This window comes from Kitasatospora sp. NPDC001683 (genome assembly GCF_053596495.1).
Map to the genome: position 1 here is coordinate 1 of NZ_JBSFGK010000057.1, position 51023 is coordinate 51023.

General features: G+C 72.4%; 50 protein-coding genes. 23 read left to right on the forward strand and 27 right to left on the reverse strand.

The genetic code is table 11. The annotated features are described in order from the left end of the window. From ACWCYO_RS26875 to ACWCYO_RS26900, 6 genes are all read right to left on the reverse strand, one after another. Positions 1-348 (reverse strand): group II intron maturase-specific domain-containing protein (locus tag ACWCYO_RS26875; RefSeq protein WP_449785622.1); only part of this gene is annotated, 348 nt, incomplete at its 3' end. Positions 349-431: 83 nt separating this feature from the next. Then, the gene (locus ACWCYO_RS26880) at positions 432-1184 is read right to left on the reverse strand and encodes a group II intron maturase-specific domain-containing protein (RefSeq protein ID WP_449785623.1); all 753 of its coding nucleotides are present in this window, start codon (positions 1182-1184) and stop codon (positions 432-434) included. A gap of 31 nt (positions 1185-1215) precedes the next feature. Further along, entirely contained in the window at positions 1216-1608 is a 393-nt protein-coding gene (locus ACWCYO_RS26885; protein ID WP_449785624.1) for a GNAT family N-acetyltransferase, read from the reverse strand. Positions 1609-1624: 16 nt separating this feature from the next. Further along, positions 1625-2530, reverse strand: a complete 906-nt coding sequence (locus ACWCYO_RS26890) for a GlxA family transcriptional regulator (RefSeq protein ID WP_449785625.1) — start codon at positions 2528-2530, stop codon at positions 1625-1627. Further along, positions 2527-3111, reverse strand: coding sequence for a cysteine hydrolase family protein (locus ACWCYO_RS26895; protein WP_270148920.1), 585 nt, complete (start codon positions 3109-3111; stop codon positions 2527-2529). The genes ACWCYO_RS26890 and ACWCYO_RS26895 overlap by 4 nt, the downstream gene beginning before the upstream one ends. A 132-nt stretch (positions 3112-3243) precedes the next feature. Then, complete coding sequence (locus ACWCYO_RS26900; RefSeq protein ID WP_270148919.1) at positions 3244-3750, reverse strand: nuclear transport factor 2 family protein; 507 nt, start codon at positions 3748-3750, stop codon at positions 3244-3246. A 132-nt stretch (positions 3751-3882) separates the two neighbouring features. Between ACWCYO_RS26900 and ACWCYO_RS26905 the strand changes: the two genes are divergently transcribed. Next, positions 3883-4695 carry a LysR family transcriptional regulator gene (locus ACWCYO_RS26905; RefSeq protein WP_270148918.1) on the forward strand — a complete coding sequence of 271 codons (813 nt, stop codon included), beginning with the start codon at positions 3883-3885 and terminating at the stop codon, positions 4693-4695. A 51-nt stretch (positions 4696-4746) separates the two neighbouring features. Here the strand turns inward: ACWCYO_RS26905 and ACWCYO_RS26910 are convergent, their stop codons facing one another. From ACWCYO_RS26910 to ACWCYO_RS26935, 6 genes are all read right to left on the reverse strand, one after another. Then, positions 4747-5175 carry a VOC family protein gene (locus tag ACWCYO_RS26910; RefSeq protein WP_449785626.1) on the reverse strand — a complete coding sequence of 143 codons (429 nt, stop codon included), beginning with the start codon at positions 5173-5175 and terminating at the stop codon, positions 4747-4749. 49 nt (positions 5176-5224) lie between these two features. Further along, positions 5225-6007: an alpha/beta hydrolase gene (locus ACWCYO_RS26915; protein WP_449785627.1), complete on the reverse strand. Its 783-nt coding sequence runs from the start codon at positions 6005-6007 to the stop codon at positions 5225-5227. A 263-nt stretch (positions 6008-6270) separates the two neighbouring features. Next, positions 6271-6966 carry a DUF7158 domain-containing protein gene (locus tag ACWCYO_RS26920; protein ID WP_449785628.1) on the reverse strand — a complete coding sequence of 232 codons (696 nt, stop codon included), beginning with the start codon at positions 6964-6966 and terminating at the stop codon, positions 6271-6273. Then, the gene (locus ACWCYO_RS26925; RefSeq protein WP_449785629.1) at positions 6963-11153 is read right to left on the reverse strand and encodes a glycoside hydrolase family 38 N-terminal domain-containing protein; all 4191 of its coding nucleotides are present in this window, start codon (positions 11151-11153) and stop codon (positions 6963-6965) included. The genes ACWCYO_RS26920 and ACWCYO_RS26925 overlap by 4 nt, the downstream gene beginning before the upstream one ends. Positions 11154-11180: 27 nt before the next feature. Beyond that, the gene (locus tag ACWCYO_RS26930) at positions 11181-13634 is read right to left on the reverse strand and encodes an endo-beta-N-acetylglucosaminidase (RefSeq protein ID WP_449785630.1); all 2454 of its coding nucleotides are present in this window, start codon (positions 13632-13634) and stop codon (positions 11181-11183) included. Positions 13635-13801: 167 nt separating this feature from the next. Beyond that, positions 13802-14869 (reverse strand): LacI family DNA-binding transcriptional regulator, encoded by a 1068-nt coding sequence (locus tag ACWCYO_RS26935; protein WP_270148911.1) that lies wholly within the window; start codon positions 14867-14869, stop codon positions 13802-13804. Between the two features lie 163 nt (positions 14870-15032). Between ACWCYO_RS26935 and ACWCYO_RS26940 the strand changes: the two genes are divergently transcribed. The 7 genes from ACWCYO_RS26940 to ACWCYO_RS26970 all read left to right on the forward strand — a co-directional run bounded on the left by ACWCYO_RS26940 (position 15033) and on the right by ACWCYO_RS26970 (position 24057). Next, positions 15033-16322 carry an ABC transporter substrate-binding protein gene (locus ACWCYO_RS26940; RefSeq protein WP_449785631.1) on the forward strand — a complete coding sequence of 430 codons (1290 nt, stop codon included), beginning with the start codon at positions 15033-15035 and terminating at the stop codon, positions 16320-16322. 117 nt (positions 16323-16439) lie between these two features. After that, positions 16440-17312, forward strand: coding sequence for a carbohydrate ABC transporter permease (locus ACWCYO_RS26945; protein WP_270148908.1), 873 nt, complete (start codon positions 16440-16442; stop codon positions 17310-17312). 4 nt (positions 17313-17316) lie between these two features. After that, the gene (locus tag ACWCYO_RS26950) at positions 17317-18237 is read left to right on the forward strand and encodes a carbohydrate ABC transporter permease (protein ID WP_449785632.1); all 921 of its coding nucleotides are present in this window, start codon (positions 17317-17319) and stop codon (positions 18235-18237) included. Between the two features lie 42 nt (positions 18238-18279). Continuing rightward, entirely contained in the window at positions 18280-19587 is a 1308-nt protein-coding gene (locus ACWCYO_RS26955; protein ID WP_270148905.1) for a glycoside hydrolase 5 family protein, read from the forward strand. After that, on the forward strand, positions 19577-22618 hold the full coding sequence (locus ACWCYO_RS26960; protein WP_449785633.1) for an alpha-mannosidase: 3042 nt from the start codon (positions 19577-19579) through the stop codon (positions 22616-22618). Before ACWCYO_RS26955 ends, ACWCYO_RS26960 begins: the two co-directional genes overlap by 11 nt. 69 nt (positions 22619-22687) lie before the next feature. Next, the gene (locus ACWCYO_RS26965) at positions 22688-23620 is read left to right on the forward strand and encodes an ROK family protein (protein ID WP_270148901.1); all 933 of its coding nucleotides are present in this window, start codon (positions 22688-22690) and stop codon (positions 23618-23620) included. Positions 23621-23646: 26 nt separating this feature from the next. Beyond that, positions 23647-24057, forward strand: a complete 411-nt coding sequence (locus ACWCYO_RS26970; RefSeq protein ID WP_449785634.1) for a hypothetical protein — start codon at positions 23647-23649, stop codon at positions 24055-24057. Positions 24058-24061: 4 nt separating this feature from the next. On the opposite strand, the gene ACWCYO_RS26975 is transcribed toward ACWCYO_RS26970, so the two are convergent. The 6 genes from ACWCYO_RS26975 to ACWCYO_RS27000 all read right to left on the reverse strand — a co-directional run bounded on the left by ACWCYO_RS26975 (position 24062) and on the right by ACWCYO_RS27000 (position 27968). Beyond that, positions 24062-24457 (reverse strand): DUF2267 domain-containing protein, encoded by a 396-nt coding sequence (locus ACWCYO_RS26975; RefSeq protein ID WP_270148899.1) that lies wholly within the window; start codon positions 24455-24457, stop codon positions 24062-24064. Between the two features lie 273 nt (positions 24458-24730). Then, positions 24731-25318 (reverse strand): acyl-CoA thioesterase, encoded by a 588-nt coding sequence (locus ACWCYO_RS26980; RefSeq protein ID WP_270148897.1) that lies wholly within the window; start codon positions 25316-25318, stop codon positions 24731-24733. Then, positions 25315-25626 carry a hypothetical protein gene (locus ACWCYO_RS26985; protein WP_270148895.1) on the reverse strand — a complete coding sequence of 104 codons (312 nt, stop codon included), beginning with the start codon at positions 25624-25626 and terminating at the stop codon, positions 25315-25317. The genes ACWCYO_RS26980 and ACWCYO_RS26985 overlap by 4 nt, the downstream gene beginning before the upstream one ends. Before the next feature lie 338 nt (positions 25627-25964). Beyond that, on the reverse strand, positions 25965-26462 hold the full coding sequence (locus ACWCYO_RS26990) for a flavoprotein (RefSeq protein ID WP_270148894.1): 498 nt from the start codon (positions 26460-26462) through the stop codon (positions 25965-25967). 63 nt (positions 26463-26525) lie between these two features. Next, on the reverse strand, positions 26526-26885 hold the full coding sequence (locus tag ACWCYO_RS26995) for a hypothetical protein (RefSeq protein ID WP_270148892.1): 360 nt from the start codon (positions 26883-26885) through the stop codon (positions 26526-26528). A 105-nt stretch (positions 26886-26990) separates the two neighbouring features. After that, a complete protein-coding gene (locus tag ACWCYO_RS27000; RefSeq protein ID WP_449785635.1) occupies positions 26991-27968 on the reverse strand; it encodes an FAD-dependent oxidoreductase in 978 nt (325 codons plus the stop codon). Positions 27969-28164: 196 nt separating this feature from the next. Between ACWCYO_RS27000 and ACWCYO_RS27005 the strand changes: the two genes are divergently transcribed. The 3 genes from ACWCYO_RS27005 (at position 28165) to ACWCYO_RS27015 (ending at position 30688) form a co-directional block, all read left to right on the forward strand. Continuing rightward, positions 28165-29073, forward strand: a complete 909-nt coding sequence (locus ACWCYO_RS27005; protein WP_449785636.1) for a LysR family transcriptional regulator — start codon at positions 28165-28167, stop codon at positions 29071-29073. Positions 29074-29579: 506 nt separating this feature from the next. After that, a complete protein-coding gene (locus tag ACWCYO_RS27010; protein ID WP_270148886.1) occupies positions 29580-30233 on the forward strand; it encodes a 4'-phosphopantetheinyl transferase family protein in 654 nt (217 codons plus the stop codon). Between the two features lie 71 nt (positions 30234-30304). Further along, entirely contained in the window at positions 30305-30688 is a 384-nt protein-coding gene (locus ACWCYO_RS27015; protein WP_270148884.1) for a barstar family protein, read from the forward strand. A gap of 13 nt (positions 30689-30701) precedes the next feature. Here the strand turns inward: ACWCYO_RS27015 and ACWCYO_RS27020 are convergent, their stop codons facing one another. After that, positions 30702-31415, reverse strand: coding sequence for a polysaccharide deacetylase family protein (locus ACWCYO_RS27020; protein ID WP_449785637.1), 714 nt, complete (start codon positions 31413-31415; stop codon positions 30702-30704). A gap of 461 nt (positions 31416-31876) precedes the next feature. Between ACWCYO_RS27020 and ACWCYO_RS27025 the strand changes: the two genes are divergently transcribed. After that, positions 31877-33502 (forward strand): CehA/McbA family metallohydrolase, encoded by a 1626-nt coding sequence (locus tag ACWCYO_RS27025; protein WP_449785638.1) that lies wholly within the window; start codon positions 31877-31879, stop codon positions 33500-33502. 273 nt (positions 33503-33775) lie between these two features. Next, positions 33776-34264, forward strand: coding sequence for a hypothetical protein (locus tag ACWCYO_RS27030; RefSeq protein WP_270148879.1), 489 nt, complete (start codon positions 33776-33778; stop codon positions 34262-34264). Positions 34265-34288: 24 nt separating this feature from the next. Here ACWCYO_RS27030 and ACWCYO_RS27035 read toward each other — a convergent pair whose 3' ends face one another. Next, positions 34289-34798, reverse strand: a complete 510-nt coding sequence (locus ACWCYO_RS27035) for a DinB family protein (protein WP_449785639.1) — start codon at positions 34796-34798, stop codon at positions 34289-34291. Positions 34799-35044: 246 nt separating this feature from the next. Between ACWCYO_RS27035 and ACWCYO_RS27040 the strand changes: the two genes are divergently transcribed. The 5 genes from ACWCYO_RS27040 to ACWCYO_RS27060 all read left to right on the forward strand — a co-directional run bounded on the left by ACWCYO_RS27040 (position 35045) and on the right by ACWCYO_RS27060 (position 38942). After that, positions 35045-35860: a class I SAM-dependent methyltransferase gene (locus tag ACWCYO_RS27040; RefSeq protein ID WP_270148875.1), complete on the forward strand. Its 816-nt coding sequence runs from the start codon at positions 35045-35047 to the stop codon at positions 35858-35860. A 284-nt stretch (positions 35861-36144) separates the two neighbouring features. Then, a complete protein-coding gene (locus ACWCYO_RS27045) occupies positions 36145-36480 on the forward strand; it encodes a type VII secretion target (RefSeq protein ID WP_270148873.1) in 336 nt (111 codons plus the stop codon). Beyond that, a complete protein-coding gene (locus ACWCYO_RS27050) occupies positions 36477-38072 on the forward strand; it encodes a peptidoglycan-binding protein (RefSeq protein WP_270148871.1) in 1596 nt (531 codons plus the stop codon). The genes ACWCYO_RS27045 and ACWCYO_RS27050 overlap by 4 nt, the downstream gene beginning before the upstream one ends. Before the next feature lie 49 nt (positions 38073-38121). Beyond that, on the forward strand, positions 38122-38493 hold the full coding sequence (locus ACWCYO_RS27055) for a hypothetical protein (RefSeq protein WP_270148869.1): 372 nt from the start codon (positions 38122-38124) through the stop codon (positions 38491-38493). Next, positions 38490-38942, forward strand: coding sequence for a protease inhibitor I42 family protein (locus tag ACWCYO_RS27060; protein WP_270148867.1), 453 nt, complete (start codon positions 38490-38492; stop codon positions 38940-38942). The genes ACWCYO_RS27055 and ACWCYO_RS27060 overlap by 4 nt, the downstream gene beginning before the upstream one ends. Before the next feature lie 48 nt (positions 38943-38990). On the opposite strand, the gene ACWCYO_RS27065 is transcribed toward ACWCYO_RS27060, so the two are convergent. Continuing rightward, the gene (locus ACWCYO_RS27065) at positions 38991-39218 is read right to left on the reverse strand and encodes a hypothetical protein (RefSeq protein WP_449785640.1); all 228 of its coding nucleotides are present in this window, start codon (positions 39216-39218) and stop codon (positions 38991-38993) included. A 40-nt stretch (positions 39219-39258) separates the two neighbouring features. Continuing rightward, entirely contained in the window at positions 39259-40575 is a 1317-nt protein-coding gene (locus ACWCYO_RS27070; RefSeq protein WP_449785641.1) for an MFS transporter, read from the reverse strand. Positions 40576-40981: 406 nt separating this feature from the next. Here ACWCYO_RS27070 and ACWCYO_RS27075 point away from each other — a divergent pair, with 406 nt between their 5' ends. The 4 genes from ACWCYO_RS27075 to ACWCYO_RS27090 all read left to right on the forward strand — a co-directional run bounded on the left by ACWCYO_RS27075 (position 40982) and on the right by ACWCYO_RS27090 (position 44603). Next, positions 40982-42076 carry an alkene reductase gene (locus ACWCYO_RS27075; protein ID WP_270148863.1) on the forward strand — a complete coding sequence of 365 codons (1095 nt, stop codon included), beginning with the start codon at positions 40982-40984 and terminating at the stop codon, positions 42074-42076. A gap of 52 nt (positions 42077-42128) precedes the next feature. Then, a complete protein-coding gene (locus tag ACWCYO_RS27080; RefSeq protein ID WP_270148862.1) occupies positions 42129-43097 on the forward strand; it encodes an NAD-dependent epimerase/dehydratase family protein in 969 nt (322 codons plus the stop codon). Then, a complete protein-coding gene (locus ACWCYO_RS27085) occupies positions 43094-43630 on the forward strand; it encodes an N-acetyltransferase family protein (protein ID WP_449785642.1) in 537 nt (178 codons plus the stop codon). The genes ACWCYO_RS27080 and ACWCYO_RS27085 overlap by 4 nt, the downstream gene beginning before the upstream one ends. Positions 43631-43793: 163 nt before the next feature. Next, a complete protein-coding gene (locus ACWCYO_RS27090; RefSeq protein ID WP_449785643.1) occupies positions 43794-44603 on the forward strand; it encodes an aminoglycoside N(3)-acetyltransferase in 810 nt (269 codons plus the stop codon). Positions 44604-44707: 104 nt separating this feature from the next. Here ACWCYO_RS27090 and ACWCYO_RS27095 read toward each other — a convergent pair whose 3' ends face one another. The 4 genes from ACWCYO_RS27095 to ACWCYO_RS27110 form a co-directional block, all read right to left on the reverse strand. Next, positions 44708-46252 carry a M1 family metallopeptidase gene (locus ACWCYO_RS27095; RefSeq protein ID WP_449785644.1) on the reverse strand — a complete coding sequence of 515 codons (1545 nt, stop codon included), beginning with the start codon at positions 46250-46252 and terminating at the stop codon, positions 44708-44710. 146 nt (positions 46253-46398) lie between these two features. Further along, the gene (locus tag ACWCYO_RS27100) at positions 46399-47271 is read right to left on the reverse strand and encodes a sulfurtransferase (protein WP_270148857.1); all 873 of its coding nucleotides are present in this window, start codon (positions 47269-47271) and stop codon (positions 46399-46401) included. Positions 47272-47420: 149 nt separating this feature from the next. Then, positions 47421-47747, reverse strand: coding sequence for a hypothetical protein (locus ACWCYO_RS27105; protein ID WP_270148856.1), 327 nt, complete (start codon positions 47745-47747; stop codon positions 47421-47423). Positions 47748-47933: 186 nt separating this feature from the next. Beyond that, positions 47934-48845, reverse strand: a complete 912-nt coding sequence (locus tag ACWCYO_RS27110) for a polysaccharide deacetylase family protein (RefSeq protein WP_449785645.1) — start codon at positions 48843-48845, stop codon at positions 47934-47936. 206 nt (positions 48846-49051) lie between these two features. On the opposite strand from ACWCYO_RS27110, the gene ACWCYO_RS27115 reads away from it, so the two are divergent. After that, a complete protein-coding gene (locus ACWCYO_RS27115) occupies positions 49052-49909 on the forward strand; it encodes an SAM-dependent methyltransferase (RefSeq protein ID WP_449785646.1) in 858 nt (285 codons plus the stop codon). A 31-nt stretch (positions 49910-49940) separates the two neighbouring features. On the opposite strand, the gene ACWCYO_RS27120 is transcribed toward ACWCYO_RS27115, so the two are convergent. Beyond that, a complete protein-coding gene (locus ACWCYO_RS27120) occupies positions 49941-50810 on the reverse strand; it encodes an Fpg/Nei family DNA glycosylase (protein ID WP_270148852.1) in 870 nt (289 codons plus the stop codon). Positions 50811-51023: the final 213 nt, after the last annotated feature.

A 51023-nucleotide genomic window follows, 5' to 3' on the forward strand; every position in this document is an offset into this window, starting at 1 on the left:
GTTCCCGGTTCGGAAGTAGGCGCCCCAGCCGCGCAGGATCGGATTCAACTCCGCGATCACCTCACGGATGTCCCATCCCGACCGACGGCGGTCGGCCCGCTCGCGGACCTTGTCCCGGAGTCGCTTCATCGCCGCCTGTGAGGGCCAACGGTGCAGGTAGAAGCGGACCTTGCGGTACTTCTCCCACACCTCGCCCGAGAAGCGGGCTCTGAAGTGGCAGCCGAGGAAGTCGACTCCTTCCCGGCCCTCTCTGAGGTCTACCACCTTCGTCTTGTCCGGGTGCAGCTCCAGCCCCAGCTCGCCGAGGATCTCCCCGACCGCCGCCAAGGCGTTCCTGGCATTGCTCACCGACCGGCACAGGACGACACGGAGAGTCGGCGGCGGGAATCTCACCCGCCGCCGCTCGCAGAACCGTGCGGGAGCCTCTCGGCTCACACGGCTCCCATCGTCCAGCCGTCGGGTTTGAGGCCGAACCGCCAGTGCGCGAACAGGTTCGGGTAGCGGCGGGCGGCGCCCGCCAGCAGTTCCCTCGCCCGCTTCTCGCGGCGGTGCAGTCGCTTGTACTTCCGGCAGGCCCAGCGCACCAACAGGTCGTTGATGCGCCGCAGGAGCGGATACAACATGGACTTGTAGAAGCGCCCGTAGTAGTTGATCCATCCCTGCACGATGCTGTTGAACATCCGCGCAAGGTCCATCAGGGACTTGTCACTGCGGCAGGCGACGCGCCAGGAACGGATCTCCTTGCCCATCGCCTTGATCGCCTCCTTGCTGACCGCGGGCAGGAAGTTCACGAAGTGCTTCCCGAACCGGTTCTTGGCCAGCCTGGGCCGGAACGTGTACCCGAGGAACGTGAACGACGTGTGCTCGTACGAGCCGCGCCGGTCGGCGTCCTTGCAGTACACGATGCGTGTCTTGTCCGGATGCAACTCCAGACCGACCTGCGCCAATCGCTGTGCGAGAGCATCCCGCACCCGGCGGGCCAGCCTCTCGCTGCCACAGTGGATCACCGCATCGTCGCAGTAGCGCTCGAACGTGACCTGCGGAAACTCCCGCGCCAGCCACATGTCGAACGCGTAGTGCAGATACAGATTCGCCAGCGTCCGCATCGACGTGCCGCTCACTCCGGTGTCTACCCGGACGGGACTCCCACCCGCAAGCCTGGACCAGCTTTCAGGACGCAACATGCGTTCGACCGTACCGGCGGGAACCGTACACTCACGGGCGCGGCAGGTGGAAGCACTCCAGTTCCATGCCGTACCAGCGGCCGGTCCGGCCGCGGGGCGTCATGCCGAGCCGACGGCACACGGCCGGGGAGGGCTCGTTGTCGGGCCGGACCACGGTGTGGATCTCCGGTAGGCCATCGGCGAAGCCCTTGGTGACGGCGCCTCGGGCGGCTCCGGTGGCGAAGCCCTGGCCCCAGCTGTCGGGGTGGAAGTGCCAGCCGACCTCGATCTCGCCGTCGCCCTCCGGGATGGGCACCAGCAGCACCGTCCCGGCGACCACACCGGTGTCCTTGCGCTGGACCGCCCACATTCCGAAGCGGGGATCGGCCGAGTACGAGCGGAACGGCTGTCCAGCACGGCATGGCGACAAGTGTCCTTGTTTCACCAGGAGTTGCGGCGCCTCAGGTTCGCGCGCGCAGGCGGCGGAGCATTCGGGCGTCCTGGAAGCCCACGGCTCGGGCGGCGGCCTCGGCGGTCGCGCCGTGGGAGATCAGGTGTTCGGCGCGTTCCAGCCGCAGCTCCTGCTGGTAGCGCAGCGGAGTGAGGCCGGTGGCCTCGGTGAAGTGGCGGGTGAGGGTGCGTTCGCTGACGCCGGACGCGGCCGCGAGCTCCGCCAGACGCAGCCGGGTGGTGAACCGGGCGTCGATCAGGTCCTGCACGTGGTGGACGGCGTCGACGAGGTGGGCCCGGTGCCGGAGCATCGCGCTGGTCTGCTGCTCGTCGCCGTTGCGCCGGGCGTAGACGACCATCTCGCGGGCGATCCGGGCGGCCACCGCGGGCCCGTGCCGGCCCGCGACCAGGTGCAGCGCGAGGTCGATGCCGCTGGCGATGCCCGCCGAGGTGACCACCCGGCCGTCCACCACGTAGAGCACGTCGCGCACCACGTACGCCCCGGGGTGGCGGGCCGCGAGTTCGTCCTGCGCGTCGTGGTGGGTGGTGCAGCGGCGGCCGTCCAGCAGCCCGGCGCGGCCGAGCGCGGCCGCACCGGTGCAGATGCTGGCGACCGTCCCGCCCGCCGCGTGGTGGGCGGCCAGCCGCTCCAGCGCCGCGGGGGACGGGCCCCCGTCGCCCCGGACCGTCGACTCCCGCCAGCCGGGGACCACGACCAGGTCCCCGGCCGACAGCGGCGGCCACTCGGTGGCGGCCCGCAGCGGCAGCCCCTGCGCCGTCGGGACGTCCTCCTGCTCGGCCACGTAGCCGATCTCGTACCCGAGCCCCAGATCGGCCGCGGTCGAGAAGACCTGGGCGGGCCCGGCGAGGTCCAGCAGCTGCAGCTGCGGGACCAGCAGGAAGACGACCCGGGTCACGATCCGGTCAGCTCCTCGACGGTGGCGATCCTCGCGAAGCGGCCCGACAGCGCGTACTCGGTGCGGGCGGTGATCTCCTCTGTGGAGAGGGTGCGCGGGTCCGCGAGGATCTCGGCCAGGCTGCGCCCGGGCGGCGCGTCCCGGTGCTCGATCGGGTGGGTCGCGGTGGCGTCGGTGACGAAGGTGACGTCGTAGCCGAGGTCGGAGGCGACCCGGGTGGTGGTCTCGCAGCACTGCTCGGTGCGAATGCCGCTGACGGTCAGTTCGCGGATGCCGCGCTCGGTGAGCTGCTGCTGCAGGTTGGTGGTGGTGAACGCGTTGTGGGAGGTCTTGGTGATGACGGGCTCGCCCTCGGCGGGCACCAGCCCGTCGATCATCCGAACGTACCCGAGGGCGGGGTCGAAGACCGTCCCGCTGCCCGCGTCGGCGTGCAGGAACCAGATGACCAGGTCCCCTTCGGCGCGGGCGCGTGCGACCAGCTTGTTCACCTGGCCGACGATATCGGGGTTGGAGACGGCGGCCCACTTCTCCAGCCGGCGGAAGGATTCCTGGACGTCGATGACGAGGAGTGCTCTGTTCATGCCCCGATCCTGGCGGGCCCGGGCCCGCCGGTTGAAGACACCATCGGGGCCCGATCCGGAACGATCCGGTCAACCGTGTCAGCCCTGTAGGCCCACTCAGCCCGGTCAGCCCGGTCAGCCCGGCCGGCCCGGTCAGCCGAAGATGGCGCTGGGCTCGCCGGCGAACCAGGTGTTGTCGATGCGCATCCGCCGGATGACCCAGCGGTCGCCGTCGCGGACCAGTTCGACGTCGTATGGGTTCTTCAGCAGCGCGTGGGTGGCGGGGTCGGCGATCAGCAGGTGCTGGGCCTCCACCAGGGCGGTGAGGCGGGCGGTGTCGCCGTCGACGGTGATCCGCGGGTTGGTGACCTGGTGGGTGGTGTCGACCCGGCCGGTGAACATGGCCAGGATGGTGCTGACGATGGTGTCCCGTCCGGACATCAGCGGCGGCTCGGCGCCCCACTTCGCGGCGGCCGGGCGGAAGTCCAGTTCGGCGTCGACGGCGAAGGCCGAGGCGAACAGCTCCTTGTCCTTGAGGTCCTGGCCGAGGCCGAAGCGGTAGAGCGCGTCGATGATCTCCGCGCGATCCCGGAGCTCGGCGACGACCGCGGCGGTGTCGTGGGCCGGGGCGGTCAGGGCGCGGTCGCGGGTGACGTACATGGTGGGTTCCTCCGAGGGTCTGTGCTTCCGACAGCTCTGATCATGCTGTGGGCTGTGTGGATCATCAATGCGCGTTCGTGCCACGATCGTGAAGCCACGGTTAACGATGGAAGCGAATGAAGGAGGGGCGGGATGCTGGAGCGGCACGAGCTGGAGGCGTTCCTCACCCTCGCCGAGGAACTGCACTTCGGGCGCACCGCCGAACGGCTGCACGTCTCCACGGCGCGGATCAGCCAGACGATCGCCAAGCTGGAGCGCCGGATCGGCGTCCCACTGTTCCACCGGACCAGCCGCCGGGCGGAGTTGTCGCCGGTGGGGCGGGACCTCTACGAGGAACTCCGGCCCGCGTGGTCCCGCATCACCGCGGCGGTCACGCGGGCCGTCGACGCGGGGCGCGGCCTGAGCGGACGGCTGCGGGTCGCCTTCACCGGACCGGCAGCCGGCCAGCTGCTGGTCGGCGTCGCGCAGGAGTTCCGCGACCGGCACCCCGACTGCGACGTCCAACTCCGTGAGGCCCAACTGCCGGACGTCCTACCGTGGTTGCGCGTCGGGACGGTCGATCTCGCGCTGACCCTCCATCCGCTAGGAGCCGAGGACGTCGTCCTGGGGCCGGTCCTGGTGCGCGAGGCGCGGATGCTCGCCGTGCCGGCCGGGCATCCGTACGCCCGCCGCGAGGCCCTGTCAGCGGCGGACCTGAACCGGGTGACCGTGCTGGAGGCGGAGGCCATGACGTTCAACGAGGCGCTCACGCTCGTGGGCGCCGGGGAGGGCGTCTTCGTGGTCGGGGCGCACGCCAGACGGTACTTCGCCCGTCCGGACGTCGCGTACGTGCGTTTTACGGACGCCGAGCCGGTCGAGTGGGGATTGGTCTGGCACACGGACGGCGCCACCGCCCGCGTCCGTGCGTTCAGCGCGGCCGCCGTAGCCGTGGTTCAGGCGGTGTAGCTCACCGCGGCCGCTTCGCTCCGTGGACCGAAGCGGCCTCCCAGAGGATCCTCAGTCCAGGCAGAACTCGTTGCCCTCGATGTCCTGCATCACGATGCAGGAATCGTGGCCGTCATACAGCAGCTGCAGCCGTACCGCACCCAGCGCGACCACTCGCTCGCACTCGGCCTCAAGCGCGGCCAGGCGCTCCTCACCCACGAGCCCCGTACCGACCCGCACGTCGAGGTGCACCCGGTGCTTGACGACCTTCCCTTCGGGAACGCGCTGGAAATACAGTCGTGGACCGACCCCCGAGGGATCGCTGCAGGCGAACCATGAACCCCGCTCCCCAGGAGAACGGGAACTCTCGTAATCGGCCCAACTGGCGAACCCCTCCGGCGGCTTCGGTACGACGTACCCCAGCACCTCACACCAGAAGCGGGCGACGCGCTCAGGTTCTGCGCGGTCGAAGGTGACCTGGACCTGCCTGATCGTTGACATCGGCCCACCACAGTGGCGCGTGCTCATCGGCGAGACGTCAGATCGCGCATCACGCCGAAGCGTTCACCACCCGGCCGAGGTGCCGGGCGAAGAACCGGACCGCGCTGTCGAGCTCGAACCGGGGCAGCTCCTTGTGCCTGCCCGAGTTCACGTGCAGGGACTTCTCCGTCGAGGCGAAGGCGTCGAACAGTGCGAGGCCCTCCTCGCGGGAGATGTGCTCGTCGTCCCACTGGAGGTCGAACTCGATCGGGATGGTGATCCGCTTCGCGCACTCGGCCAGCACGTCGGGCCAGTGCTGGCCGAAGACCGCGGCCGTGATCCGGGGCTCGGCGGCCACGAACGGGACACCGATCGCGGTGCCCATGTTGATGCCCCAGAACCCGACCGGCCCGTCGGTTCCGATCTCCGGCAGCTGCTGGAGGGCGTCCAGCAGCGCGTGGTACTCGGGGACGGCGGTCCTGGCCAGGTGGTCGTTGTAGCGGACCACGATCGGGCCCTCCGGCTCGCCGGCCGCCCGGGCCGCGAACAGGGCGGCTATCTCCTGCTCGTCGTGCTCGGTGCGCGGCCGGTCGCCGTGACCGGGCGCGTCGAGGACGGCCACGTGGTAGCCGCAGCCGCGCACCAGGCGTGCGGCACGGCCCGACATCGCGGGGTGCTTCTTGTGGTTGCCGCCACCGTGGGCCTGCAGGACCAGCGGCGCACGGTCCACGTCGTCCGCGCCGTCCGCACCGGGCTCGGGGGACCAGAGGACACCGGGGACGCCGTTGACGGTGAACTCGCGTTCGAGGATGCCGTCGGCGGTGGACTTGGTGGTGAAGAGGAAAGCGTTCATGGCAGTTGCCCTTCGAGAGTGCCTTGCAAGGGGGCGCTCCCGGCGAGAGCTACGTCAGTCGCCAGTCGTGACAGCAAGGGGGAGCACCCATATCGGTACAGCGTTCACGGGTCTCACCTCCTCGGGCGGTGTCACGGTCGGCTGAGAAGCTATCAGCTGGATCACCATCCCCTCCATCCCTTTTTCACCGTCCGCGCCAGGCGCCCGGCAAGCCCCCGCCTCGGCTGGGACCGATCGACGGGGACCAACTCGGGCGCCCCTCCTCAGTGGCGGTGGTGGTTGTCGGGTTGGGCCGGGTCGCCGGGGTGTTCCAAACCCTCCACCAAGGTGAGGCGTTGGGCGCGTTCGTGGTCGAGCCAGCGGACGAAGGCGGTTCGGCGGGCGGCTGCGCGGAGGGCGGGGGTGGGGTCGGGGGTCCGGGGGATGGTGAGGGTGGCGAGGAGCATCGCCTTCCAGGGGCCCACGGTGACCCACTCCCCCGGCGGGGCGGCGCGGAGGGCCTCCGCGAGGGCGGTCGGGAGGGTGTCGGGATCGGCCTCGAGACCGCCGTCGGGGAGGGCGAGGTGCCAACGGGTGGCCGGCGGGCGGGTGGTCAGGGTTCGGTAGTGGGCGATGTCGGCGGGTGACGGCTCGACATCGGCGGTCACGGAGTCGTAGACGACCCGCACGGCGGCGCTGCCCTCGTAGGCAGCCGCCGTGATGGAGCCGAGTTCGACGGCGGCCTGCTGGTCCAGTCGGGCGGGGGCGGACTCGGCGACGGGCAGCCCGCGTTCGGCGGCGACCGCCTCGCAGAGGGCTTCGGTGAGGAGTACCTGCGCGACCCACCTGATCAGCTGGCGGTCCTCCGAACTGCCGGGCCGAGGCAGCGCGGTGGAGCGTGGGCCGTTCCGGAGTGCGGCGAGGCGCTGGTCGAGGCCGGTGCGCGGAAGCGGCTGCCCGTCGAGCAGGCCGAGCGTCATGCTTCCACCACCAGGGCGACGGTCGGTGCGTACTGACAGCGGCCGAACCACATCACCTTGGCCAGTGCCCAGTACGAGCCCGGGTCCATGGCCTCGGGGGCGGCGATGGCGAAGTCGACGGTCACGGAGGAGCCGGCCGGCACGGCGAAGCCGCGGACGGGATCGGCGATCGCCTCCCAGGTGCCCCACGGGGAGACCAGTTGCAGCTCGCCCCGGATCTCGCCGCGGGTGCGGTTGGTGAGGGTGAGGCCGAGGGCGGCGCGTCCGCCGGGGGCGACGCGCAGGACCTCGTCCGAGACGGCGAGGTCCAGGCCGGTGTCCCGGCCGGTCGCGGCCTTGGTGCCCTGGGCGGCCGTCCAGTCCTCCGGGGCGTCCCCGGCGACGGGCAGCAGCTCGGGCAGATCACCGACGGCGATCGTCACCACGTCCTCGATCTGCTGGCCGTCGTGCTCGATCCGGACGGCGGCGAAGTGCAGCCCGGGTTCGGCGTCCGCCGTCGGGGTGAGGGTGACCGGGAAGCGCAAGTGGCCGCCGGGCTCCAGACGGTACGGGCGGCTGCCGAGGCTGGTCGCCCAGCCCGACGGTGGCAGCACCACGGCCGTGCCCTCGACCGCCGCGTCCCGCAGCTGCGAGGACAGGGCGACCGAGAACGTCACCGCCTCCCCGGCCGTTCGCAGCAGCCCGGGTGAGGCGCCGACCGACACCGGCAGGTAGCCGAGCGGGGCCGGGCCCCGGTTGTGCAGCCAGTAGCGGGCGTGAACGGGCTGGGCGGGTTCGGCGGCCGGGCCGAGAACCGGGCCGTCGGCCGGGGCTGCAGCCATCGCAGGAGCCGAGAGCAGGGTGGCGATCTGCGCGCCGGCGAGGCCCAGGTCGGCCGGGCCGAGCGGCCGTTCCAGCAGATCGGCGTGCCGCAGCCGCTCCAGACCGAGCGCCCCGCCGAGCTGCGCCGTCCGCCCGAGGCCGGTGGACTCGACCAGCCGGACGGTGAGGTCGTCGTTCCGCTCGGACGGAGCCGAGCCGTGCGCGATGGGGTTCCCGGCCGGTTTGAGCGCGCCGAGCAGCACCTGGCGTTGCGGTTCGACCCGCAGCCAGGACAGGGTGCCCGGAAGCGGCCCGTCCTGCGCGTCCACGATCCGCGCGTACAGCGGGTGGTTGAACTCCTGCCCCCGGGCGGGCAGCGTCTGGTCCCGCCAGTCGCCATCCCCGCCCACCAGGGCGTAGCTGAACTCGTGTGTCCAGTGCTGGAGTTGGAAGGACGCCTGATCCGGCAGGGAGCGCCGCGGCGGGTCGATCCACACGCCGGACGGCCAGCCGGTGCAGGAGCGCATCAGCGACAGGTGCAGCGCGCCGGTGGCGTCCACCGCGAAGCCGGGGAGGCCGAAGCTGAGCAATGCCACGGTGTGGTCGGCGAGTTGGTCCGCGACAGAGGAAGGGCAGACCGCGGTGATCCGCGCGTCCGCGAGGTCGTCGACCAGCGCCGGAACGTCGGACACGACCAGCGCGGGCAGGACACGGAGGTCCCGCAGGTCCGCGTCCGGCCGCCACACCTCGGCGAGAGGTGTCAGCGCCGGCACCCACACCGCACCGTGCGCCTTCAGCACGGCCGCGTACTCCTCCCCCGCACGCTCGATCAACTCCCGTGCAGCCTCGTTGACTTCCGGACCGCCGACGACGATCCGGAAGTCCGGCAGATTGGAGTCGACATCGAGCCAGCCGTACCGCGCCCAGTCCGCCGCCGAGGTGGTGGCGGTGACCCCGACCCGGGCGAGGGCGACCACCAGCGGGCGGGCCTCGGCCGCGTCGTCCAGGGATGGCACGATCACCTCCGCCACCCCGAGCGCCCGCGAGCCGACGACGCCCCCCGCCGCGTCGGTGAGCACGGTCCGCGCGGTGGCGCCCAGGCCGAACCAGGTGTTGGCCGGGTTGTCCAGGGTCCACGGCGCCTGCGCCGAGTCGACGTCCGGCATCGCGAAGCCGCGTCCGATGACCGCGCCCGCGACCTCGCTGACCGGGAGTCCGCCGGGGACGTCCACCGGGAAGCGCAGCCGCAGCAGCCGGTCGGCGCCGGAGTAGTCGACGACCCTGGTCCGGCAGTCCACCCGGTCCAGGCCGCGCCACAGCGTGACCGTCTGCTCGTAGCGGACGCCGTCGACCGTCCCCCCGATCACCAGCCGCTCGCCGAGCGGGCCGGTCTCCCGGCGGACCTCCGCCGCCACTGCTCCCGAGCCGAGCACCGGACCGCTCGGCACCAGGTGCCAGGGGCCCTCTCCGAAGTCGGGGTGCTGCGGATACTCCTCGTACACCCGAAGCTCGTTGCCGAGGCGGCCCTCCTGGATCAACTCCCGTTCGTGCATTAGGTCGTGGACCGAGCTGAGCCCGCCACCGCGCGCCGGGTCGGCCGTCACCCGGTAGCGCCCGTTGGTGATCGTGGCACCCGCGGTCGCGGTCCAGGCGTCAGCAGGCTCACCGGGGACCAGCCGCCAGGTGCGCCAGCCGAGCGCGGGAACGTCCTCGGCGAGGAACCGCAGCGTTCCCCGGTCGACGGCGCTCGGCACGGGCCAGCCCGCCTCGTCCAGGACCCGCACCGGCGGTGCACCACAAGGGAGTTCGACCGTAACCAGGTCCGTCCGGTCGAACGAAAGGGTATTGGTCACCACCACCGCCGACCCGGCCCCCACCGTCGAGATGCGCGCCGTCAGCGCGTCCAGCGCCGCGTCCCGGACGGCCGACGCCAGGTCGTACGCCTCCCGCCAGCCGCCCAGCAAGTCCAGGTACACCTGGTCCGACTCGGAGCCGGTGATCGCGTCATGGTGTGCGCCGTAGGCGAGTTGGCGCCACACCTTGTCGAGCGCGGCGGCCGGATAGCTCCCGAGCCCGTTCACGACCGCGAGCGTGGCCAGCTTCTCCGCGTCCACCGCCGCGACCTCACCCGCGCGCCCAGCCTGCTTGGTGTCGATGTACGAGACGTCCTTGCCGGTGTACACGGGGTTCATGTCGCGGGTCTGCGGGCTGGGTCGGCGCCCGAGCGTGGCGAGTTCGGCCCGGACGGCGTCCAGGAAGTCCCGCGGGGTGGCGCAGACGAAGCGCGGCCACAGGTACTTGGCGGCCCAGGAGCGGTGGATCTCGGTGACCCACTTGTTCGGCGGGGTGTAGTCCGTCCCCACCGGCAGCAGCAGGTTCTTCGTCGCTCCCACGGGCTTGAGCTTCCGGTACAGCTCGTACACCGCCTGCTCGGCGGCGGCCAGGTCGGACGAGGAGTCCATCCACCACCCGGCCGAGTAGTGGTGCGGCATGTAGTGGGTGAGCACGCCCTCCCCACCCGGCGCGATCCATTCGAACTCGCTCGGGAACTGCATCACCCGGGCGTCGTCCTTGCCTTCGCGGAAGTTCTTCTGGATCGGGCCCCACTGGTGGAACGGCCCGCGGGCCCAGGCGCTGCCGGTGAGGCCGGCCGCGGCAAGGTGGCCGGGGAACTGCGGGTCGTGCCCGAACACGTCGAGCTGCCAGGCGGTTCGCGGGTCGCCGCCGAGGACGTCGCGCTGGTAGCCGATGCCGTGGACGATGTTGCGGATGGTCGTCTCGACGCCGGTGAGGTTGGTGTTGGGTTCGTTGTAGGTGCCGCCGACGAGTTCGACCTGCCCGCGCTCCAGCAGCATCCGCAGCGTCTCGCGGCGCTCCGGATGCTGGTCGAAGTACGGCTTCAGGTAGTCGACTTCGGCGAGCACGAACTTGTACACCGGGTCCCTCAGGGCGAGGTCCAGGTGGGCGTCGACGAGGGCGAAGCCGTTGCGCTCCCAGAGCGGACGGGTGGTGGCGTCGGCGGAGAGCAGCTCCCAGGGGGAGGTGTAGGCGGCCTGGGTGTTCCACCACACCGGGTCGTAGTGGAAGTGGGAGACCAGGAACATCGTCCAGCCCGGCTCCGCGACCTCCACCAGGGCATCCTCCGAGACGGACGACACCCGGACGGTCACCGGAAGTCGGTCTCCCGGGGAGGCTCCGGTGATCTCCAGGGGGACTTCGACCAGCCCCGTGCCGGTCGCCTCGCCGTGAACGCCCGCTCCGCTGACCGTGATCCGGGCGGCCGGGCCCTCGACGGCCACCCGCAGGATCTGGCGCGGGGCCTCCTCGGGGCCGACGAAGAGGTCGGTGCTCTCGACGGCGGTGATGGTGGTGACCGGCACGGGCATGGTTCCTTTCCGGGAAGGCGGGCGGGGCTACACGCCCCAGGCCTCGAACTCGTAGATGCGGGCGGCCGGATCGGTGCTCTGGGTGGGTTTGGTGATGACCAGCCGGACGTAGCGCGCGGTGGTGTTCACCGGGTGGGTGGTGGCGCCCGCGGCGTTGCCGGTCGTGGTGGCGACCGTCGTCCACGGGTCGCTGGTCCTCGAGCGGACCTGGATGGAGAAGTCCCGGGTGTTGTAGGAGGCGCTCTCGCCGCCCGCCGAAGCATGCTTCACCACGAACTCGTCCAGCTTCTTCGCCGAACCGAGGTCCACCTCGAGCCACTTGGCGGGGGTCAGTGTGCACCACTTGTCACTGGTCCCGCCGCCGACGCTGCCGTTGACGGCCTTGGCCGGCCCCTCGTAGGCGTTGCACTGACCGGAGGCGGTGGCCGGACGGTTCAGCGCCAGGTCGGTCGAGCCCGAGGGTGGCGTGCCGTTCCAACTCACCACAGTCGAGGCGACGTTGGAGTGCCCGTAGGTGGTGGACACCGCCTCGACGTCCAGCGTGGTGGCGGCCTCGCCGCCGGCCCGGTCGAGACGCCCGACGAAGTACGCGTCGTTGGGCGTGGCCCCCAGGAAGGTGCGGCTGCCGTCCGCGTTGCGCCGGTACACCTCGTAGTGGTGGACGTTGCCGCCGGGCGCGGCCCTCCAGGAGAGCCGCAGCGACTGGCTGGCGCCCGCGGTCACGTCGCTCGCGCCGAGGACGGTCAGCCTGCTCGGCGCGGCCGGTGTCTCCACCGACCCGTCGTAGAGGGCGACTTGGCCGACGTACAGGTCATACGCCGGGTTCGATCCTGAAGAACCGTCCACCTGCAGCGCGAGCTGGGAGATGGTCCGGCCCGCGTACCGGGAGAGGTCGAGCGTGTGCCGCTCCCAGCCGGTGCCGGGGTTGTCCCCGACGTCCACGGTGGTGAAGCTGCCCGGGGTGTCGGTGAAGGAAACCGCGGCCCTGAGCTTGGTCGGGCCGGCGGCCGGGGACTTGACCACCAGGTCGAGCCTGGTGCTCGCGGCGACCGGCAGGCTGCTCTGGTAGAGCCGCACGGTGTTGGTGGAGTCCAGGGTGCCGGTCAGCCGCAGCGAGGAGCCGCCCTGGTAGGAATCGGCGAAGTCGATCGACGGACTGAGCTTGCTGCCGCTGGAGTCGACCACCCAGCGGTAGGTCGGCGGGACGTCCTGCAGCGAGAGGTTGTTCCAGCCGCCGGTGGCGACCCGCACCCCGGCCGCGTTGTAGAAGTCGCCCTGCCCGGTGTCGAAGTTGGTGACGAAGGGCTTGGCGGTGATCGGCGAGGACTCGGCCACGTAGCCCGCCAGGCCCGGCCAGCTGCTGGAGAGGTCGGTGTCGGACGGGTCGTTGTTGGCACCGACCCAGTAGCGGGCGTCCCTGGCGTAGAAGTCGGCGCGGTCGGTGGCGGACTTCCAGGTCCACTCGGGGCGGTAGAGGCCGAGCGAGGCGGTGTGCGGCTGACCGGACGGGAAAAGGGTGTTCCAGTCGACGGAGGTGTTGTATCCGTTCGCCTCGGTGTCGGCGCCGGAGTACAACTCGTATTCGCTGCGCCCAAGTTGCCGGGCCAGCGTGCGGGAGGAGTCCAGGCCGTCGGACGTCCAGCCGAAGTTGAGGAACATCGAGTCCGCGGTGCGCTTCGGACCGTCCTGCAGGAAGGGCGAGTTGGCGGGGGTGAGGGCGTTCTGCCAGTCGACCGCGCCCGTGGTGGTCATCGCGTCGTACCACATGAACTCGGTGCCGCTCTTCGCCTCGGTGTACTGCATCAGCTTGCGCACGTCGGTCGCGAGGTCCGAATCGCCGCCGCCGGTCTCCTGGTTGACGAACCAGCCGTCGAAGCCGTAGTACTGGGCGGCCTGCACCAGCTTGTCGGCGACGGGGTAGCGGTCGCCGGACTTCTGGACGAAGTCGCGCACCCACTGGAGCCGGCCGCCGTACGCGGTGGGTGGGAAGAAGACGGTGCCGTAGACCTTGACGCCGTTGCGGTGGGCGGCGTCGATCACCGTCGGGTTCGGCGCGAGGATCAGGCCCTCACCGGCGGAGCCGCCCCAGAACACCAGCTTGTCGACGTACTGCCAATAGCCGAAGGCGTAGTAGTTGGGGTCGGCGGATCCCTGGGAGGGGTTGTTGGAGGTGGGAGCGAAGGAGACCAGCGAGGCGATCTTCCCTTCGCCCGCACGGGCGTTGGGGTTCGCGGCCAGGGCCGGATCGCTGGTGCGCGGCTGGAGCGGGACGCGGGAGCGGTTGAACCGGGCGTCCGGGTCGGTGGCCGGGTCCCAGTCGAGGATGCTGCTGGGGTACCAGTACGAGGCGTACGGCTGGTTCCCGGGGGCGGCGACGACCGGCGCGGCCGCACCGGGAGTGGCCTGGGCGGCGGTGGGTACGACGCCCAGCGCGGTCGTCACGAGCGCGGCGCCGAGCAGCAGGGGGAGACGTCTTGACATGCGGTGGCTCCGATCGAGCGGAGTGGGTGGGGGCCGGGCCCACCGGCAGCGGCCGGCCCGGGTGCATGCGGGCGTGGCGGTGCTCATCGAGAGGGGGAATTCAGCGAACATGACAGCGGACACGACAGCGGGCAGTGCGCAGGGCCGGACCCCCTCGGCGCAGGAGGCTAAACCGGTTCAGAACCCGTGTCAACGGCTCGCGCAGCAACCCCACCCACGGGTGAGGGCGGCGAGGTGGACTCCCGTACGGTCAGCCGGGGCGTGGGCATCTGCAGGTCGCGTCCGGGCCCGGTGCCGTCCAGCGCCTCCAGCAGGCTGCGCGCGACCTGCTCGCCGAGCGCGAAGGTGTCCCGGCTGAGCGCGGTCAGCGGCGGGTGGACGATTCGGGCGAGCACCGAGTCGTCGAAGGAGACGATGGACAGCTCCCCTGGCACGGCGACGCCCATCTCCCCCGCCACCCCGAGCCCGGCGACGGCCATCACGTCGCTGTCGTAGACGATCGCGGTGGGCCGCCTGGCCCGGGAGAGCAGGGTCCGGGTGGCCGCCGCGCCCTCGGCGTCGCTGAAGTCGGTGGGCACCGACACCGCCTCCTCCAGCCCGAGCCGGCGCGCGGCGTCGCGCAGCGCGCGGATCCGCCGCTGGGTGTGCTGGAAGTGCGGCAGCCCGGCCAGGTGGGCGATCCGGCGGTGCCCGATGGCGGCCAGGTAGTCGACGATCGAGAGCATCGCCTCCCGGTCGTCGGCCCAGATCCGCAGCTGGTCGCCGCCCTTGCCGGGACCGCCGAGGACGACGGCGGGCAGCCCGAGTTCGTCCAGCACCGGCAGCCGCGGGTCCTTGACCTGCAGGTCCACCACGATGAAGCCGTCCACCCGGTGCTCGGAGGCCCAGCGCCGGTAGACCTCCACCTCCGCGGCGGTGTCCTCGACCACCATCAGGTGCAGCGCGACCGAGCTGGCCGAGAGCACCGCCTGCAGGCCGGAGAGCAGTTGGCTGAAGAACGGCTCGACGCCGATGGTGCGCGCCGGGCGGGCGATCACCAGGCCTACGGCGTCGGACCGGGCGCCGCCGAGGGCGCGCGCGGCGCTGTGCGGGCGCCAGTTCATCTCCTCGGCGACCCGCAGGATCCGGGCCCTGGTCGCCTCGCTGACCCCCGGGCGGCCGTTGAGCGCGAAGGAGACCGCGCCCTTGGAGACCCCGGCCTGACGCGCGATGTCGGCGATCGTCGGTCTGCCCACGGAACCCGACTCCTTCTCTTGACAGCCAAGTTTAGGCGGGAGCATAGTCCCTGCCAGAGCTAGACCGGTTTAGTTGGTCGATATCCGAAACACGACACAACCGAAGAACGCACACCCCGAGCTCGGCGCGATCCCCCACCCACCCCAGGACCGGGAGACCCTCATGCGAAGAATCTGGGCGGCACTGACGACGACGGCCCTCGCCACGGCGGCCCTCACCGGCTGCGGACTCGGCTCCGGCGACAGCAAGAACGGCGACAGCGTGGCGAGTGCGGCCGCCACCGGCGAGGTCAAGGGCAAGGTCTCGATCCAGACCTGGGCGCTCAAGCCGAAGTTCACCGACTACATGCAGGGCGTGATCGACGGCTTCAAGAAGAAGTACCCGGGCGTCGAGGTCGAATGGCTCGACCAGCCCGGCGAGGGCTACTCCGACAAGGTGCTCAGCCAGGCCGCCTCCGGCACCCTGCCCGACGTGGTCAACCTCCCGCCGGACTTCGCCTTCCCGCTCGCCAGGAAGGACGTCCTGTTGGACGTGGCCAAGGCCGACCCCAAGCTCTCCGACGAGTACGTGGCCGGCGGCGTGGAGGCCTACCGCTACCACGGCTACCAGGGCACCTTCGGCTACCCCTGGTACCTCAACACCGACGTGAACTACTGGAATTCGGACCTCCTCACGAAGGACGGCCTGGACCCGAGGAAGCCCCCGACCACCCTGGACGAACTCATCGCCCAGGCCCGGGTGATGAAGCAGAAGTCCGGCGGCCAGGACTACCTGATGAGCCGAAAGCCCGGCCTCGGCGACCTCTACAACATCGGCGTGAAGATCATGGCCGACGACGGCAAGTCCTTCACCTTCAACACCCCCGAGGCCGCCGCGCTGCTCGACAAGTACCGCGACGCCTTCAAGGAAGGCCTGATGCCGAACGGGGTGCTCACCGACACCTACGCCGGCAACTCCAAGCTCTTCAGCGCCGGCACCGCGGCCTGGACCACCGGCGGCGGCAACTACATCACCAGCCTCGCCACCGACAACCCCACCCTCGCGCCCAAGGTCGTCGCCTCCCCCGCGATGTCCACCCCGCCGTTGTACGTCCAGGGCCTGTCCATCCCCAAGAACACCAGGAACCCGGCCGCCGCGGTCGCCCTCGCCCGCTGGGTCACCAGTCCCGAGAACCAGGCCGCCTTCGCCCACCTGACCAGCGTCTTCCCGTCCACCAAGGCCTCCGCCGGCGACCCGTTCTTCAGCAAGGGCGACGGCACCAACGCGGGCGACGCCAAGGTGATCGCCTTCGACTCGCTCGCCAGGGCCAAGCTGATCCAACCGGTCGAGGTGGACGACGCGATGGGCACCATCGTCAAGCAGCAGTTCGCCCTCGCCATCAGCGGCCAGACCAGCTCCAAGCAGGCTCTGGACACCGCGGTCGAGCAGTGCGACAAGCTGCTCAAGAGCTGACCCCGCCACGCCTGAAGCCCCTACCGGCGAAGCGGCGGGCCCCCACCCGCCGCTCACCGGGGAGTGAAGCGCATGTCCCAAGCCCCCCGGAAGGCCCAGCCCCAGGAAGGCATCCGCATGACCCACCGGCGTTGGTTCACTCCCTGGCTGCTCGCCGGCCCCGCGATACTCTGGCTGGCCGTCTTCAACCTCTGGCCGGCCGTCAACACGGTGATCCTGTCCTTCACCAACGCCAGGCCGATCGGCGGCGGCCGGTTCACCGGCCTGGAGAACTACGGCCGCCTGTTCGACGACGCCCAGCTCGCCGACGCCCTGCTCAACAGCATCGTCTTCATGCTGGTCTGCCTCCCCCTGCTCACGGTCCTCCCGCTGCTGCTCGCCCTGCTCGTCCAGCGCCGCATCCCCGGCATCACCTTCTTCCGTACCGCCTTCTACACGCCGGTGATCGCCTCCGCCGTCGTGGTGGCGCTGATCTGGGGCTGGGTGCTGGACGACCGGGGCCTGGTCAACGGCGTGCTCCGGCAGAGCGGCCTCGCCGACTCCCCGGTCGCCTTCCTCACCGACCGCTGGCTGCTGCTGTTCAGCGCGATCGCCCTGACCGTCTGGAAGGGGCTGGGCTACTACATGGTCATCTACCTGTCCGCCCTCGCCAACGTCCCGCACGAGCTGCACGAGGCGGCGGCCGTGGACGGCGCGAACCCGCTGCGCCGCTTCTGGCACGTCACCCTGCCCGGGGTGCGCCCGACCATGGTGCTGATCTCCGTCCTCATCTCGGTGAGCTCGCTGCGCGTCTTCTCCGAGCTGTACGTGCTCTCCAACGGCCTGGGCGGCCCCGGCGGCCGCGACATGTCGGTGGTGATGCTGATCCAGATGTACAGCCGCGGCTTCAACGGCCACCTGGGCTACGCCTCCGCGCTCAGCCTGATGCTGTTCGTCATCACCCTCGGCCCGATGCTGTTCCTGATGCGGCTGAACCGGAAGGCGGCCTGACCTCGTGACCACCGTCCGCAAAACCGTCACCACCGTCCGCGAACCCCGAACCGCCGTCCGTACCACGCCCGTTCGCCCGCGGACCGCGCGCGGTCTCCACACCCCCTCCCCCGCCCGGACCGCGGCCCGCTACCTGCTGCTGCTGCTCGTCCTGCTGCTGGTGATCGGCCCCTTCCTGTGGCAGCTGTCCACCGCCCTCAAGGGGCCGGCCGAGGACGTCTACTCCCGCACCCCGAGCTTCCTGCCCGACCAGCCCACCCTCGGCAACTTCGGCAAGGTCGCCGACACCATCCCGGTGTGGGCCTACGCCCTCAACTCGGTGATCGTCGCCGCCGTCTGCATCACCGGCAACGTGGTCGGCTGCACCCTGGCCGGCTACGCCCTCGCCCGGCTGCGCTTCCGCGGGGCCCGGCTGGTCCTCGGCCTGTTCCTGGCCACCCTGGTCCTGCCCGGCGAGGTCACCATCGTCTCCCAGTACGTGCTGGTGCGCAGCCTCGGCCTGGCCGACAGCCTGGTCGGCGTCGCGCTGCCCGGGGCGATCGCGATGCTCAACGTGCTGCTGATGCGCACCGCGTTCGCCGCCGTACCGGCCGAGTTGGACCAGGCCGCGCTGGTCGACGGCGCCAACGTCTGGCAGCGGCTGTGGCACATCGGCCTGCCGAACGTGCGCGGCATGCTCAGCGTGATCGTCATCTTCACCTTCATCGGCGCCTGGGACGACTTCCTCTGGCCGCTGATCGTGCTCAACGACCCGCAGAAGTACACCCTCACCGTCGGGCTCCAGTACCTCAACGGCACCTTCTCCGCCAACCCCCGGCTGATCGCGGCCGGCACCATGATCGCCTTCCTGCCGATCGTCGTGGTGTTCGCCGCCTGCCAGCGCTTCTTCTTCGAGGGCGTCGAGCAGGGGGCCGTCAAGGGATGAGCCCATCTCCCCTACGCCACAGTTCAGTTGAGGAATCCCTCCATGACCACCACCGCGCAGGCTCCGCGCTTCGGCGTCAACTACACCCCGAGTGCCGGCTGGTTCCACCACTGGCTGGACTTCGACCTCGACGCCGTGCGCGCCGACTTCGACTCCATCGCCGCCCTCGGCCTGGACCACGTCCGGGTCTTCCCGCTCTGGCCGCTGTTCCAGCCCAACCGCGCCCTGATCCGCCCGCGCGCCGTCGAACAGCTGACCGCCCTGGTGGACGCGGCCGGCGAGCGCGGCCTGGACGTCGCGGTGGACGGCCTGCAGGGCCACCTGTCCAGCTTCGACTTCCTGCCGTCCTGGACCCGGACCTGGCACCGCCGCAACCTCTTCACCGACCCCGAGGTCCTCGACGGCCAGGCCGCCTACCTGCGCACCCTCGCCGGGGCGCTGCGCGAGCGGCCGAACTTCCTCGGGATGACGCTCGGCAACGAGATCAACCAGTTCTCCGGCGCCCCGCACCCCGACCCGGACCGGGTCACCCCCGCCGAGGTCGAGGCCTGGCTGCGCCGGATGCTCGCCGCCTGCGAGCGGGGCGCACCCGGGCGGCTGCACCTGCACGCCTCCTACGACGCGGCCTGGTACCTGGACGAACACCCGTTCACCCCCTGGCACTCGGCCCGCCTCGGCGCCGCCACCGCCGTGCACTCCTGGGTGTTCAACGGCACCGCCCAGCGCTACGGCGCCCACTCCACCGCCACCACCCAGCACGCCGCGTACCTGGTCGAGCTGTCCAAGGCCTGGGCGGACGACCCGGCCCGCCCGGTCTGGCTGCAGGAGGTCGGCGCGCCCGCCCCGCACATCACCGCCGAGGACGCGGCCCGGTTCACCGGTGCCACCGTCGAGGCCGTGCTGGACTGCCCGGACCTCTGGGGCGTCACCTGGTGGTGCTCGCACGACGTGGACCGCTCGCTCGCCGATTTTCCCGAACTGGAGTACGGCCTCGGCCTGTTGACCACTGACGGGACGGTCAAGCCGGCCGGCGCCCGGCTCGCCGAGGCCGCCGCCGAGGCCCGTCGCGGCTGGCAGCCGCCCGAGCCGCGCGGCACCGCCGTGGTGGTCGCCACCGGCGATGAGGTCACCTCTCCCCGCCGCGCGCTCTGCGGCCCCGGCGGCCCGGTGTACGAGGCCTTCATGCGCCTCGCCGAGGCCGGCGCCCGCCCGACCACCGTGCTCGCCGAACGCGCCGAGGACCGGGCACACCTGGCCGCGCGCGGCATCACCGAGGTGGTCCACCCCTCCGACGTACGTTCTCTTCAACCGTCCCCAGCACGCAACGGAGCCTGCCGACATGCACGATGACCGCACCCTGGTCGAGTCCCGCCTCAAGCGGGTCCTGGAGGAGCGCATCCTCCCGGCCGTCTACCCCGAGTCCGTCCCGCTGGAGGTCGGCATCTGGACCGCCCCCGGCGAGCCCGTCCCGGTCGCCGAGGGCTTGGCCGCGCCGCGCACCCCGATCGCGGTCGGCGACGCCTGGGGCGCGCCCTGGGGCACCAGCTGGCTGACGGTCTCCGGCACCGTGCCCGAGGCCTGGGCGGGCCGGACGGTCGAGGCGCTGATCGACCTCGGCTTCGACGCCAACATGCCCGGTTTCCAGTGCGAGGGCCTGGTCTACCGCCCGGACGGCAGCCCGGTGAAGGGCCTCAACCCGCGCAACCAGTGGGTGCGGATCGCCGCCCCGGCGGCCGGCGGCGAGCCGGTGCTGCTGCACGTCGAGGCCGCCGCCAACCCGGTCATCCTGGACTACCACCCCTTCCTGCCCACCGAGTTGGGCGACCAGGAGACGGCCGGCGACCAGCCGCAGTACAAGCTGACCCGGATGGACCTCGCGGTCTTCGACGAGACGGTCTGGCAGCTGTCGCTGGACCTCGAGGTGCTCGGCGAGCTGATGGCCGAACTGCCGGTGGACGGCGCCCGGCGCTGGGAGATCCTGCGCGCGGTCGAGCGGGCGCTGGACGCGATCGACCTCCAGGACGTCAACGGCACGGCGGCCGCGGCCCGTTCGGAACTCACCGCGGTACTGGCCGCACCCGCCGCCCCGTCCGCGCACCGGATCAGCGCGATCGGCCACGCCCACATCGACTCCGCCTGGCTGTGGCCGCTGCGCGAGACGGTGCGCAAGGTGGCCCGCACCACCGCCAACATGACCGCCCTGCTGGCGGACGAGCCGGACTTCCTGTACACCATGTCCCAGGCGCAGCAGTACGCCTGGATCAAGGAGCACCGCCCGGAGGTGTACGCGCGGGTCCGCAAGGCGGTGGCCGAGGGCCGGTTCGTGCCGGCCGGCGGCATGTGGGTGGAGTCCGACACCAACATGCCCGGATCGGAGGCGATGGCTCGTCAGTTCGTGCACGGCAAGCGGTTCTTCCTGGAGGAGTTCGGGGTCGAGAACCACGAGGCCTGGCTGCCGGACACCTTCGGCTTCACCGGCGGTCTGCCGCAGATCATCCGCAACGCCGGCTCCAGGTGGCTGCTGACCCAGAAGATCTCTTGGAGCCAGGTGAACAGGTTCCCGCACCACACCTTCCTCTGGGAGGGCATCGACGGGACCCGCATCTTCACCCACTTCCCGCCCGTGGACACCTACAACTGCTCCATGAAGGGCAGCGAAATCGCCCACGCGGCACGGAACTTCAAGGACAAGGGGGTGGCCAGGCACTCGATCGCGCCGACCGGCTGGGGCGACGGCGGCGGCGGGACGACCCGCGAGATGGTCGGCAAGGCCGCCCGGCTGCGGGACTTGGAGGGCTCGGCCACCGTCCGCTGGGAGAAGCCCGCCGAGTTCTTCGCCAAGGCCGAGGCCGAGTACCCGAACCCGCCGGTCTGGGTCGGCGAGCTCTACCTGGAACTGCACCGGGCCACCCTGACCAGCCAGGCGAGGACCAAGCAGGGCAACCGGCGCAGCGAGAACCTGCTGCGCGAGGCCGAACTCTGGTGCGCCACGGCTGCGTTGCGCACCGGCGCGGCGTACCCGTACGAGCAGCTGGACCGGATCTGGAAGACCGTGCTGCTGCACCAGTTCCACGACATCCTGCCCGGTTCCTCGATCGCCTGGGTGCACCGCGAGGCCGAGGCCACGTACGCGGCGCTGGCGGCGGAGCTGGAGGCGCTGATCGGCGCCGCCCAGCAGGCGCTGGCCGGGGAGGCCGCGGGCGGGCGCGAGCTGGTGTTCAACGCGGCGCCGCACGCCCGCTCGGCCGTCCCGGCCGGCGGGGCGGCCGTGGTGGCCCGCGCCGAGGCGGGCTGCACGGTAGTCGAGCGGCCCGAGGGCGGTTTCACCCTCCGCAACGGCCTCCTGGAGGTCACGGTCGACGCCGACGGCCTGATCGGCTCGGTCGTCGAACTGGCCGGCGGCCGGGAGACCGTCGCCCCCGGCAGCCGCGCCAACCTGCTGCAGCTGCACCCCGACTTCCCCAACATGTGGGACGCCTGGGACGTCGACCAGTTCTACCGCAACACCGTCACCGACCTGACCGGCGTGGACTCGCTCACCGCGTCCGCCACCGGCGCCGCCGCCGTCGTCCGCGTCGCCCGCTCCTTCGGCTCCTCCACCGTCGTCCAGACCCTCACCCTGCGGGCGGGCAAGCAGCGCCTCGACATCGGCACCGAGGTCGACTGGCACGAGACAGAGAAGTTCCTCAAGGCCGCCTTCCCGCTCGACGTCCACACCGAGCGCTACGCCGCCGAGACCCAGTTCGGCCACCTCTACCGCCCCACCCACACCAACACCAGCTGGGACGCCGCCAAGTTCGAGGCCTGCAACCACCGCTTCGTCCACCTCGACGAGCCCGGCTGGGGCGTGGCCCTGGTGACCGCCTCCACCTACGGCCACGACGTCACCCGCACCGTGCGCGCCGCCGACGGCGGCACCACCACCACGGTCCGCTTCTCGCTGCTGCGCGCCCCGCGCTTCCCCGACCCGAAGACCGACCAGGGCGTGCACCGCTTCCGCCACGCGCTCGTCCCGGGCGCCACCATCGCCGACGCCGTCCGCGAGGGCTACCGGATCGGCCTGCCCGAGCGGCGGGTGACCGGCAGCGCCGAGGAGGTCGCGCCGCTGGTCGAGCTGGACAACGACGCCCTGGTGGTCAGCGCGGTCAAGCTCGCCGACGACCGCAGCGGCGACCTGGTCGTCCGGGTCTACGAGGCGGGCGGCGGCCGTGCCCGCGGGCGGCTCACCACCTCCTTCCCGCTGGCCGGCGCCGTGCCCTGCGACCTGCTGGAACGGCCCTGGGACGGCACCCGCGGCGAGGTGACGGTGGAGGACGGCGCGGTGCGGCTGGCGCTGCGGCCGTTCGAACTGGTCACCCTGCGGCTCACCGCGGCCCGCTGACCGACGTACCGTAAAGGCGCCCCGGCCCCTCCGGGTCGGGGCGCCGCGCCCACTCTCCTGGAGCCCGCCATGCCGCTCACCCCCCTGTTCGCCGCCGTCGACATCGGCGGCACGAAGATCGCCGGGGCGCTGGTCGACGGCACCGGACGGCTGCGGCACCGGCTCCAACTGCCCACCCCGGCGCGCGAGCCGGGCGCGGCCGTGCTCGCCGTCGTGCACAAGGTGCTGGACCAGCTCGCCGGTACGCCAGACTGGGCCGCCGTGACGGCCGTCGGCATCGGCAGCGCCGGCCCGGTCGACCTCGCCGACGGCACCGTCAGCCCGGTCAACATCCCCGGCTGGCGCGGCTTTCCGCTGGTCGCCGAGGTCGCCGCGCACCCGGCGGTGGCCGCCCGCGCGCTGCCCGTCCGCCTCGCCGGGGACGGCGTCGCGATGGCCGCCGCCGAGCACTGGCAGGGTGCGGCCCGGGGCGCCGACAACGCGCTCTGCCTGGTGGTGTCGACCGGCGTCGGCGCCGGGCTGGTGCTGGACGGCGCCGTCCGGCCGGGCCCCAGCGGCAACGCCGGGCACCTCGGCCACATCACCGTCGACCTGGACGGCGACCCCTGCCCGTGCGGCTCCCGCGGCTGTCTGGAGGGCCTGGCCAGCGGTACCGCGATCGCCCGCCGGGCGCTCGCCGAGGGCTGGCGGCCGCCCGGCGAGGACCGCACCGCCCGCGCCGTGGCCACCGCGGCCGCCGCCGGCGACCCGATCGCGCTGGCCTCCTTCGACCGGGCCGCCCAGGCGTTGGCCGCCGGGATCGCCGCCACCGCCGCCCTGGTCGACCTCCACCGGGTGGTGGTCGGCGGCGGCGTCGCCACCGCCGGGGAGGTGCTGTTCGCCCCGCTCGCCCGCCACCTGGACCGCTACGCCGCCCTGTCGTACGTCCGCGGCCTGGACGTGCGCCGCGCCGAACTCGGCACCGACGCCGGGCTGATCGGCGCGGCCGCGCTCTGCCGCTGACCGCCCTCCCGGACTACCTCCGCGGCGTGGGCGTCGAGTTGACGGCCAACTCGGACAACGTGCTGCGCTGCGGGCTCACCGCCAAGCACGTCGACGTGCCCGGCCTGCTGGCCGTCACGTCCTTCCGCGCCGCCGAGCCCGCCCGCCGCACCGCGCACCCGGTGAGCGCCGTGGAAGCCGAATACCCCTCCCCCGCTGAGGAGTTCCGGCTCTCCCGGCTGCACCCGACCGCAGTCCCCACCCGGATCGAGCTGCCCACCCCGCAGATCCTGCTCTGCATCGCGGGCCACGCCCGGCTGAGCGCCCCCGGCCACCCCGCCCTCGACCTGCCCCGGGACGCCTCCGCCTACCTGCGCCCGGGCGCCGGACCGGTCGAGCTGACCGGTCCGGGCGCGCGGCTGTTCCGGGCCACCACGGGCGCCCCGGCGCGTGTCTGATGCCTCAGGCCGGCAGCGGATGGCCGAAGAGCAGGTCGTAGCCGTCCGGCAACTGCTCGATCACCTGGTCGAGCAGTTCCCCCGGGACGAGGTCGGCCACGGTGCTGAGCACCGCCCCGATGTCCCACTGCGCCGTCGCCGGCGTCGCCCCGTCGATCCAGCCCACCACGGCCTCCACGAACCGCTCGGCGGTCAGCGGCTCGGCGGCCGGCTGGGCGTCCCGGAGCAGCGAGGCGTACGTCCCGGGCAGCGCGTCGGCGAGGTCCAGCCGCTCCGCGCCCACCAGGTGCTCGCCCAGCAGGGCCAGTACGACCCGGGCGGCATGGTCCGCCTCCGCCTCACCCCGGTACTCGCCGCGCTCCGCGACACGGGCGAGGAAGTCCTCCCAGGAGATGGTCATCGCGTCCTCCTTCCGGTCGGCGGGATCCGGCCGGGCCGGCGGCGGCCGATGGCCCGAGGGGCCCGCCTCATCGCAGCCCGTGACCGCCGGGGGACGTACCGGTTCCCACGCTGCTCAGCGTACTGCGGTCCGGCCGGGCCGATGCCCGCGAATCCGGCGGGGGCCCGAGGCCGAACGGAACCTTGACGCCGGTGCCGGGACCGGCCGGACGGATCGACGCCGTTGTCGATCACGCCGCCGGCCCGCGCCGTCACCGGCACGGGAGCGCGCGGGTCAGCCTGCCGAGGCGCGGACCCGTCTGCGCGAGCCGCGTGACGAGCCGACCCCGCTGCCGGTACGCGACGCCGCGCGTTGGGCCGGCGCCATCGGCTGCGCCACGGCGACCACGGTGTCGCCACGCGCCGTGTCCGACGCCCGGTCCGACGCCCGATCCGCGACCGAGTCCGACATAAACGCCGACAGAAAGCGCCGCTCGTTCTGGCTGAGTTTGCGCGACCGGCCGGATTCCCGGTCCCGCGCGACCACCACGGTCCGCGCCCGCATAAAGGTGAGCGGCTCGCGGCAGACATTCACCTCGACGTGGGCGGAACTCCGCCCGATCCGTTCCACGGTCAACCGCACCGACAGCGGCTCGGGACGGTGGTGCAATTGTTCCAGATAATCGATCTCGTGCCGGGCGATAATGAATCCGGACGGGAACAGCGATTCCCGCACGGCGGTCGCGTGGTGGCAGAACAGGTCGTAAATCCCCTCCTGGATGTAGCCGACCAGGCGGGCGTTGTTGATGTGCCCGTTCTCGTCGACGTCGCTCCACCGGGTGGGGCAGGACAGCACGTGCACGCCCGGGTTCAGCGCGCTCACTGCTGCGTCAGCTCGGCGCCGGCGCCGGTGGGGAGCAGCGCACGCTGCAACCTGGCGTAGTAGCCCGAGTGTTCGGCGGCCATCCGGGCGGCCGTCCAACCCTCCTCGGCGGCTTCGGCGGCCGCCTGGACGACCAGGCTGTCGAGCACCACGTCGACCGACCGGCAGAGTTCGGCGACCGCCGCCAGCCGTTCGATGACGTCCGCCGCGCCGGCCGCGTTCCGCGCCGGAAAGGCCGCCAGTGATTCGACCGCGAGCTGCAGATCGTCGATGACGTCCGACCGGCTTTCCTCCGGGGAATTCCGCATGCTTTTCTCCAGGACCAACTCGGGCCGCTACGGCCCGGTAACTGACGTTCGAATACACCTTGCTCGGTGTCGGCCCCCCGACGGCTTCGACGCTATCCCAGTCGGCGCGGGTCCGCAGAAGGTTTTCGGACGGTGACGGGAAACTGACTTCCATCGGAGTAGTTTGCGGGGGTACACAATATGCCCCGTCAGCCGAACGCGGTAAGCAGAACGGGTGGTATCGCCGACCCGCCGAGCAAGATCAACTGTCGTCGGTCACTGATCTGGTAGCAGCCTCCGGCCGAACGGCGCCGGGGGCCGGCGGCCCCCGGCTGGATCCCGTCGCGGCCGGCCCCCTGTCAGACCTCCAGCAGCTCCAACACCCGCGTCCAGCTGTACGACCCGGGCACGAACTCCGCGATCCGCACCCCCATCCGCCGCAGCCTGGCCAGGCTCTCCTCGTGTGCCGGATGCGCGGCCTGCGCCGAGCTGAGACAGGGCTGCGCCGCCACCGGAATCCCCCACCCGTACGACTCGCACAGGATCCCCAGCGCGAGCGTGTCCGAGATCCCGGCAGCCCACTTGTTGATCGTGTTGAAAGTCGCGGGCGAGACGACGATCGCGTCCGGATCCGGCAACGGCCGGGGGTCCCCCGGCTTCCGCCAGGCCGAACGGATCGGGTACCCCGTCTGCGCCTCGATCGCTTCAACATCGATGAACCCCATGGCAAGTGGCGTCGCCACCACCCCCACGTCCCACCCCCGCCCCTGCGCGGCGGAGATCAGCTCCCCCACCCCACCCGCGACCCCCGCCGCACACACGACGACGTAGAGCACCGGCTTCCTCGCCTCGGTCATCTCCCGAACTCCCCTCTCATCAGGCCGTCGAACGCCACCACTGACCACCCCCACCGTGCCCGCTCAGAGCGCGGAAGCCTCCGGATAGTGCATCCGGAGCTCGCCGAGCACGCGCTCGTCGGCGGCCCTGACCTCCCAGAGCGAGCTGTCGAACTCCGTCAGGACCACCGCCAGCCCGTCCGGACCGAAGCCCCGGGCCTCGGCATCGACCAACTGGACGCCGGGGGCCACCAGCGAGAGCAGCGTCAGGGTGTCCATGCCGTCGCCCGCCGAGCGGCGCTCCAACTCCGCAGTGAGGTCCCACCGTTCCTCGCACTCGACGCGCCACCGCAGCCCGAGTCCGGAGCTGCCGAGGCGGACCAGCAGTTCGGCCAGCGTCACGTAGTGCCGGCCCTGCCAGGCAGGAAAGCTGATCCCCGTCATCCCCGCCGTCCCCGCGTCGGCCACGTCTCCAGGCCGGCGATCAGGCATGTGCTCAGGCCGGCGATCAGGCAGGCGATCAGGTCTGTGATCAGGCATGCGCCCAGGCTAGGCGACCTTCCCGGCGGACGGCCCGTCGGCCCCCACCAGCTCCGCCACCGCGTCCGCGCACCCCCAGCTCAGCGTGACCCCCGCCCCGCCGTGCCCGTAGTTGTGCACGATCCGGAGCCCGCCCGCGCCGTCCTCGACCTCCAGCCGCACCCCGCCCCGGCGGTCCGGGCGCAGGCCCAGCGGCTGGCCGATGATCTCGGCTCCGCGCAGTTCGGGGACGTGCACCGCGCACCGGGCGAGGATCGCCTCGGCCGTGAGCCGGTCGGGTCCGAGGTCCCAGCTGCCCTCCTCGAAGGTGCCGCCCAGGACGACGTCCCGGCTGCGCGGGTGGACGTAGGTGTATCCGGCCGGGTCGTCCTGGATCCGCAGCGAGGACCGCAGCCCGGGGTTGCGCACCAGGACGAGTTGCCCTCGCACCGGCCGCAGCGCGTCGTCCCCGCACAGCTGTCGTGCGCCGAGTCCGCTGGCGTTGACGGCGACGGGTGCCCAGGCGCGGGCCTGCGGGAGGGTGTCGAGGCGCCGGTGGACGACCTCGCCCCCGCCGTCCAGGAAGCGGCCGAGCAGCCAGGGCAGGTAGAGCGGCATCTCGACCGTCGGAGCGGTGAACCGCCAGCCGTCCGCGTACCCCGGGGCGAGTTCGGACGGTTCCAGCCGGCGCAGGTCCGGGACGCCGCCGCCCCACCAGGGCGCGGCGTCGCCCTGCCGCCGGTGCGCGGGCATCCAGGTGTCGCGCATGACCACGCCGGGCACGCCGTCCGCCGCCTGCCGGGCGAGTTCGGCGAAGGTGGTGGCGGACCAGTCGGCGACCCGCTCACCGGTCTCCACCCCCACCGGGTACCAGACGGCCGCCGCGACGGCCGAGACCGTCGACAGCAGGCCGTCCGCCGTCACCACCACCACCCGCAGGCCCCGCTCCTGCAACCGCAGGGCCGTGGTGAGCCCGATCACCCCGCTGCCGATCACGACGACGTCCACACCGATCCCCTCCCGTTCTCCACCTGCCGACAACAGCGCGCTTCCAGGGAAGCGGGACGGCCCGAGAGCCGTCCAAGACCAGTTCGATAGCCCCGCGATAAGGCCCCCTTATCACCGCAGGCAGCCCGGTCGCCCGCCGGCGACCACCGGTGACGACCCGGCGGCCACCGCCGCGCGACGGCCCTACCATCGACCGGTGGACCTTCGCCGAATGCGCTACTTCTCCGTGCTGGCCGAGGAGTTGAACTTCACCCGGGCCGCCCGCCGACTGCGGGTGGCGCAGCCGGCGCTGAGCCAGCAGATCCAGGCGCTGGAGCGGCAGCTCGGTGTGCGGCTGGTCGAACGCACCAGCAGGGGCTGCACGTTGACGCCGATCGGCCGCGGAGTCGCGGAAGAGGCCCGGCAGCTGCTGCACCAGGTGGCCGAGGCCGACCGGCGGATCACGGCGGTGGCCCGGGGGCAGCAGGGCAGCCTGCGGGTGGCGTACACCCGCTCGGCCCGCGGGGGCGTCTGCGACACCCTGATGTCCGAGTTCCGCGAGCGCCACCCCCGGGTGGAGGTCGCGCTGCAGACCGGCTGGACGGCCCACAACGTCGGGGAGCTCCTCGCCGGGCGGCTGGACGCGGCCTTCGTCCGGCCGCCGCTGGACGTCCCCGAACTGGCCTGCCGGATCATCGCCGAGGAGGAACTGCTGCTGGCGGTTCCGTCCGGCCACCCACTGGCCCACGGCCGCGGCCGGGTCGACCGGAGCCGCATCGGTGACGAGCCGGTGGTGCTGTGGCCGCGCGCCAATGGCCCCGGGATGCACGCGTCGATCACCGAACAGCTCTGGCCCGACCGGCCGCCCCGGATCGTCCGGGAGGAGCCGGACGACGAGCAGTTGCTGCTGGCGGTGGCGGCCGGTCACGGCATCGCGCCCATTCCGGAGGGCCGGGCCCGGGTCTTCCGGATTCCGGGCGTGAGTCTGCGCCGGCTGACGCGTCCGGTGCCCACGGTCACGCTGGGCCTCGCCCACAATCCCCGGACGGCCCCGCCGGCGGTCCAACTCCTGCTCGCCATGGCCCCACGGCTCCCCACCTCGCCGGCCACGACGTCGACACGGTGAACACATCGGGCCCGCCCCCCCACGCACGAACGGGGGCGGGCCCGACAAGGCAAGGATCTTCACTGATGCGGCCGAAGGAGCGAAGATGCGTGACCGCCGCGCCACGCGCAGTGTTGACGGTTCGTCACCCCCATCCGTCCGGAGTCCCGTCCCCATGCGCACCGCACTCGCCGCCGCCCTGCTCCTCGGCGCCGCCCTGACCCCGGTCCTCACCGCGTCCCCCGGCCAACGCGACGCCGGCCGGCGCGCTCCCGGAAGCGGCAGCAGTGACGCGCGCGGTGAACCAGGGCCACAGCGTTCCGGTCGGCGGCATCACCGACCTCGGCGCGCTCCCCGTCCTCGGCAGCCTCGGCCTGGACTTCGCCCGCCTGCTCGGCCAGCAGGCCCCCGTCCCCGCCACGGGCCGACGGCCCCCGCTTCCCTTGATCGCGGACCGGCGCCGCCCAACCGGGTTACGCTCGACCCGCGCGGCGCGCCGCCCGCGCTGCCGACCGAGGGGGGAACGCGTGATCGGGGACCTGCTGCCGGACGTCGTGGTGACCGAGGTGGCCTACGACGACCCGCCCGGGGCGCGGCTGGAGCCCGCCGAGGAGCAGGCCGTCGCCCGGGCCGTGGACAAGCGCCGCCGCGAGTTCACCACCGTCCGCCACTGCGCCCGCACCGCCCTGGCCCGCCTCGGCGTCCCGTACCGCCCGCTCGTCCCGGGCCTGCGCGGCGCGCCGAGCTGGCCGGACGGCGTGATCGGCAGCCTCACCCACTGCGAAGGCTTCCGCGCGGCCGCCGTCGCCCGGGCCGGCACCCTAGCCTCGGTCGGCATCGACGCCGAGCCCGCGCTGCCGCTCCCGGAGGGCGTCCTGGAGTCCGTCGCCCTGCCGTTCGAGCAACAGCGGCTGGCCGGGCTCGCCGCCGAGCACCCGGGCACGCCGTGGGACCGCATCCTGTTCAGCGCCAAGGAATCGGTCTACAAGGCCTGGTTCCCGCTGACCGAGCTGTGGCTGGACTTCCACGAGGCCGAGCTCGACCTCTCCCCAGACGGCACCTTCGCCGCCCGCCTGCTGGTCCCCGGCCCGGTGGTCGGCGGCCGCCGCCTCGACGGCTTCGACGGCCGCTGGACGATGCGCGACGGGCTGCTCGCCACCGCGATCGCCGTCGAGCCGTAGGCGTGACCGTAGCCACTCGTCTCCCGGCCGCTCGTCTCCCGGCCGTCTCGCCCCGGCATATCCTCGATCGCGTGACGGTGACTTATGTGATCGACGGCAACGAGATCGGCACCCTGGAGGACTTCTGGGACGTGGTCGGGCGGACGATCGGCGTCGACGGCTACTTCGGCCGCAACCTGGACGCCTTCGCGGACTGCCTGCGGGGCGGATACGCGTCCGCCGAGGACGACGACTACGTCATCGAGTGGCGCAACCACGAGGTGTCCCGCCGCAAGCTCGGCCACCCGGAGACGGTCCGCCAGCTGGAGCGGCGGCTCAGCCGTGCCCACCCCACCAACCGCGAGGACATCGTCGCCAAGCTGGCCGCCGCCCGGGCGGGCAAGGGGCCGACGGTCTACGACTGGCTGGTCGACATCATCGAGGAGCAGCGCCCGGGTGGCCTCCGCCTGGCGTAACACTCCCGACGCCTCACATCACATCGGACAACCGGACGAACCGCCGCCCCTCCGCCAGCAGCCCCGGCACCGCCGCCGCCACCCCGGCGGCGGTGCCCCTGCCCGGTTGGTTCATGTGTCCGATGACGACCGCCCCCGGCCGCGCCGCCGCCACCTCCTGCCGGACCTCGGAGGCAGGGAGTGTCGCCCCGCCGTCCCCGTTGACGCTGAAGCCCACGACGCGTTCGCCCAGGTCGGCGACCACCCGGACGGCGACGTCGTCGTAGTGCGCGGTGCCGGAGCGGAAGAACCTCGGAGGGCGCCCGAGCAGCCCGGTCAGCTTGTGGGCGTTGCCCGCGACCTCGTCGTACACCTCCCCGACCCCGCCGGTGCCGGCGATCCCGTACGCCGAGCGGCCGGTCACCGAGAGCGGGCGGTGGACGGTGCCGTGGTTGCCGATCTCGAACAGCGGGTCGGCGGCGAGCCGCTCGAAGACCTCCGGGTTGGCGTCGATCCACCGGGCGTTCAGGAACAGCGTGGCCGGGACCTTGTTCGCGCGCAGGAAGTCGATCAGGTCGGCGTCGTAGGCGTTCCCGCCGGGGCCGCCGCAGGCGTCGAAGGTCAGCGCCATCGCACGCTCGCCCTCCGGCAGCCCGGTGATCACCCCGGAGACGTTCAGCCCCCACTCGCTCGGCGCCAGGGCCCCGTACCGCTGGACCATCTCGGCCCGGCTCGGCTCCCTGGCCACCGTGGGCGCGGCTGACGGCGCGGTCGAAGTCGCGGCCGACGGCGTTGCCGACGGACTCGCGGACGCACCGACCGACGGCGTGGCTGACGGACCCGCAGCCGGACCCGCCGACGCCGTGGCGTCCGCCGCCCCCGCAGCGGAGACTGCCGGCGAGACCGATCCGCTCTCCTGCGCGGCCCGCCCCACCCGGCACCCCGCCAGCGTGCCCCCGGCCACCACGGCCGCCAGCAGCGATCGCCGACTCAGCGCCACACCAGCCTCCCAACCGGCCCATCGCCATTCGCCATACCCACCGACCACATGACTGTGAGCCGACCATACGTCACTCACCGCAACTCGCCCCCGCCCCCGCCCGGGCCCCTTCACCGACCCGCCCCACCCCGGTGGGCCCCGCCTCACCCCGGGTTCACCCCCCGGGGTAGGCCTGCCGGCGAACCGCCCACCCCAGCCCGGAGGCCCCGATGCCCGCCGACCCCGCACACCCGACGAACCCCGCCCGCCGCGACCTGCTCCGCACCGGCCTCGCCACCGGCGCCGCCACCGCCCTCGGCCTCGCCGCCACGGCCGCCACCGCCGGCACGGCATCAGCCACCCCCGGCCAAGGCCCGGACAGCCGCACCCTCACCCTCACCGGCCACCTCCCCACCGGCGCCCCCGACTTCGTCTACCTCCCACTCGAAGTCCCCGACGGCGTCCGCGAGATCGCCGTCTCCTACACCTACGACAAGCCCCCGGTCCCCGCCGGCACCCCCGGCAACTCCTGCGACATCGGCATCTTCGACGAGCGCGGCACCGACCTCGGCGGGGACGGCTTCCGCGGCTGGTCCGGCGGATTCCGCAGCGAGTTCGCCCTCTCCCGCGGCGCCGCGACCCCCGGCTACCTCCCCGGCCCGATCAACCCCGGCACCTGGCACATCGCACTGGGCCCCTACCAGGTCGCCCCGCAGGGCCTGGACTACCGCGTCCAGGTCACCCTCCGCTTCGGCGAGCCGGGGCCGGACTTCAGCCCGCACTACCCGCCGGAACGCGCCCGCGGCCGCGGCCGGGCCTGGTACCGGGGCGACTGCCACCTGCACACCGTGTACTCCGACGGGCACCGGCTACCCGAGGAGGTGGCCGCCGGAGCCCGGGAGGCCGGCCTGGACTTCATCGTCTCGACCGACCACAACACCAGCTCCTCGCACGCCGTCTGGGGCCCGCTGGCCGGCCCCGACCTGCTGATCATCGCCGGCGAGGAGATCACCACCCGCAACGGCCACTGGCTGGCCCTGGGCCTAGAGCCCGGCCGGTTCGTCGACTGGCGCTACCGATCCCGCGACGAGGAGTACCCGCGCTTCGTCCGCCAGGTCCACCGCTCCGGTGGCCTGGTGGTGCCCGCGCACCCGTACTGCCCGTACGTCGCCTGCCAGTGGAAGTTCGGCTACGAGCAGGCCGACGCCGTCGAGGTGTGGAACGGACCGTGGACGTACGACGACGAGTCGGCCGTCGACACCTGGGACGCCCAGCTCGCCGCCGCCCTGCGCGGCGGCAACGGAAACGGCGCCAACGGAAACCGCGGCGACGGAAACCGCGGCCGCTCCTGGCTGCCCGCCATGGGCAACAGCGACGCCCACAGCGCCCCCCAGGTGATCGGCTCCCCGCACAACGTCGTCCTCGCCGAGGACCTCACCCGGGACGCCGTCCTCGACGGGCTGCGCGCCGGACGCAGCTGGCTGGCCGAGTCCGCCGTCGTCGAGCTCGACCTCACCGCCACCGGCAACGGCCGTCAGGCGGGCATCGGCGAGGAGCTGACCGTCCCGGCGGACGCCCCGGTGGACGTCCGGCTCACCGTCTCCGGCGTGCCCGGCGGTACCGTCCGCCTGATCACCGACGAGGGGCAGCTGCACCAGGAGTCGCTGCCCGCCGCCGGCTCCGGCACCGTGGTGTGGCGCACCACCGCCTCGCTCGCCGCCTACGTCCGGGCCGAGGTGCGCCATCCGAAGGCCGACGGGACGCCCGGCCAGGGCAACTCGATGGGCGCGGACCTCCCCTGGGGTCCGATGGCGGCCCTCACCAACCCGATCGTGCTGCGCACCGGGGACCGCTGAGCACCACCGCCGAGCCGACCGCGGACCGGGAGGGGGGACGACTCGGAGCACCCGTTTGGACTAGGTTGATCCCCGAAACGCATCAGTCGTAGGGACGAGGCGGTCGGCTGTCCGCATCCGGGCCGACCGGCTCCTTCGCACTCCCACCGCCTCGCCCCGGCTGTCCGTACGAACCGACCCCGACCGACCCCGTCCGAACCCGACCGACCCCGCCCAACCCGACCGAACCTGACCGACCCCGTCCGTCCCCGGCCCGCGAAGGGATCAGCAGCTGTGAACCGTACGACCGTAGGTGGGCCGGAGCTCGGGGGCGGCCGGGGCGCCGGGGGCGTCCTCGTCCTCGTCGACCCCTCGGGGGCCGGGAACAGCCCGGTCGCCGGGTTGCTCGCCCAGGAGCTGCACCCGAGCGTCCACCTGCGGACGGACGACTTCCTGCAGGTCATCCGCAGCGGCCAGCTGCCGCCGCACCTCCCCGAGGCCGCCCGCCAGAACGCCACCGCGCTGGCCGCCGCCGCCCAGGCCGCCTTTGCCTACGCCACCGGCGGCTACCAGGTCGTCGTCGAGTGCCCCGACGTCCCGTCCTCCCTCGACACCTTCCGCCGCGAGAGCCGCACCACCGGCGCCGCCCTCCACTACGTCGTCCTCACCACCGCGGCCCCCACCACCCCGCACGAGCTCGACACCACCACCCTCACCCCCGACACCACCGCCAAGTCCGTCCTCACCGCCCTCACCACCCGCACCCACCTCCTCGGCTGGTGACCGCACGGGGTGCCCGGGGCAGGACTACGCCCCCACCACCCCGTCGATGGCCTCACGCAGGAAGTCGGCGTGCCCGTTGTGCCGGGCGTACTCGTGGATCAGGTGCAGCATCACCAGGCGCAGCGACACCTCGGCCTGCCAGCGGGGCTGGTAGCCGGTGACGTCGAGCGAGGGGGCGGCGAGTTCGATCCGGCGGGAGTGCTCGACCTCGGCCTGCCAGGCGGCGAAGGCCTCGGCGCGGGTGGACCCGCTCGCGTCGTACGCCACCTGGTAGTCGCCGTCCTCGGACCAGACCAGCGGGACGTCCTCCCCGTCGATCACCCGGCGGAACCAGGTGCGCTCCACTTCCGCCATGTGCCGCACCAGCCCGAGCAGGCTCAGCGTGGACGGCGGGCTGGAGCGCTCCCGCAACTGCTCGTCGGTCAGGCCCTCGCACTTCATGGCGAGGGTCGCCCGGTGGAAGTCCAGGAAGCCGCGCAGCATCTCGCGCTCGCCGCCGGTCAGCGACGGTACGGGTCGATTGTCGGTGTTCATCGGGTCGTTGCTCCTCGCGATCGTCAATTTCCCGGCGGACTGTAGCGAACGGCAGGCCCATCCGGACAACGCGTTTCGGGGCCCGACAGCCCCTTGATCAACACCCGACCCGTCCTTGATCCCCACGCCGGCCGTCAACCCCGAACCGGCCCCGTCACGTACCGTGTTCGGACCGCCACCGGTTTGGGTACGTACCTCGGCGCGCCCGACGGCCGGGCGCCCACCGAGCAGGAGACCCGACGGCCCATGGACCACAACCACATCCCCCCGACGGTACGCCGGACGTACGGCGCCGACGATCTCAGTACCGCCCCCTCGTTCGCAGGCGGGTTCATCAACTTCGGCGACTGGCAGGGGATCGACGTCACCGCCCCGACCCCGGAGGACCGGGTGCGCAGCCAGGAGCAGCTGTACCGGCGGGTGCTGCGCGCCTTCCCGGAGCCGCGCGAGCAACTGCGGCTTGCCGAGGTCGGCTGCGGCCGTGGGCTCGGGGCGGCCCTCGCGCTGCGGGAGTTCCGCTTCGCCTCCGTCACCGGCGTCGACATCCACCCGGACCAGATCGAGCGCGCCCGCGCCGTCAACTCCCGCGCCCTGGCCACCTATCCGGACCGGCTCACCTACACCATCGGCTCGGCGGACGAACTCCCGTTCCCCGACGCCTCCCTGGACGGCCTGTACTCCGTCGAAGCCGCCCAGCACTTCCGCGAACTCACCGGCTTCGCCCGCGAATCGGCCCGCGTCCTGCGCCCCGGCGGCCGCCTGGTGGTCACCACCTTCTTCGCCGCCCCCGGCGACGACGTCACCGAACGCCTCAAGATCCTGCTCGCCAGCTTCGCCGACGGCCTCGATATCGCCCACCACCTCGACGACTTCACCACCGACCTCACCGCCGCCGGCTTCACCGACGTCACCACCGAATCCATCGGCTCCGACGTCTGGCCGGGCCTCGACCGCTACCTCGCCGACACCGTCCCCACCGACCACTGGACCCGCAACTTCCTCCCCGCCTGGCACCACGGCCTCCTCGACTACCACCTCGTCACCGCCACCCGCGCCGCCTGACCCCCGACGGTCAGCGCCGGCCGAACCTGAACACGGGCCTTTCCGCTCCCCCAGTCCCACGCCCACACCTAGGCAGCACGCTTGCGACAACACACGGAGCGTGTTGACCCCTGCGCCGCACTCGTACCATCCGGCGGCCTCGTCATGTGATCGTTCCGCGCAGATCGGGCGGGTTGTGCGATGACCTGTCAGAGCCGCTGCTCAGGGCCGGATCGGGCGGCAGAACTGCCCCTATACTGACCGCCACCCCACGGAGGGGGCGACCGGGACATCGGGGGAGTCGGATGAGCGGCGGCGACGACGGCGGGGTCGGGGTGGGGTTCAGTGCCCACCCGGACAAGCTCGGGGACGCTGGTGACCAGCTGATAGCGGCGAGTACGGACGTGGGCTCGGTGAAGGACGCGCTGGGCAAGCTCGGCATGTCCGGTGAGGACACGTTCGGCGAGTACGGCGCGAGTGACGCGGCCAAGGCGTTCTGGCAGGCCTGGCAGGACGAACTGGGCGTGAACGTGGACGCCCTGAACGACCTCGGCGGCAAGGTGCACACCACCGCGGCCAACTACACCAACACCGATCACGGCGTCAGCCAGCAGTACCAGTACCAGCACCAGGGGGCGTGACGGTGCCCGACCACGGCATGGACCCGCTCAACCCGCTCGGCGTCGAGCAGCGCTCCCTTCGGGAGCAGGTCGAGGGGCTGAAGAAGACCATCGACGAGTCCCACGGCATGTGGGGCGCCGGCGACCTCAAGTACGCGGTGCACGACGCCCTCCAGCTGCCCGCGCCCAAGGGCGACCCGGGCAAGCTCGGCGAGCTCGCCGCCGCCTACAACACCGCCGTCTCCCAACTGGACACGGTCCAGATGAAGGTGGCGCGGGTGGGCGCCCAGCACCTGCCGGACGCCTGGACCGGGCAGGTCGGGGAGAAGGCCGCCGAGGTGGTCAAGGCCTCCGCCGACGACCTCGGGCGCTGCCACGAGATCCTGGGCAAGGGCCGGGACCAGCTCAAGGCGCTGGCCTCCGCGCTCAGCGGGGCGCAGTCCCTGCACGGGCAGGGCCACGCACCGCTGACCGAGGCGCTGAAGCTGCTGCACGACATCACCTTCAGCGACGGGCCGGACCTGGTCCACTGGGACGACGACAAGATGCACCGCGCCCACGCCAGGGCGAAGGAGGGCATCAAGTCGATCTACGACGCCGCGGTGAAGGCCGAGGAGGCCGGCCGGGCCGCCGCCCGGGAGCTGCACGCGCTGGCGGACAAGGCGCTGGCCGCCCGCTTCAAGAACAAGGGCCTCGGCGCCGCCGACAAGCTGGTCGTCGCGGACGCGGAGGTCGCCGGCAGCGACCAGTTCGGCGCCATCCTCACGGCCAACGACGTGACCCGGGCCGGCCAGTTCATGGACAAGATGAGCGACGCCGACCGGGCCCGCTTCGACCAGCTGCTGGCCGGCAGCAAGTCCCCCGAGGAGCGCGCCTACCTGATGAAGGCGCTGGCGGCCGGGCACAGTTACGACGAGATCAAGGCCTTCGACGACCAGATCCACGGGCACGGCGACGACCCGGCCTGGCTGGCCCAGCGCCTCTCGCCGGTGCAGATCGACTCCTCCTCCACCAACCAGTCGAACACCGCCTACCAGGGCGTGGCGTGGAACCAGGGCGACAAGCCGACCTGCGTGGCCGCCTCGACCGTCACCGCCCGGGCGATGGTCGACCCGCTCTACTCGCTGCAGCTCACCACCGGGGGTCACCCCGGTGACCCGAAGTACGACAACGGCCAGGCCGCGTACGACCGTTGGCTCAAGGAAACCGACCGCGTCTACGACACCAAGAACTGGTGGAACGAGTGGCAGGACGGAATGAGCGACGGCGAGTCCAAGGACGCCGCCAACGACGAGATCGGCAAGCACACCGGGGCGGGCTACCACACCGTCGACCTGGAGGGCCCGGAGCAGCGCAGGGACGTGCTGGCCCAGGTCGAGTCGGCGGTGGACCAGGGCAAGCCGGTGCCGATCGGGGTCAAGGAGGACACCTGGTTCCGTCCGGACGGCCACCAGATGATGATCATCGGCCACCGCGGCGACCAGCTGGAGATCTACAATCCCTGGGGATACACCGTCTGGGTGAGCGAGAACGACTTCGTCAACAACCACATGGAGGGCGCGGCGCAGGGCGGCAACATGCCGATCGCCGACCACGTCCAGATGCCCCAGTGAGGCCCCGGGTGAGCACGTGAGCACTTCCCCCCGACCGACTCCGCAGTCGATGAGCGACGCCCGCCTGGCCGAGCTGGACGTCGAGGTCCTGCTGCGCTTCGGCCTGCCCGCCGCGGGGCCGCACCGCTCGACGCTGTTCGGCGACGGCGCGGTGGCCGCCGCGATCACCGTCGACCGGCTCGGCGTCATGCCGCGCGCCCTGGTCTTCCTGGGCGAGGTGGTCCGCTCCGGCGGCACCCGCTTCGCGGCCGGCCTGCCCGAGCCGCTGCCCGGCCCGGCGGCGGCGGTGGCGCGCGGCTGGCTGGAGGCGGCCGCAATGGTCGCCGGGGACGCCACCGGGGACCTCCTGGTCGCCCGCTGGCTGGACGCGGTCGCCGCCGTGCTGGCACTGCGGGTCACCCACCGGGAGGCGAGCGCGTGAACTGGCGTCGGATCCTGATCGCGGCGCTCGCGCTGCTGGCCGTCGCGGGCGTGGTGGGGGCGGTGGTGGTCCACCGGATGACCACCGGCAAACTCGAACACGGCACGGTGTTCTCCGCCGACTCCGGTGAACTGGCCGTCAAACCGGGCGAGTTGTTCTCCGTGGAGGTCAGCGCCCACCGGGTGACCGGCCAGGTCTGGAGCGTGGCCGCCCCGGCTCCCGACCCGGCCGTGGTCCAGACCGTGGGCGACGAGTACGTCAAGAACTTCGGCCTCAAGGACCTGGTCGGCGCCACCGGTTCGGCCGGCTCCGGCGGCCGCTACTACTTCGTCTTCCGGGCCGGCCCCAAGTCCGGCCGGGCGACCATCACCCTGCGCAACCCCAACCACACCGGCGGCGCGGGCGGCTCGGACCAGGGCGAGCGGCACTACACCGTCGAGGTGGGCTGAACACCGGGGCCGCCACGGAGTGAGTACGACTGCCGCCACCTCCACCGCCTACGGCCGGGCGTAGCGCTCCCGCAGGCGGTGGAGGCAGTCGACGACGGGAGCACCTCGTCGCCGCAGCGCCCGCTTCCCCAAATCACCGGTGCAGTTGACGGTCTGTTCGGCGACGAAGTCGGTGATGTCGCCGCCGAGGGCCGTTTCGCGCAGCAGCCGACGGGCCTCGCGCAGGCCGACGAACCACCGGTCGTCGGGGACGGGTGCGACGTCCGGTGAACTCATGGCCCGGGGCGGCCTCGGCGACGCCAGGCACCCCCACTCCTCAGCCGACCACCGTCACAGCCACCCCAGCCGCCGCCGACGCCTCAAGCGCCGCGAGCCGGCGCAGGCTCGCCCGGCGCTGCACCGCGGCCAGGCCGGTGGACGCCGCGCCGAGCGCCAGCCAGCCGACCGGGCCGGCTGCCATCACCACGCCGGTCAGCAGCATCGGCCCCACCGACTTCTGCACCGACTGGGACATCCCCGCCACGCCCAGGTAGGAGGCCTTGGCGCGCGGTGGTGCCAGGCTGACCGCCAGCTCCCAGGAGCTCACCGAGCGCATCAGCTCCGCGAGGGTGACCAGGGCCGCGGCGGCCAGCAGGGCGAGCGAGGCGGTCAGCGGGCCGCCGCCGGTCGAGAGCGCGATCAGCAGGCAGCTCGCGAGCAGGGTCACCCCGTACCAGCCGACCGCCGTGGTCGCCCCGCGCGGGTTCTCGGCCCAAGCCGAGACGCGCAGTTGCAGCACCACCACCAGCACGGTGTTGAGGGTCAGGAAGGCCGGGACGACGGCGTGCGGCGCATCGGTGTGGTGGATCAGCCACAGCGGCAGCCCGACGTTGAGGACGGAGTCGTCCAGGCACATCGGCAGGTCCAGCAGGACGAACAGCAGGTAGCCGCGGTCGCGCCAGGGGCTCGGTACGGCCTCGGGGCCGCCCTCGACCCCGGAGGGCTGAGAGGAGGGCTGAGCGGACGGCTGCGCCGGCGGCGTCGCCACCAGTCCGCGGCCGGCCGGCTCCGTGGTGCGCCGGATCAGCAGGGCGGCCAGCAGGTAGGAGAGCGCGTTGGCCACGATCAGCGCCCGGTAGGCGGTCGTGCTCCCCACCGCCAGACCGATCGCCGCGAAGCCCGTCCCGACGGCGTACCCGCCGTTGGCCACACTGCGGAACAGCGCCTGGTAGGTGGCGCGGCGCTCGCCCGCGACCCGGGTGGCGAACAGCATCTCCAGGGTCTTGGCCCCTCGCTCGGCCAGACAGGTCAGGGCGACCGACAGCAGCAGCGCGGCGAAGTGGTCGACCACCAGCAACAGGCCCATGGTGGCCACCCGCAGCAGGTGGCAGCCGATCAGCAGCCCGCGCAGCGGCAGCCGCTCGGCCGCCCGCCCGGCCAGCGGCGAACCGATGATCCCGGCCACGGCGCCCACGCCGAGCAGCAGCCCGAGCCGTCCGGCGCCCATCCCGCACACGTAGGTGAAGTACAGCACCGAGGCCGCCGCCCACACCCCGCTGCCGGTCCGGTCCACGCCCTGCGCGAGCAGCATGATCCGCGCGTCCGGCCCACCCGGTGGCTGCCGCAGCTGCGCCCACAGTCCGTTCCCCCGCATGACAACACGCCCTCGTTTCACGTCCACCATCAATCTCGACATCAAGATACTTCATGTCGAGATAGCTTCGGAACCCCCGCCTCCGCACACCCCTTAGCGCCCCTCGACGCCCCTCGACGCCCGGGCTCCCGGCCGCCCCGGGTCGGGCCGACGACGGCACCACCCTCAGCCGGCCGGTCGAGTTCGAGCCGCGCCCCGGCCTGACCTACGCCCTGGACGCCCTGCAGTCCCCCGAGGCACTGAGCCTGACCATGACCGCCGACCCGGCCGCGCTCCCGCGCCCCGCGAAAGAGGAATTCCTCTACGGCATCGAGGAGTTGATCCCTCACCGAGGCCGCCCGCGCCGACCGGGTCGGCCGGACCGCCGGTTGAACCTGACATTGGTGTCAGGTTCTACCGTACCGGCATGACCACCACCACCGAATCCCTGCTCAGCCCGTACCGCCTCGGCGAGTTCGACCTGCCCAACCGCGTCGTGATGGCCCCGATGACGCGCTACCGGGCCGCCGAGGACGGTACGCCGCTGCCCCTCGTCGCCGAGTACTACGCCCAGCGCGCGAGTGCCGGACTGATCGTCACCGAGGGCATCTGGCCCAGCCGGGAGGGGCAGTCCGGCTGGCGCCTGCCCGGCCTGGAGACGCCCGCGCACGTGGCCGGCTGGCGCACCGTCACCGAGGCGGTGCACGCGGCGGGCGGGCGGATCGTCGCCCAGCTGATGCACGGCGGCCGCCAGGGCCACCCACTGAACCGACTGCTCGGTGACGTCCCGGCCGGCCCCTCCGCCGTCCCCGCCCCGAGCCCGGTGCACGTCCGGGACGGCGGCAAGGCCGAGGCCGTCGTCCCCCGCGAGATGACCCGCGCCGAGATCCACCGGACCATCGCCGACCACGTCACCGCCGCCCACAACGCCCTCGCCGCGGGCTTCGACGCCGTGGAGCTGCACGGCGCCAACTCCTACCTGATCCACCAGTTCCTCGCCGACAACACCAACCTGCGCACCGACGAGTACGGCCCCGGTACCCTCGAGAACCGGCTCCGCTTCCCGATCGAGCTGGTCACCGCCGTCGCAGAGGCCATCGGCCCGCACCGCCTCGGTCTGCGACTCTCCCCCGGCAACCCGCAGTTCGGCATGTACGAGGCCGACCCGGCGCCGGTCTACCGGGCCCTGCTGGCCGAGCTCGACGGCCTCGGCCTGGCCTACCTCCACCTCACCGACAACGACGACTACCCGGCGCTGGCCGACCTGCGCCCCCGCTGGTCCGGCCCGCTGATCGCCAACGTCGGGGAGAACCGCGACGCCACCGACCGCGAGCAGGGCGAGGCGGTGCTCTCCGCCGGACTCGCCGACCTGGTCTCCTACGGCCGCGCCTTCATCGCCAACCCGGACCTGCCGGAACGATTCGCCGCCGGCGCCCCGCTCACCCCCGTCGACGAGACCCACCTCTACGGCCAGGAGGCCACCGGCTACACCGACTACCCGAAGCTCTCGCACCGGATCTGACCGGAACCGTCTCCGGCCAGACCCATTGACATCCGGCAATAGCCTGGAGTCCATGCGGATCCTCGTACTCGGCGGTACCTCCTTCGTCGGCCGCGCGATCGCCGCCGACGCCCTGCACAACGGCGCTGAGGTCACCCTCTTCAACCGCGGCAGGACGAACCCCGGCCTCTTCCCCGAGGCCCACCACCTCATCGGCGACCGCGACACCGGCGACCACACCGCCCTGCGCGAGGGCGAGTGGGACGCGGTGGTGGACGTCAGCGGCTTCCGCCCCCGCCAGGTCGGCCAGGCGATGGCCGCCCTCGGCGACCGGGTCGGCCGCTACCTCTTCGTCTCCAGCCACGCGGTCTACCGACGGGACGGACTCGCCCCCTTCTCGGACGAGTCCGTCCCGCTCCGCGAGCCGCTGCGGGACGCCGAGCAGCTGACCGAGGCGACCTACGGCCGGCTCAAGGTCGCCTGCGAGCAGGACGTCACCGCCCGCTACGGCGACCGGGCGACGATCGTGCGCCCGGGCAAGGTGGCCGGTCCGTACGACCAGGACCGGGGGCTGACCTACTGGGCGCGCCGGGCGGCGCGCGGCGGCCGGATCGCGCTGCCCGGACGCCCCGAACAGCCGGTCCAGGTGGTCGACTCGCGCGACCTGGCCCGGCTGGTGCTGCGACTGATCGAGGACGACCGGCCGGGCGCCTTCCACGCCGTCGGCCCGGCCGAACCGACCACCCTGGGCGGGCTGATCACCACCTGCGCCGAGGTCGCGGGCACCGAGATCGAGATCGTCCCCGTCCCGCCGGAGACCGCCCCGCCGCCCTTCTTCCCCCTGGTCCGGGAAGAACGGCTCTGGCCCGGCCAGCAGCGCGACCCGGCCCGGGCCCGCGCGGCCGGGCTGCCCGCCACCCCGCTCGAGGTCACCGCCGCCGACGTCCTCGCCTGGGACCGCGGCCGCGGCGAACCGCCGCTCGGCCACGGCTTCACACCCGAGCAGGAGGCCCTGGTCCTGGCCGAGGCGGGCGCCCGATGACCACCGACCAGACGATCACACCGGCCTCCGGCCCGCGGATCGCCCCGATGCGCCCCGAACACGCCGCCGCCGTCCTGGCGATCTTCCAGGAGGGCATCGACGCCGGCAACGCCACCTTCGAGACCAGCGCCCCCAGTTGGGACGCCTTCGACGCCGCCAAGCTCCCCGAGCACCGCCTGGTAGCCCTCGACGCCGACACGACGAACGACGACCGCGTCCTCGGCTGGGCCGCCGTCTCGCGGGTCTCCGCCCGCGACGCCTACGCCGGCGTGGTCGAGCACTCCGTCTACGTCGACTCCTCGGCTCAGGGCAGGGGCGTCGGGCGGGCCCTGCTGGCGGCCCTGCTCGCGTCCACCGACGCCGCCGGGATCTGGACCGTGCAGTCCGGCATCTTCCCGGAGAACACCGCCAGCCTCGCCCTCCACCAGCGCACGGGCTTCCGGGTGGTCGGCACCCGCGAGCGGATCGGCCGACTGGACGGCCGCTGGCGCGACGTGGTCATGGTCGAACGCCGCAGCCCGGTGGTGGACTGACGACGGGGAGCCGTCCCCTGATCGATTGTCAGAGCCACCCGCTAGGGTCGGGCTCGAACAATCGCGCCACACCGGTACGAATCCGCACCGGCACGCCCGACCGCACACCCACGCCCGAACACCGCGCGCCACCGCGAGCACCGCGCCACCACCAGGGGGGACCATGACCACTCCGGGCACCAGCCCGCTCACCACCGCCGACCTCGTGGACGGCTGGCGCCGGGTCGGCGTCCGACCGGACATGGCGCTGATGGTGCACTCCTCACTCTCCAGCCTCGGCCGGGTCGAGGGCGGGGCGGAGGCCGTGGTGGCCAGCCTGCGCGAGGCCGTCGGGCCGGGCGGCACGGTCGTGGTGCCCACCTTCACCACCGGCACGGTCTGCGACCCGGCGCCGGACCACGCCGGCCTGCCCACCCCCGAGATCGCCGAACTGCGAGCCGCCGTCCCGCTGTTCCACCCCGAGCTGCCGTCCCCCATGGGCGCGATAGCCGAGGCGCTGCGCGCCCTGCCGGAGAGCCTGCGCAGTACCCACCCGCAGGCCTCGGTCGCCGCCGTCGGAGCGCACGCCCGGGAGGTGACCGCCCGTCGCTCGTTCGGCTGGGCCGTCGGCCGGGAGTCGCCGTTCGGCGCGCTGCACGACCTCGGCGGGTACGTGCTGCTGATCGGGGTCGGGCACAACCGCAACACCTTCCTGCACTACGCCGAGACCTTCGCGCCCAACCGCCGGCTCAAGCTCCGCCGCTTCCCGCTGGCGATCGAGGGCGAGCGGGTCTGGCTCGAGGCGCCCGACGTGGGCAACGACGACGACACCCATTTCCCGCTCGTGGGGCGGGAGTTCGAGGTGCTGGTGGGCATCCGGGAGGTGCTGGTCGGCAACGCGCCCTGCCGGCTGATCCCGGTCCGCGAACTCATACCCTTCGCCGTCCGCCGCCTGACCGAACTGCTCGCGGCCGACGGCTCCGGAGCGGCGTAGCCCGGCCGACCGCCCGTCCCGGGACGGAAACCACCCGTCCCGGACGGCCGACCGGACCACGCCCGTCACACCAGGTCACCTGACCACCGGTCACCAGCGAGACGTCAATGCGCCTCGTCGTGCACGGAGTTGCTCTCCTGGATCTTCTTCCAGGACTTGGGCTCCACCGGCAGCTGCCCGTCGCCCCGGTCCGCGTCCGCCCGCGCACCCGGCGCCAGCGAGGCCGTGGCCGGCGCCGCGGCCCCCGGCGCCACCGGCCCGACGGCCGGCTTGGCGGCGGTGAACAGCCAGGTGTTGAAGAGGTCCCCGAGCTTCTGCCCGGACACCTTCTCCGCGTACGCCTGGAACTCCGGGATGGTCGCGTTGCCGTACCGGCGCTCGGTGGGCCAGCCCTTGAGGATCCGGAAGAACTTCTCGTCGCCGACGGCGTTGCGCAGCGCCTGGATGGCCACCGCGCCCCGGTCGTAGACGGCGGTCGCGAACTGGTTGTCCGCGCCCGGATCGCCCGGCTTGACGGTCCAGAACGCGTCGTCGGCCGGGTGCGAGGCGTAGACGTAGTCGGCCAGCTCCTGCGCGGTGCCCTCGTTCTCGTGCTCGGACCAGAGGAACTGCGCGTACCGGGCGAAGCCCTCGTTGAGCCAGATGTCGCTCCAGCGCGAGAGCGAGACGCTGTCGCCGTACCACTGGTGGGCCAGCTCGTGCACGACCACCGAGGTGTTGGCGCCCTTCGCGAACTGCCGGGGGCTGTAGAAGACCCGGGTCTGGGTCTCCAGGGCGAAGCCGGTCGGGACGTTCGGGACGTAGCCGCCGACCGAGCTGAACGGGTAGTCGCCGAAGTAGCCGCTCAGCCAGTCCACCAGCTCACCGGTGCGCTCGACGCTGGCCCGCGCCGCGTCCGCGTTGTCGCCGAGGCCCTTGCTGTACGCGTTGTAGACCGGCAGCCCGTTGGCCGTGGTGTCGGTGCTGATGTCGAACTTGCCGACCGCGAGCGTGGCCAGGTAGGTCGCCTGGGGCTTGTTCTCGCGCCAGCTGTAGCGGGTCCAGCCGGCCTGCGAGGTGGTACCGGTCAGGATGCCGTTGCTGATCACCTGGTTGCCGTCCGGCACCTGCACCGAGACGTCGAAGGTGGCCTTGTCGCTCGGGTGGTCGTTGCTCGGGAACCACCACCAGGCCGACTCGGGCTCGCCCGCCGCCACCGCGCCGTCCGGGGTGCGCAACCAGGCGGTGAAGCCGTACTTCTTCACGGTGGACGGCACGCCCTTGTAGCGGACCACCACGGTGGCCTGGCTGCCCTTGGCCAGCGGCCGGGCCGGGGTGACCTCCAGTTCCTGCTCGCCGCTGGTGGCGAAGGTCGCGGGCCGCCCGTTGACCCGCACCTCGGAGACGTTCAGCGCGAAGTCGAGGTTGAACCGGGAGAGGTCCTGGGTCGCCGTGGCGAGGATGGTGGTGGTGCCCTCCAGTTCGTCGGTGGCGGGCTGGTACTTCAGCCGGATGTCGTAGTGGGAGACGCGGTATCCGCCGTTGCCGTAGGTCGGGTAGTAGGGATCGCCGACCCCGGCCGCGCCGGGTTGGAAGTCGGCGGCCGAGGCGGGGACGGCCAGGAAGATGCTCAGGGCACTGGCAGCAGAGACGATCAGCCTCTTGCGCAACGTGGTCCTCCAGGATCACCGGAACGATGGGTCGGATCGATCCTTGTCCCGGTGGCTCCGGTTCCACGCGCCGATTATGAGATGTTCATGCAAAGAAACAAGCCGAAATGATGCGGTCGGCCGAACCGGACCTCACTGCCGCCGCCTCACCCCCCGAGCGCCACCGGCGCCCGCACCAGCGAGCCGTACTCCGTCCACGAGCCGTCGTAGTTCTTCACGTGCGGGTACCCCAGCAGCTCGGTGAGCGCGAACCAGGTGTGCGCGGACCGCTCGCCGATCCGGCAGTAGGCGATCACCTCGCGCTCCGCCTCGACGCCCTTGCCCCCGTACAGCGCCCGCAGCTCCTCCGCCGAGCGGAACGAGCCGTCGTCGTTGGCCGCCTGCGACCAGGGCACGTTGACCGCGCCCGGGATGTGCCCCGGCACCTGGGCCTGCTCCTGCGGCAGGTTCGGTGGCGCGATCAGTTCACCCCGGAACTCCGCCGGGGAGCGGACGTCCACCAGCACCGCGTCCGCGCCGGGCTTGGCGAACACCTCCGCCTTGGCCAGCACCTCGTCCCGCAGCGCCCGCAGCTCCGGCCGTTCCGGGCCGGTCAGCCGGTAGGTGGTGTGCTGGTAGTCCATCACCTCGTGGGTAAGCTCCCGCCCCTCCAGCTCCCACTTCTTGCGCCCGCCGTCCAGCAGCTTCACCGGCCCGAAGCCGCGCAGCCGCAGCAGCCAGTACGCGTACGCGGCGAACCAGTTGTTGTTGCCGCCGTACAGCACCACGGTGGTGTCGTCCTCCACCCCGGCCGCCCGCAGCAGGTGCTGGACGCCCTCGCGGTCCGCGTAGTCACGGCCGACCTGGCTGTGCAGGTCGGTGGTCCAGTTCCAGCCGACCGCGCCGGGGATGTGGTCCCGGTCGTAGGCGGTGGTGTCCTCGTCGACCTCGACGACCCGGATCGTCCCGTCGTCCAGGTGGTGGGCCAGCCAGTCGGTGCGGACCAGCACCTCGGGGTGTGCGTAGCCGTTGCCGGTCATCCCAGGCCCTCCTTCGCTCTGCCCAGGCTGCGACGCCCGACCACGGGCACAGGCAGACCGCAAGGGCACGACGGGGCACCGGCGACCGGGCCGGACAGTTCGAAGCTACGCCGACCGTCCGGCCCGGGCCACCCCGCGGTCCGCGCCGCTCAGGAGAAGATCACCGAGCGCAGCTTCAGCCGGTCGCCGAGCTTCTTGCCGGGGTTCATCACGTAAAAGACGTCACCCTTGCAGTCGAAGTCCAGGAAGACCGTCGCCGTGGACCCGGTGAAGTTCTCCGGCGCGAAAGCCGGGTCCATCTCGGTCGCGCCGAAAAGGTTGATGCACTTGCGGCTCTCCGGGTCGGCGATCCCGGCCGGGACGCCCGGGCCGACCTTGTAGAGGAAATCGCCGGTGGCGGCGTTGGCCGACATCGGAACGGCGAGGACGAGGGCGACGGCGCTGGCGACGGAGAGCACGGCATTGCGGAGACGCATGGGAAGGGGCCTTTCAGGCGGTACTCGGAGTACCTGAGGAATTGGTGCGAGATCACCCTAGAGGCCCAAAATCCACAGAAACGGTTCTCCAAATCCACTCGATCGGGCGGTTTAGCCGCCGCAGCCGCTACCCATCCGACCGGCATATGCCCAGCTTTCCGATTCCCGATACCGGACATTCGCATTTCAGTTCGGCGGCGCCGTGAAGTAGTACCCGGAGTCGATCAGCGCCGGCAGGTACAGCTTCAGCGCCGCCACCGTCTGCGAGCGGTCCCCGCCGCCGTCGTGGTTGAGCACGATCGACCCGGGCCGGACGTCCTTGAGGATCCGCTCGGTGATCGCCGAGGTCCCCGGACGGGCCCAGTCCCTCGGGTCCACCGACCAGGCCATGTTCCGCAGCCCGAGGTCGGCGGCCACCTTCAGCGACACCGGCGACCAGTCCCCGCCGGGGGCCCGGAACCAGGTGGGCAGCCGACCGGCGGTCCGCTGCAGCAGGTCGGAGGTGCGCTCCAGCTCGTCCCGCACCGCGCTCTCCGACATGTGCCGCAGGTCGGGGTGGGTCCAGGTGTGGTTGGCGATGTGGTGACCGCGGTCCGCGATCTCCTTCACCAGGGCCGGGTGCTCGACGGCGTTCTCGCCGATCAGGAAGAAGGTCGCCCGGATCCCGTGCTGCTGGAGCAGGTCCAGCACGGCGGGCGTGTACTTGGGGTCCGGCCCGTCGTCGATGGTGAGCGCCACCACCCGCTGGGCCGGGTCCAGCTCGTACACCGGCTTGCTCTCGGCGTCGCTGAGCGCCTTGCGGACGGGCTGCACGCCCGACGCGTCGGCCCACGGGGTGACGGAGGCGGACGGCGGCGCCGGGGAGGGCACCGGGGACGAAGCGCTCGCGGACGGCGACGCCGCCCCGTCCGCGGGGACCAGCACCTCGGGCGCTCCCGCCGCGGCGTCCGGATTCGTCGAGGAGGACCCGTCCCCGCTCCAGGGGCTCTTGCAGCCGGCGGCCGCGCCGAGCAGCGACATCCCGGCCGCGACCAGCAGCAGCCTACGCGAAGTGACCCGGGAGGCCACCGGAGACTTAATCTGACGATCAGACAGCATTCTGAATGCTTGCCCCGCCGCTCATCGCCCTTCCCCGAGGGCAACTCCGACGGACCCGATCACCACTCCGACGGCCCACAAAGCGCCCCGACCCCGCCACCCCCGGGCCGTCGACGGATCCTCCCCGACCGGACGCTCCGGTTCCTCTCAGGACCGCTACGCTGTGCCTTCCCCAGTGTGATGATCTGCCATCAGAGGACGTGGCCATGACGACAAGTCAGGACTTCCCCCAGCAGGGCCCGCAGGACGACGACGCCGAGGTGAGCCAGTGGGAACGTTTCGGCGTCGACACCACCGCCCCGCACTCTGCGCGCGTCTACGACTACTGGCTGGGCGGCAAGACCAACTTCCCGCCGGACCGCGCCATGGGACAGGCCATCGAGGAGGCCGTGCCCAGCGTCAAGGAGATGGCCAAGGCCAACCGCGCCTTCCAGGGCCGGGCCGTCCGCTACCTCGCCCGGGAGCACGGAATCCGCCAGTTCCTCGACCTCGGCACCGGGATCCCCACCTCTCCCAACACCCACGAGATCGCCGAGGCGGTCAGCCCCGGCACCCGGGTGGTATACGTCGACAACGACCCGATCGTGCTCGCCCACGCCCGCGCCCTGATGGTCTCCAGCCCGGCCAGCCGCACCACCTACATCCACGCCGACCTGCGCAGGCCCGAGGAACTGTTCGCCGAACCGGCGCTCACCTCCACGCTGGACCTCACCCAGCCGGTCGGCCTGCTGATGATCGCCGTACTGATGCTGATCGCCGACGAGGACGACCCGTGGGGCCGGGTCGCCGCGCTGCGCGACGCCCTGCCCGTCGGCAGCTGCCTCGCCCTCACCACCCCCACCCCGGACTTCGACCCGGAGGCGGTCGGCAAGGTCGCCGAGGCCGCCCGGGCCGGCGGGATGACCCTGGTGCCGCGCGGCTACGACGACGTGCTCCGCTTCTTCGACGGCTGGGAGCTGGTCGAGCCGGGCGTCGCCCCGGTGCTGGCCTGGCGCCCGGACGGCGAGCCGCCGGCCGACCCGAAGGCGGCGTACTACTGGGGCGGCGTCGCCATCAAGCGCTGACACCACACCACCGGGCGGGCCGGCCGCGCCGTCACTTCAGCAGCCGCGACAACCGCCGGTCCGCCAGCGGCTTGCCCCCGGTCTGGCAGGTCGGGCAGTACTGCAGCGAGGAGTCCGCGAAGGACACCTCGCGCACGGTGTCCCCGCAGACCGGGCAGGGCTGGCCGGTCCGCCCGTGCACCCGCAGCCCGACCTTCTTCTCCGCCTTCAACTCCCCCGCCGCCAGCCCACGCGAACGCTCCACCGCCTCCCGCAGCGTGCCGCCGAGCGCCTCGTACAGCCGTTCCGTCTCCTCCTCGGTCAGGCTGGACGCCAGCTTGTACGGCGACATCCGGGCCGCGTGCAGCACCTCGTCCGAGTAGGCGTTGCCCACCCCCGCCAGCACGCTCTGGTCCCGCAGCACACCCTTGAGCCGACGGCGGTCGCCCAGCAGCAGACCAGCGAAGGCCTCCAGCGTGAACGCCGGATCCAACGGATCCGGCCCGAGCCCGGCCACGCCGGGCACCTCCACCGGGTCCCGCACCACGTAGACGGCAAGGCCCTTCTTCGTCCCCGCCTCGGTCAGTTCGAACCCGTCCCCGGCCTCACCCACGAGCCGCAGCCGCAGCGCCAACGGATTCTTCGAGCCCGGCCGGGCCGGCTCGACGGGCAGGCTGTCCTTCCACCGCAGCCACCCGGCCCGGGCCAGGTGGACGACCAGGTGCAGCCCACCCGCCTCTACATCCAGGAACTTCCCGCGCCGCGTCACCGACCCGACCGTCCGCCCCTCCAACGCCGTCACCGGCGGGTCGTACGTCTTCAGCGCACTGATCGCCACCGGCTGCACCCGGGCGATCACCCGCCCGGTCAACCGCTCGGACAGGAAGGCACTCAACGCCTCGACCTCGGGCAGCTCCGGCATGCGCCCAGTCTCCCCCACCCCCACCCCGCCCGCGACCGCCCACACCCCCGCCCCTCATGACCACGCGGGCAACGCCCCACGCGCCCACACCCACCTCCTCCCCCCACACACAACTCCCCCAGGCGAGAGGGACGCGCTGCGGGAGGGGCGGTGGAGGGGGTGGCCCGGAGAGGGGCGTTGCGGGTGATTTTCAGACTGCCAACGGCGCCCAAC

What these genes read in the sequence shown, in the direction of transcription:
- ACWCYO_RS26880 (WP_449785623.1), bottom strand. Translation starts at nt 1,184, where the DNA reads ATGTTGCGTCCTGAAAGCTGGTCCAGGCTTGCGGGTGGGAGTCCCGTC.
- ACWCYO_RS26895 (WP_270148920.1), bottom strand. Translation starts at nt 3,111, where the DNA reads ATGAACAGAGCACTCCTCGTCATCGACGTCCAGGAATCCTTCCGCCGG.
- ACWCYO_RS26900 (WP_270148919.1), bottom strand. Translation starts at nt 3,750, where the DNA reads ATGTACGTCACCCGCGACCGCGCCCTGACCGCCCCGGCCCACGACACC.
- ACWCYO_RS26905 (WP_270148918.1), top strand. Translation starts at nt 3,883, where the DNA reads ATGCTGGAGCGGCACGAGCTGGAGGCGTTCCTCACCCTCGCCGAGGAA.
- ACWCYO_RS26910 (WP_449785626.1), bottom strand. Translation starts at nt 5,175, where the DNA reads ATGTCAACGATCAGGCAGGTCCAGGTCACCTTCGACCGCGCAGAACCT.
- ACWCYO_RS26915 (WP_449785627.1), bottom strand. Translation starts at nt 6,007, where the DNA reads ATGAACGCTTTCCTCTTCACCACCAAGTCCACCGCCGACGGCATCCTC.
- ACWCYO_RS26920 (WP_449785628.1), bottom strand. Translation starts at nt 6,966, where the DNA reads ATGACGCTCGGCCTGCTCGACGGGCAGCCGCTTCCGCGCACCGGCCTC.
- ACWCYO_RS26925 (WP_449785629.1), bottom strand. Translation starts at nt 11,153, where the DNA reads ATGCCCGTGCCGGTCACCACCATCACCGCCGTCGAGAGCACCGACCTC.
- ACWCYO_RS26930 (WP_449785630.1), bottom strand. Translation starts at nt 13,634, where the DNA reads ATGTCAAGACGTCTCCCCCTGCTGCTCGGCGCCGCGCTCGTGACGACC.
- ACWCYO_RS26940 (WP_449785631.1), top strand. Translation starts at nt 15,033, where the DNA reads ATGCGAAGAATCTGGGCGGCACTGACGACGACGGCCCTCGCCACGGCG.
- ACWCYO_RS26945 (WP_270148908.1), top strand. Translation starts at nt 16,440, where the DNA reads ATGACCCACCGGCGTTGGTTCACTCCCTGGCTGCTCGCCGGCCCCGCG.
- ACWCYO_RS26955 (WP_270148905.1), top strand. Translation starts at nt 18,280, where the DNA reads ATGACCACCACCGCGCAGGCTCCGCGCTTCGGCGTCAACTACACCCCG.
- ACWCYO_RS26960 (WP_449785633.1), top strand. Translation starts at nt 19,577, where the DNA reads ATGCACGATGACCGCACCCTGGTCGAGTCCCGCCTCAAGCGGGTCCTG.
- ACWCYO_RS26965 (WP_270148901.1), top strand. Translation starts at nt 22,688, where the DNA reads ATGCCGCTCACCCCCCTGTTCGCCGCCGTCGACATCGGCGGCACGAAG.
- ACWCYO_RS26975 (WP_270148899.1), bottom strand. Translation starts at nt 24,457, where the DNA reads ATGACCATCTCCTGGGAGGACTTCCTCGCCCGTGTCGCGGAGCGCGGC.
- ACWCYO_RS26985 (WP_270148895.1), bottom strand. Translation starts at nt 25,626, where the DNA reads ATGCGGAATTCCCCGGAGGAAAGCCGGTCGGACGTCATCGACGATCTG.
- ACWCYO_RS26990 (WP_270148894.1), bottom strand. Translation starts at nt 26,462, where the DNA reads ATGACCGAGGCGAGGAAGCCGGTGCTCTACGTCGTCGTGTGTGCGGCG.
- ACWCYO_RS26995 (WP_270148892.1), bottom strand. Translation starts at nt 26,885, where the DNA reads ATGACGGGGATCAGCTTTCCTGCCTGGCAGGGCCGGCACTACGTGACG.
- ACWCYO_RS27025 (WP_449785638.1), top strand. Translation starts at nt 31,877, where the DNA reads ATGCCCGCCGACCCCGCACACCCGACGAACCCCGCCCGCCGCGACCTG.
- ACWCYO_RS27035 (WP_449785639.1), bottom strand. Translation starts at nt 34,798, where the DNA reads ATGAACACCGACAATCGACCCGTACCGTCGCTGACCGGCGGCGAGCGC.
- ACWCYO_RS27040 (WP_270148875.1), top strand. Translation starts at nt 35,045, where the DNA reads ATGGACCACAACCACATCCCCCCGACGGTACGCCGGACGTACGGCGCC.
- ACWCYO_RS27045 (WP_270148873.1), top strand. Translation starts at nt 36,145, where the DNA reads ATGAGCGGCGGCGACGACGGCGGGGTCGGGGTGGGGTTCAGTGCCCAC.
- ACWCYO_RS27055 (WP_270148869.1), top strand. Translation starts at nt 38,122, where the DNA reads ATGAGCGACGCCCGCCTGGCCGAGCTGGACGTCGAGGTCCTGCTGCGC.
- ACWCYO_RS27065 (WP_449785640.1), bottom strand. Translation starts at nt 39,218, where the DNA reads ATGAGTTCACCGGACGTCGCACCCGTCCCCGACGACCGGTGGTTCGTC.
- ACWCYO_RS27070 (WP_449785641.1), bottom strand. Translation starts at nt 40,575, where the DNA reads ATGCGGGGGAACGGACTGTGGGCGCAGCTGCGGCAGCCACCGGGTGGG.
- ACWCYO_RS27075 (WP_270148863.1), top strand. Translation starts at nt 40,982, where the DNA reads ATGACCACCACCACCGAATCCCTGCTCAGCCCGTACCGCCTCGGCGAG.
- ACWCYO_RS27080 (WP_270148862.1), top strand. Translation starts at nt 42,129, where the DNA reads ATGCGGATCCTCGTACTCGGCGGTACCTCCTTCGTCGGCCGCGCGATC.
- ACWCYO_RS27085 (WP_449785642.1), top strand. Translation starts at nt 43,094, where the DNA reads ATGACCACCGACCAGACGATCACACCGGCCTCCGGCCCGCGGATCGCC.
- ACWCYO_RS27090 (WP_449785643.1), top strand. Translation starts at nt 43,794, where the DNA reads ATGACCACTCCGGGCACCAGCCCGCTCACCACCGCCGACCTCGTGGAC.
- ACWCYO_RS27100 (WP_270148857.1), bottom strand. Translation starts at nt 47,271, where the DNA reads ATGACCGGCAACGGCTACGCACACCCCGAGGTGCTGGTCCGCACCGAC.
- ACWCYO_RS27105 (WP_270148856.1), bottom strand. Translation starts at nt 47,747, where the DNA reads ATGCGTCTCCGCAATGCCGTGCTCTCCGTCGCCAGCGCCGTCGCCCTC.
- ACWCYO_RS27110 (WP_449785645.1), bottom strand. Translation starts at nt 48,845, where the DNA reads ATGCTGTCTGATCGTCAGATTAAGTCTCCGGTGGCCTCCCGGGTCACT.
- ACWCYO_RS27115 (WP_449785646.1), top strand. Translation starts at nt 49,052, where the DNA reads ATGACGACAAGTCAGGACTTCCCCCAGCAGGGCCCGCAGGACGACGAC.
- ACWCYO_RS27120 (WP_270148852.1), bottom strand. Translation starts at nt 50,810, where the DNA reads ATGCCGGAGCTGCCCGAGGTCGAGGCGTTGAGTGCCTTCCTGTCCGAG.